The organism is Silicimonas lutimaris (genome assembly GCF_047314965.1).
Taxonomy (GTDB): Bacteria; Pseudomonadota; Alphaproteobacteria; order Rhodobacterales; family Rhodobacteraceae; genus JAVJUV01.
Genome location: NZ_JBLBVK010000054.1, coordinates 1 through 55,313 on the forward strand (window position 1 = coordinate 1; position 55,313 = coordinate 55,313).

Sequence of the window (55,313 nt, forward strand, 5' to 3'; positions counted from 1 at the left end):
CTTCCTGCTTCGGTCGCCGACGCAGTCGGCGAAATCTCAGGCGCTCACACCGGTTCCGATCGGACAGGTCACACCCGTGCCGCCGATTCCGCAATAGCCTCCGGGATTCTTGGCCAGGTACTGCTGATGATAATCTTCCGCGAAATAGAAGACCGGCGCCTCCAGGATCTCCGTCGTGATCGCGCCATACCCGCTCTCCGACAGGCGCGGCGCGAACATGTCCCGGCTGGCCAGCGCGGCGGCTTTCTGAGCATCGCCAAACGCATAGACGCCCGACCGGTACTGGGTGCCCACGTCATTGCCCTGGCGCATGCCCTGGGTCGGGTCATGCCCCTCCCAGAAGACCCGCAGCAGGTCGTCATAGGAGATCACCGCCGGGTCGTAGACCACGCGCACCACTTCGTTATGCCCGGTCCGCCCCGTGCAGACCTCCTGGTAGGTCGGGTTCGGCGTCAGCCCGCCGGCATAGCCCACCATCGTCAGGTACACGCCATCCAGCTTCCAGAACATCCGCTCGACGCCCCAGAAACAGCCCATGCCGAACATGGCCACCTCCATGCCGTCGGGCACGTCCAGCGTCAGAGGGCGTCCGCTGACGAAATGGGTCTGCGCCGTCGGAATGGCATCACGCCTGCCCGGCAAGGCCTCATCGGCAGTCACCATCTCGGCCTTCTTCTTCAAAAAGAACATCGCACGCCTCCTGCAATCCTATGCACCCCATATAGGGCGGTTCCGCTGCTTCGCCTACTCGGCCGGGGCCGGTACGGCCCGGCTGAACACGGTCTCGTGACCCGGCGCGGGATGGCGCGGGATCATCAGCGCCAGAACCAGCGAGATCCCCGCCATCACGGCGGCCAGCCCGAACACCCCGCCCGGAGAGACGATCCACAGATATCCCAGAAGCGCGGGCAGGAAGACAGCCGCGATATGGTTGATCGTGAAGGCCACGGCAGCAGTGGGTGCGATATCGCCCGGATCGGCGATCTTCTGGAAATAGGTCTTCAGCGCAAAAGCCAGCGCGAAGAACAGATGATCGACGATATACAGCGCCGCGGCCAGAACCACGCCCCAGCCGAAATAGTAGATCCCGCCATAGGCCAGGAAGACGATCGTCAGCCCGGCATACTCGAAGGCCAGCGCGTTGCGCTCGCCGAAACGCGCCACCGCGCCCCCCATCATCGGTGCAAAGATCATGTTGGCGAGGAAGTTCGCCAGGAACAGCGCCGTTACCTCGTGCACCTCGAAACCGAAGCGCTCGACCATCATGAAGGCCGCGAAGACCACGAAAATCTGCCGCCGCGCGCCCGACATGAACTGCAGTGCGTAATACAGCCAGTAACGCTTGCGCAGGATGAACTTCTTCACCTGCGGGTCCGGAGCCTCGAACTGCGGAAAGGCGATCATGCAATAGATCGCGATCACCGCGCAGGCCCCGCCCGAGATCAGGTAGACCGTGTTGTAGGACAGCTCGAACAGATCCCAGGTCGCCACCAGCAAGCCATAGGACAAAAGCGACGCGCCCGACCCGATGGCGACGATCCAGCCAAGAATGCGCGGCGCGTCCCGCTTCGGCAGCCACTGCAGTTGCAGCGACTGGTTCACCGTCTCGAAATAGTGGAACCCGACCGATGAGATGAACGTCACCATCAGGATGCCGCCCACCGAGGGAAACCACGCGGTCACGGCGGTCGCCACGCCCAGCATCAGAAGCGAGATCAACCCGAACACCTGCTCTCGGACGAAGACGATGATCGCGATCACCCCGACGGCAAGAAAACCGGGTATCTCGCGCACGGTGTGCAGCCACCCGATCTCGACCCCGGTAAAACCGGCGCGTTCGACCACAAAGTTGTTCAGAAGCGCGGACCATGTGGCAAAGGCAAGCGGCATCGCCGCCGCCATAAGGAACAAGAGCGTCGTGGGTCTGCGCCAGAACGGGAAGCCCCGCGCTTCCTCAAGGTGAACGATCCGCATTCGCGCGATTTACTCCCAACCATCACCTTTGGCCAGAGTTGCCACGCGCCCGACAATCGTCATGAAGGCCACGCCGCCGGTCTGGCGCTCAGTCTCGGTCAAGAACGTCGATCACTGCTGTCAGCGCCTTGTCTCCCAGCCCATCCGCCATGCCCTTATGCGTCATCTCGACAAACAGGCGGGGCAGGTCATCCCGCGCCCCAAGCGTCTCGAAACTCGCCAGTACATCTTCCAGCGCGGCCGCATAGGTCTGAATCGTTGCCGGCGGGTCATCGAAATTGCCTCCCGGCGCCGTCGATGCGAAATAATCGTAGAAGGGCTTCATCATCCCCATGGAGATCGGCACGAGGTCCGAGAAGGTCTTCCCGAAGAAACGGCGCCAGAGCATGTTGCTTCGCCGCTTCAGGCTGAAAGAAGCGCCGACCCAGTGCAGCCAGTTTCGGCAGGTGCAAATCGGGGCCCAAGAAGACCGACACTCCCCAAAGGCGCCGGGCCCGTTCTTCAAGATTTTCCTACGGTGACCGGAGCGCTTCGCTTATGCTCATCCCATCGCTTCACAACCCGGCAAAGGACGAAGACATGGCTGACTGCGTAAAGCTACGCCCCGGCGGCACCTATTCCGGCAAGCAAGGGTTCGATTATTTTGAGGGAATCGCGAAAGAAACCGTCGGCAGCCAGGGCGTGTGCATGCACCTGCTTCACGTCCCGCCCGGCGGCCGCGCGAAGGCCCACAAGCACGAAACCCATGAGACCGCTATCTACGTGCTGTCCGGTTCAGCCAAGATGTACTGGGGCGACCAACTGGAACACGTGATGGAGACAAACGCGGGCGACATGATCTACATCCCGGCGGACACGCCTCACCTTCCCTTCAACGATGGCGACGAGCCGGCCGTGGCCGTCATCGCCCGGACGGACCCCAACGAACAGGAAAGCGTGGTCCTGCTGCCGGAACTCGAAGCGCTGGTCCCCGGCTGAACACCGAGCCGCGCAGAACGTGCCATACACGTGCCATACGTTTTGCCGACGGTCTGCCGACGCTTCGCCGACGCCTGTATTCGGGGTGCCTCAGTAGAAGTTCTGCGGATCGATATCGATCGACAGCCGCAGGTTCGAAGGCAGCCTGATCTGCCTCACCCATGCCGCCAGAGCCGGCTGCAAAGGCGCGCCCTTGTCCGCCTTGACCAGAAGTCGAACACGGTGCCGCCCCCGGATCCGGGCGATCGGTGCGGGCGCCGGACCAAACACCTGCGCACCTATCCGCCGCAGCGGTTCCGCCTTTGCAGCCAATGCCTTACCCACATCGAACGCGTCCTGGGCATGAGGGCTGGACAGCACGATCCCCGCCATGCGGCCGTAAGGCGGCACCCCGGCATGACGGCGCTCCGCCGCCTCCGCGCGCCAGAAATCCTCCTCGTCTCCCGACAGGATCGCGCGGATCACCGGATGCTCCGGCTGGTAGGTCTGCAGCAGCGCCTCTCCGGGCCGCTCCGCGCGCCCCGCACGCCCCGCCACCTGCCGCATCAACTGAAACGTCCGCTCCGCCGCCCGCAAATCCGATCCCTGCAGACCGAGGTCCGCATCGATCACGCCGACCAGTGTCAAAAACGGGAAATTATGTCCTTTTGCAACAAGTTGCGTGCCAATGATAATGTCGGCTTCACCCTCGGCGATACGCTCGATCGCGGCCTTCAGAGCTCGCGCAGACCCGAACAAATCCGACGACAAGACCGCCACGCGCGCCTCCGGAAAAAGCTCAGCCACCTCCTCGCCAAGCCTCTCGACACCCGGTCCGACAGGCGCAAGCCGGCCCTCGACATCGCAAGACGGACAACGCTCCGGCATCGGCTTGGTCTCTCCGCATTGATGGCAAACCAGCCGTTTCTGAAACCGGTGCTCAACCATCCGCGCATCGCAATGGTCGCAACCGATCTGATGCCCGCAGGCCCTGCATATCGTCACGGGCGCATAGCCCCTGCGATTGAGGAACAGCAACGACTGCTCCCCTGCCTCCAGACGTCGCATTACTTCAACAGATAAATCACTTGAAATCCAACGGTTTGCCGGCAGCTTTTCATCCCTCATATCCAGCGCCCGCATACGCGGAAGAACCGCCTCGCCAAATCGCGACGTCAGGGTGACCCGTGCATATTTACCTGCCTCGGCATTGGCCCAGCTCTCCAGAGATGGCGTGGCCGAGGCCAGAACAACCTGCGCACCCGTGATCGACGCGCGCAAAACGGCCATGTCACGCGCATTGTACAAAACGCCGTCTTCCTGCTTGTACGATGTGTCATGCTCCTCATCGACAACGATCAGCCCGAGATCCCGGAACGGGAGGAATAACGCGGAGCGCGCGCCCACGACCAGCTGCGCACCTCCTTCGCCCACCATCCGCCAGGCCCGGCGCCGTTCGGTCATCGTCACGCCTGAGTGCCACTCGGCGGGCCGCGCGCCGAAACGGTCCTCGACCCGTGTCAAGAATTCCGCTGTCAGTGCGATTTCAGGCAAAAGAACAAGCGCTTGCCGGCCAGTTCTCAAGCACGCCGAAACGGCTTCCAGATACACCTCGGTCTTACCGGAACCCGTTACACCTTTCAGCAGAGTGGTTCCGTAACTGCGCGAGTTCACCGCCTGCGTCAGCGTCCTCGCCGCGCTCTCCTGCTCCGAAGTCAGAGCCTTTCGGCGATGGTCCGGTTCGAGCGCAGGATAGGGCAGATCGCGGGGACTTTGCTCCTCGGCCACGACACCCTGCTTCGCCAGTCCCTTGACCACACTCGTAGAGACGCCGGCCAGTTCGGCAAGTTCCGCCAGCGTGAAAGCCAGTCCACCGTATTCCTCCAGCACAGCCACGACCTTCCGCCGCGCATCTGTCCAACGGTCGGGCTCATCCCGGCTACCTCGCCTGTAGATCAGGCGCATCGATGGCGGATCGCCCAGCCCCGGCGACCTTGTGGCAAGACGCAGCATCGCCGACATGGGGGTCAGGGTGTATTCCGCGGCGCGGGTTAGGAACGACTTCATCTCCTCGCGCATCGGAACGGCATCAAGTACCCGAAGAACGGTGCGGACTTTCGACAGCTCGTAACCGCCCTCTCCCGGCCCCCAGACAACTCCCAGCACTTTCCGTGGCCCCAACGGCACTTCGACGAATGCACCTTCGAAACACCCCCCCGCCGGGGCACGATAGTCCAACGCCCGGTCAAGCGGTTGGGTCGTCAGGACCGAAATCAGGTCGCCTTCGTCGAAATGCCGAAGCAATGCACGCCTCAATCCGGTTGGAACGCTTTTCAGGGGTTCAGCCCCCCGGCTCAGTCCTGTATCAGTGCCACGAAACTCAATGTAACCGCCAGAGGGAGAGAGAAATGAAATTCTTCGTCGATACCGCTGACACCGCCGCCATCCGCGAACTTCACGAGCTTGGCATGGTCGATGGGGTCACCACGAACCCCTCGCTGATCCACAAATCGGGGCGCAACATCAAGGAAGTGATCGCAGAGATCGCCGAGATGGTCGACGGCCCGGTCAGCGCCGAGACAGTGGCAACCGACTATGAGACCATGGTCAAAGAAGGGCATGAGGTTCTGAAACTGGGCAAAGGCAATATCGCCGTCAAGGTCCCACTGACCTGGGACGGGCTCAGGGCTTGCAAACATCTGTCGAGCGAAGGCCACATGGTCAACGTCACACTCTGCTTCTCGGCCAACCAGGCTCTGCTCGCTGCCAAGGCGGGTGCGACCTTCATCTCGCCGTTCATCGGACGCCTGGACGACCTGAACCTCGATGGTATGGACCTGATCGCCGACATCCGCGAGATCTACGACAACTACGGCTTCAAGACCCAAATCCTCGCAGCCTCCATCCGATCGGCCAATCACATGAGCGAGGCTGCCAAGATTGGCGCCGACGTCGCGACCGCTCCCCCGGACGTGATCAAGAAAATGGCGTCCCACGTCCTGACCGACAAAGGCCTCGCGGCCTTCCTGGACGACTGGGCAAAGACAGGCCAGTCGATCCTGTAGGAGTTCCAGGCGAGGAACGACAATTTGTATCGAATTGTCGTTCCTATTGGAAAAAATACTTCGGGGGTGAGACCCGGAACGGGTCGAGGGGGCAGAGCCCCCTACCCGCCGATAACCTTTTGCACTTCGGCCACGAAATCCTCGCCTCGGCGCTCGAAATTGTCGTACTGGTCGAAACTGGCTGCTGCCGGAGCCAAGAGAACGGTTTCACCGGCCTCGGCTTCAGCGGCGGCCCTGGCCACTGCAACCGCCATCGTCTCGCAAACCTCGTGGGGAATTTCGGCAATCTCAAGCGCCACTTCCCGCGCCTGCCTCCCGATGACATAGGCTTTCGCCACTCGGCCGAGATGCGGCTTCAGCGCACCAAGGCCACCATCCTTCATCTGCCCGCCGACAATCCAACGGATCCGGTCGAACGCCTGCAGGGCCTTCCCGGCAGCGTCTACATTTGTGGCCTTTGAGTCGTTCACGAAGACCACACCGTCCTTCTCTCCAACGATTTGGGACCGGTGCGGCAGGCCTTGGAAAGTCTGAAATCCCTGCTCGATCAGCTTCGGGCTCAGCCCAAGCGCGCGCAGCGCTGCAAAGGCCGCGCAGGCATTCTGATGGTTATGCGAACCTGGCAGCCCCCTGATCGCACGCAGATCGACGGAAGCCACCTGACGCGCCTTGCGGTACTCGCTCAGGAACCCTTTTCGGGCAAAGACATACCATCCCGGCCCCTCGAGCTTGCGCTCGACGGAGACGCGGATCAGGCGGTCGTCTCCCGGACCTTCGGACAGTTGGTTGGCCAGATAGCGCCCCTCTATCTCATCCACACCAATGACCGCGCGATCCGGGCCGCCCTCCGCGAAGAGCCTGCGCTTGGCCGCGAAATAGCCTCCCATCCCGCCGTGGCGGTCTAGGTGGTCGGGCGTAAGGTTGGTGAACACCGCCACGTCGGGCGTCAGGGCCCGGGCCAGTTCCGTTTGGTAGGAAGATAATTCAAGAACCACCACACCGCCGTCCCCCGGCGGATCGATATCCAGCACGCCGCGCCCGATATTGCCCGCCAATTGGCTGTCGCGTCCAGCGACCGTCAGACAATGGTGGATCAGGGCCGAGGTCGTCGACTTGCCGTTCGACCCAGTCACGGCGATGACCTTCGGCGGCGTGTCGAGATAATCCCAGTCGGAGGTTCCCAGCGAGCGGAAGAACAACCCGATATCATTGTCGACCGGCACACCCGCTTCCATCGCACGGGCGATCCACTTGTTCGGTTCTGGGTACAGATGCGGAATACCAGGCGACACGATTAACGCCGACACACCGTCCCACGCCTCGCGCTTGGATAGGTCGTGGATCGTGAAACCCTCTGCTTCCGCCCTTGCACGCGCCTCGGGACTGTCATCCCAGCAGAGCGCCGTACCGCCACCTGCCTCGACGGCGCGCGCCGCCGATCGGCCCGAACGGCCCAGACCAAGAATCACCAGACGCTGATCGGCGACGCCTTGTACGGGTATCATCCCTCGACCTCGTCATCGACCTCAAGCTGGCCGGACAACCGGCGCCAGAGGATGCCCCAGTACATCCCTACGGCAAACACGACCGACAATGCGATCAGGGCAATCCAGGTGTTGGAGGTCGGATTATCGAGGCTGATCCAGCCGAAATCCACCAGCACCCAGACCAAGGCGGTGACTACCGCGAGGATCAGCATCACGCCAAGTGCGCCGATGCCTCGCAGCACGGCCGTGAGGAACAGAACATAGGCCACCAGAAGAACCAGCCCGCCAAGCACGGCCAAAGGCATCTGTTCCTGCCAGTTCGTGACGGCCCAGCGGGTATAGTTCCACTCCGTAGGATTGAAGGTCAGCGCCAGAAGAACAAAGGCGAAAAGCCAGCGGACAAGGAAACCCATCCCCTACCTCACCTTCAGAGTGGCTAGGCCGACAAGGGCAAGGATCAGGGAAATGATCCAGAACCGGATGACGATCTGTGGTTCGGCCCATCCCTTCTTTTCAAAATGATGGTGTATGGGCGCCATCAGGAATACGCGCTTCCCGGTCATCTTGAAGTAGAAGACCTGAATAATGACACTGAGCGCCTCGACCACGAAGAGCCCTCCGATGATCGCCAGAACGATCTCGTGCTTGGTCGCCACGGCGATTGCGCCGAGCGCGCCGCCAAGGGCAAGCGATCCGGTATCTCCCATGAAGACCGCCGCAGGCGGCGCGTTGTACCAGAGGAACCCTAGGCCGCCGCCAATAAGGCCAGCAGTGAATATGAGGATTTCTCCCGTTCCCGGCACATAGTTGATGCCAAGATACTCGGTGAAGTCGGTCCGGCCCACTGCGTAGGCGATCACACCCAGAGACCCGGCAGCGATCATCACAGGCATGATCGCAAGTCCGTCAAGACCATCGGTCAGGTTCACCGCATTGGCCGAGCCGACGATCACCAGCATCGCAAAGGGAACGAACAGGATCCCGAGGTTCAGAAGCAGGCTGACGACCGGGATTGCAAGATGGTTCTGAAGCGGCTCCGGATGCAGCCAAATCGCCCAGAAGCCCGCAATGGCCGCAATGGCAAAGCCGATGGCCAACCGCGCACGACCTGAGACGCCCGCGTGCGAGTTGCGTGTAACCTTCTGATAATCGTCTATGAAGCCGATTGCCCCGAATGCAACGGTCACAAAGAGCAGCATCCAGACGAAGCCTTCGTCCAGCCGTGCCCAAAGAAGCGACGACGTGACCAGTGCCCCTAGGATCAGGACGCCACCCATCGTCGGAGTTCCGGCCTTGCTGATGATATGACCTTCCGGTCCGTCATCCCGAATGGGTTGTCCATGCTTCTGCTTTTGCCTCAGCAGATTGATGAGCGGACGACCGAACAGGAAACCGAAAACGAGCGCAGTGAAGAACGCACCCCCTGCACGGAATGTTATATATCTGAAAAGATTGAAGAAGTCCCCGCCGTCTGAAAAGATGGTCAGCCAGTATAACATCTCACACGGTTCCTTCCTGTTCCCTGCCGCCTGCTTTGGCAAGCTTTCGCAGGGAGTCAACCACAAGGCTGACCTTCGATCCCTTGGAGCCCTTGACTAGGATCACATCTCCCGCGTCGACTAGATGATGCACTTCCGACGCCAGCATCCCGGCGCTTTCCACCCATCTTCCGCGTTTCTCGGCTGGCAGAGCGTCATACAGGTTCCGCATCCGCGGTCCGACACAGTCGACCCGGTGAATGCGCTCCATCGCCGGGTGGTCGGCCAACACGGCATGCAGCGCGGCCTCGTCCTCGCCGAGTTCCAGCATGTCACCGAGGATGGCAATACGCCTGCCTTGCGAAATGCGGCCGACCCCATCCTTGACCGGAACAGCCGCAAGAACCTCGAATGCCGCCGCCATGGAGGCCGGGTTGGCATTGAACGCATCGTCGATCAGCTCGATTCCCTGATCCTCGACCGGATCAAGCAACAGGGTTTCCCTCAACCCGCGTCCGGCAGGGGCATGCCAACTCGCCAGATCGCATGCCGCCAGGTCCCAGTCCGCGCCGACTTTGGCCACAGCCCCCATCACAGCCAGCGCGTTCATGGCAAAGTGCTTGCCCGGAGCACCGACCTTGAGCAGGAACGGATCCGAGCCGAACACTCCCTCGATCACGCTGGCATCGGGCGTCAGCGTCAGCCTCACGGCCCGCAGCACTGCATCGGCGTGCTCGCCAAATCCGATCCGGTGCGCCGCGTATTCCTTGGCCACGGCATTCAGGATGGGCGCGGTCTCCACGTCGGCGTTGAAGATCGCGTATCCATCCGGCTCAAGGCCTTCGAAAATCGAGGCCTTCTCGTTGGCGATGCCTTCGACGCTCTCGAATGCAGCCAGATGCGCGGGCGCGACGGTCGTGACGATGGCGACGTGCGGGCGCGCCATGCGCGACAGCGGTGCGATCTCACCGGGATGGTTCATTCCGATCTCGATGATCGCGAAATCCGTGTTGGCGGGCATTCTCGCCAAAGTCAGTGGCACGCCCCAGTGATTGTTGTAGCTGGCCTCAGCCGCATGTGTATGCCCCTGCCCCATGAGGACATGGCGCAGCATGTCCTTGGTCGACGTCTTGCCGGCCGAACCTGTCACCGCAATGATCCGTGCGCCCGTTCTGGCGCGCGCCGCACGGCCAAGAGCTTCCAGCGCGACCAGAACGTCTTCCACGATCAAGAGCGGAGCGTCTGCTGAAACACCGTCCGGCACTCTCGACACCAGCGCTGCCGCCGCCCCCTTCGAGAGAGCGTTCGCGACGAAATCGTGCCCGTCGCGCAGATCCTTGAGAGCGACGAACAGATCGCCGGCTTCGATGGTTCGCGTGTCGATCGAGACGCCATGCGCCTTCCAGTCGCCACGCAACTCGCCGCCCGTCGCGAGGGCCGCCTCGCGCCCCGTCCAAAGCGCCGTCACGACGGTCTTCCGTCCAGCGCGGCCACCGCGACGCTGGACTGCTCAACATCATCGAACGGCAGGATCGCATCCCCGACAATCTGTCCTGTTTCGTGCCCCTTCCCGGCCACCAGCAAGGTGTCGCCGGGCCCCAGCGCATCCACGGCCCGCAGGATCGCCTCGGCGCGATCGCCAACTTCATAGACTTCGGCCGCTCCCTTGCGCGCCCCAGCCATGATCTCGGCGCGAATGGCGGCAGGATCTTCGCTGCGCGGATTGTCGTCCGTAACGAAGGCGATGTCCGCGTGATCAGCCGCCGCGCGGCCCATCAGAGGCCGTTTGCCGCGATCCCGGTCTCCACCCGCACCGAATACGACGATGAGGCGTCCGAAGACATGGGGCCGGACCGCCTTGAGCGCCGTAACCAGCGCGTCGGGCGTATGCGCATAATCGACGAAAACGGTTGCTCCATTATCGCGTCGGGCAGCGAACTGCATGCGGCCGCGGACAGTCTCAAGAGTGTGCAGCGCGTCAAAGGTCTCGTCCGGATCGGCACCCGTCGCGATGCACAGCCCGGCGGCGATCAGCGCGTTCTCGGCCTGGAAACCTCCAATCAGGCCAAGACGCACCTGATGTATCTTTCCGCCCCATTCGAAGCGCAGTTCCTGACCGGTCGGGTCGAACCGCTGCCCCAGGATTCTCAACGCCGCCATTTCGTCCCGACCAACGGTAAGAAGGTCCTGACCTCGGTCATCCACGATCTCGGCCATGCGCTGGCCCCATGGATCATCCATGTTGATGACCGCCGTCGCGTCTTCGGGAAGAACGCGGTCGAACAGACCCGCCTTGGCCGAAAAATACTCTTCAAAATCAGCGTGGTAATCCAGATGATCCTGGCTCAGGTTGGTGAAGGCCGCAGCTGACAGGCGGACCCCGTCCAACCGCCTCTGGGCCAGCCCATGGGACGATGCTTCCATCGCCGCGTGAGTCACGCCTTCGTCCGCAAGACGCGCGAGAGCCTTGTGCAACGTAATGGGCTCCGGCGTCGTATGCTGCAACGGCGCGGTGAAGGCGCCTTCTATCCCGGTCGTGCCGATGTTCACGGCTTCGGCACCCATCTCGACCCACAGCTGGCGCGTGAAGGTCGCAACACTTGTTTTGCCATTTGTGCCTGTCACCGCCACCATCACATCCGGCTGGGCTTCGAACCACAGGGACGCCGTGAATGCCAGTGTCTCTCGGGGATCTTCCGCGATGATCAGCGGCACGCCGCTTTCGGCCAGGACTTCCTCGGCGATCAGCGCCCCTTCGCGGTCGGTCAGTATTGCGCCCGCCTTCATGCGTATTGCGTACTGGATATACTCCGCGCCATGCACCTTCGTTCCGGGCAGTGCAAAGAACAGGTGCCCTTCCTTCACGTCCCGGCTGTCGACGGACAGACCGGTCACGCGGACTTCGCCGGTTTGCTTCGCGGTAAGCCCGAGCTCGGCCAGCGTCTTCGTCTTGGCTCGGGTCTGCATTGCGGTTCGCCTCCGGTTCAGTTTCTCGCCAGTGTTACACCCGCCTCAGGGGAAGGTTCAACGGCAGGTGCCAACCCCAGAAGCGGGGCGATCCGGCGGATCACCTCGGCCGCCACCGGAACGGCAGTCCAGCCAGCCGTCCGTCGCGGCTCCTTGCCACTGGTCTCGACGGCTTCGTCGAGAGTCACGATCAGGACATAGGACGGATCATCGGCCGGAAAGACCGTCGCAAAGGTCGCAATAACCTTGTCCTCGTAATACCCGCCCTGAGGTCGCGGCTTGTCAGCGGTACCGGTCTTGCCGCCCACGCGATAGCCTTCCACTTCGCCCAGCGACGCCGTTCCGCGGGACACCACCTGCCGCAGCATCTCGCGCGCCTGCCGCGAGGTATCCTCGCTGACGATGCGGGGCCCGGGCACGTATTCCTCTCGCTTGAGCAAGGTGGGTGTGACTTGCAGCCCGCCGTTCAGAAGCGATGCATAGGCCGAAGCGAGATGCATGGGGCTAGCTGAGATGCCATGCCCGTAAGAGATCGTCATCGTGTGGATCTCGGACCAGTTCTTTGGTAGCAAGGGCCGCGCACCCGGCGCCTCGACCAGTTCCAGCGGCGTCGGTGCGAACAGGCCAAGATTTTCCAGGAATTCCTGCTGACGCTCGGCACCGATCATCATCGCGATCCGAGCCGTTCCGATGTTCGACGACTTCACGATTACGTCCTCGACCGTCAAAGCTTTCCCGTAATTGCGGAAATCCCGAATCTTGTGGCGTCCCCACGTCAACGGACCGGTGATGTCGATGGAGGTTGAGCGACTGACCAGCCGTTCCTCGATACCCTGGGCCGCCGTGAAAATCTTGAATGTCGATCCCAACTCGTACACGCCCTGAACCGCACGGTTGAACAGAGGACTGTCTCCGGGATCGCCTTGGGTCAGTGGTGAAGGCCGGTCATTGGGGTCGAAGTCCGGCAGGCTGGCCAGCGAAATGACCTCACCGGTGTGGATGTCCATCAGAACCGCGGCCGCGCCCTTGGCATTCATGAGGCGCATACCGCCTTCAAGCACACGTTCCACCGCCGCTTGAACCGTCAGGTCCAGCGACAGCGCCAGCGGCACGTCGCCCCGGCCCGGATCACGCAACTCTTCGTCAAGGGCCTTTTCGATACCCGCGACGCCGATCACTTCTGCCGACGAAACGCCCTCGCGGCCGAATCCGGCACCGCCCAGGACATGCGCCGCCAGACGGCCGTTCGGATACAGACGCATCTCGCGAGGCCCGAAAAGAAGACCAGGATCGCCGATGTCGAACACGGCCTGCTGCTGTTCCGGGCTGATCCGGCGCTTGATCCAGATGAATTTCCGTTTGCCGGTGAACTGGCGGATCAACCGCTCTTCATCAAGGTCCGGAAATATCTTCACCAATTCCTTCGCGGCGCGGATCGGATCGATCATCTGCGGTGGCTGCGCATAGAGCGAATGGGTGGTCAGGTTCGTCGCTAGAATGCGTCCGTTCCGATCGGTGATATCGGCGCGGGCGGCAACGATCTGGGCGCCCGATGCGGCCGCCGGCGGCTCGGCGGGATCGGAAGCAGCGAGAAACGACATCTTCAGCGCAACCATGGCGAAGGCGCAGAGGAAGGAGACACCCAACACAAGGAGGCGACCTTCGGCCCTTTGGCGCGCAGAATCTCGATCCGCCTCATGCCGCGCGCGCAGATTTTCGCGTTCGATCACATCGGGGTTCTGGCCCTCCCGGCGCGCCGCGAGAATCCGGGCGAGAGGACGCAGGGGTGTCCGCGTCATTCGTCGTCTCCCCGATCCATGACTTCGACGGCGTTTTCGACGGGATACCCGATCTGATCGATGTTTCCGAAATGATCAGGCCGAAGCGGCAGCAGGCCAAGACGATCAAAATTCATGTCGGCGAGATCCGCGAGGCGTTCGGGACGATTCAGGTAGGCCCACTCCGCCCTCAGAACCGCCGCGCGTTCGCGCAGATCCACAATCTCGGCCCTCAACTCGCGCACTTCGCGCAGCTTGGCCTGCGTTTCGTAGTTCTGCCGATACGCCCAGACGGCCAGTCCCATCACAGCGAAGGCGGTCATGATAGAGAGAAGGGACTTCATCTAGACCTCCACCATCTTCGGCAATCCAAGCCTTGCCCGGTCGACCGGGCCGGCGGGGGCATCGGTCCGCCTTCCGACACGCAGGTTCGCCGACCGTGAGCGCGGGTTCCGGGCCACCTCTTCCGCCGAAGGTGGAATCGCCTTGTTGCGCGCCTCGAACCTGGGCGCCTCCTCGACCAATTGCGGCTGGTAGCGATTGGCCCCGCCCGACTTGCCGGAGCGCGCCTGAAAGAACCGCTTGACAACACGATCCTCGAGCGAATGGAAACTGACGACCGCCAGCCACCCTCCTGGCTTCAAGGCCCGTTCAGCGGCCTCCAGCCCCTCAACTAGTTGCCCGAACTCGTCATTCACCGCGATGCGCAGCGCCTGGAACGTCCGAGTTGCGGGATGGCTTTGTCCGGGTTTGGGTCGCGGCAGGACGGCTTCGACGATCCGCACGAGGGCCCCGGTCGTCTCGATCGGCGCGTCCTGCCGCGTTTTCACGATGGCACGGGCAATGGAACGGGCTGCCCTCTCTTCACCATAGTGATACAAAATATCCGCCAGCATGGCCTCCGAGGCATCCGCCACAAGCTCTGCGGCAGAAACTCCGGCCTGGCTCATTCGCATGTCGAGCGGACCTTCGGCCATGAAGGAAAATCCGCGCTCAGGCTGGTCCAACTGCATCGACGAAACGCCGAGGTCCAGAACAACACCGTCCAGCGGCTGATCGGCATACTCGTCCAGATCGGAAAACGTGCCTTCGACCAGGCTCAGGCGATCTCCGTATTCGTCGGCCCAGCCGGCGGCCATTTCGAAAACCATCGGGTCCCTGTCGACCCCGATCACCCGGTCAGCGCCCGCATCCAGCAAACCTCTCGCATAGCCCCCCGCCCCGAACGTCCCATCAAGCCAAACGCCACCAATGGGCGCACAGGCCTCCAGGATCGCATCAAGCAGGACCGGGATATGAGGAGCATCTTTCGCGGCGCGGGCAGCAGCGGCCATGGATCAGACCTCCTCCTCTTCGAGAAGAGTCCAGATGTCGGCTCCCGACGGCAAGCTGTCGAGCAAATCGTCAACCGCGGTATCATGGCTGCCGAAGGTCTCCGGCTTCCAGATCTGGAACGTATCGCCCATCGCCATGAAATAGGCTTCGCCATCAATACCGATCTTCTGGCGCAATTTGGCGGGAAGAACGATCCGCCCGGTCTCGTCGACCGTGGCAGGCAGCGATTGACCGTTGAACAACTGCTCCATAGCGCGGCGCTTGACCGAACCTCGCGGCATGCGCGCGATCTTCTCATCGACCTCGTTTGCCGCATCGATTGTGAAGCATTCCAGGAAATCTCGGCGATGATCGCCATAAACTATAATGAATTCCGGGGATTTGCCCTCGGACCAGCTCGGGTCGCCATCTTCCAGCACACGGCGAAAATGGGCCGGGATCGACACCCTGCCCTTTGCGTCCACCTTCTGGACGCTTTCGCCTCTAAACCTCCGAACCACTGTCCCGCGGCCCCTTTTTCAAGCCCCAAAAAATACGAAAACGGCGGATCGGACTGCTGCCACTGTCCGATCCGCCGCCCTCGTCCCGTCTCCGGGATAGTCCAGCTGCGCGCGCCACCTGGGGGGATGTCTGCTCGCCCGCGCGCCGGATCTCGTCATCGGATGAAAGCGGGTGCCTGTATGAAACCTGCTCTTTTTTTGGTTCGCCTGGGGTCGTTGTGCGCCCCGAGTACTGATCCCGTCTCATCCGGTGATTTGGAAGGTGCCATGGGAAATCATGGGAATCAAGAACATTTTATGGGATTTCTTGGCTATCCAGCTCCAGCCTGAACGAAAGAAATCGAAATATTGGGTCTATATTTAGATAAATCGCAAATTAAATACCATATATAGTATGAAGCAAAAATTCGCTCTGAGTTCCATGATTTCCCGCAATGCAGCGAAAATCCTAGTTCAGATCAGAGAATCACGGGAAAAACGAAGCTGCAAGCGGCATATCCCATGAGTTCCCATGAAAACGAGTCGCCGCCGCGCACGAGGCAGATCTTTCCAATCCTCGCGGGATGGTTCCGGAACGGTTGCAAATTGCGGCTCCGACAGGCAGAAGCCGCTCAGCGTCTCAATCGACGTGTGTAGGGTCAGAAATCCCGCGCCTCGTAGGCAGCCAAGGCTCGCGCCCGTCCTTCGGCCAGATCAACCACGGCCTTGGGATAAGCTCTCCCCGAAGAAAGCCCCCAGCGTTCCGGAATTGCATCGAAGTATGACAGAGCGGTTTCTGTCGGCCTCGCCTCGCCTTCCGCGATCCATCGTCGGCGATATGTTCCTTCCGGGTCGAATTTCTCCAGCTGTGTCGCCGGATTGAACACGCGAAAGTACGGCGCGGCATCCGGACCCGATCCGGCCGTCCACTGCCACCCCATGGCGTTCGACGCAGGATCCCAATCGATGAGGCAGTGCTCGAACCATCTCTGCCCTATCCGCCAGTGGCACATGAGATGCTTGGTCAGGTAGCTGGCCACGATCATCCGAGCCCGGTTGTGCATGTGGCCGGTGACATACATCTCGCGCATCGCCGCATCGACGAATGGCTCACCTGTCCGGCCCTGTTTCCATGCAAGGACCTCGGGTGCATCCTCGTCTTCGCTCCAGGGGAAACTGTCCCAGCCCTCGCGCCAATTTCCGGAAACGATATGCGGAGTATGCCAGACCAGGTGATATGCGAATTCGCGCCATACCAACTCTTTAAGGAAGTGCTCGGCCCCGGACTTTCCCTCGGCCATCGCGGCCATGGCAGCGCGCCAACACGCGCGCGGGCCGATCTCGCCCCAAGCAAGGTTTTCACTCAGTTTCGATGTGGCATCCTCAGCCGGGAAATCCCGCCGCGCCTTGTAACCCTCGATTCGATCACGAACGAAACGCTCCAGACGAGCAAGCGCAGCCTTCTCGCCAACACAGACGTGACGCGCCACGACACGGGCGCCCCGCTCCATCGCGCGCTCCAGCCCCCAAGCTCCCAAGGTATCACTTTCCGGCCACGCCTTGGGCGCCGGGATCGCGTCCGGCCGCGACAACGGCGCCGCCACGGCTGTATCGCGCACCGCACGCCAGAACGGTGAGTAGACCTTGTAGAACCCGCCGTCCTTGGTCTTTACAGCCCAAGGCTCGAACAGCAGGTGACCCGGCAGGCTCTTGGCGTCCATCCCGGCGCCTTCAAGTGCTGTCTTCACGCTCTTGTCCCGCGCGACCTGCTCGGGATCATAGGCCCTGCTCCATCGCACGGCGGTCGCGCCTGTCTCCCGGCAGAGATCCAGCAGAACATCGGTTGCCCTGCCACGCCGCAGGATCAGCCGCGACCCCATGGCTTCCAGCGTTTCGGCAAGCTTCGCGACACCGAGCCCAAACCGCCACAACGGCGCCGCAGCATATCCTCCGAACACCTCGTCGAGGATGAACACCGGGACCACCGGGCCCTTTGCGTCCAAAGCCGCCCTCAAGGCCGCGTTGTCGCCCAGTCGCAAGTCCTTGCGCACCCACCAGATCACCGGGTCTGCCATGTGGTCTCCTTTTTTTGCATGGCGCAACATAGGGCGGCACAGGGCGCGTCAATGGCCGGCGGCCATCAATCAGAGAACGTGATGCAGCGCCTTGATCAGTCGCTCAATCTCCTGCTCGGAGGTGTAGTGCGTGAAGCTGAGCCGCAGAACTCCGTGATCGAGGTCGATCCCCATCGCTTCCAACGGACGAACCGAGTAAAAATCCCCGCCTCCGGCGTTGATGCCGTGTGACGCCAATTCCCCTGCCAGCTCTTCGCCAGGACGATCGGCCAGCATGGCGACGGTCGGCGCACGCACGGCCGCATCTTTCGGACCAAGAACCCGGACGGAGTTTCGCGAAGAAAGGAATTCCATCAGGGGCTGCAACAGTGCGACTTCACGCTGCCGCATGGCATCATGCACGGTGGCCGCCCTGCCCCGCGCGTCCTGGTGGGGAACCCCGAGAGACGCAAACAGTGTATCGCAATAGTCCGCGATGCCGGCACAGGCCGCGATCTGTGCATGATCCGGCCCGGCCGGCGTGAAGCGTTTGTACAGTGTGTCGCCGTTGAAAAAATGCCCCTGGTTCGGCAAAGCCTCACCCAACGTGCGGCGGATCACCATCACGCCCTGATGCGGCCCATAGGTCTTGTAGGCCGAGAAAAGGTAGATATCGGCCCCAAGCGCATCCACATCCGGAATCCCGTGCGGCGCATAGCTGACGCCATCAACGCAAACCGGAACATCTTCTGTATGTGCAAGCGCCACTATCGAGGCGACATCGTTGATCTCTCCCACCACGTTCGAGCAATGCGGAAAACACAGCAGGCGGGCCCCTTTCAGAAGTGGCCGCAGACGCTCGGGATCAAGATGCCCATTGTCCGGGTCGATTTCCCAGACCCGCACCTCGATTCCCGCGCCGGCGAGACGGCGCCACGGACCCGAATTGGCCTCGTGATCTTGGTTGGTGACGATGATCGCATCCCCAGGCTCCAGCCACTCCCGAAAGGCCTGAGCCAGCACATAGGTGTTCTGAGTGGTCGACGGGCCGAAGCTGACCTCGTCCGTGTCAACGCCCATCATCTCGGCAAGCCGCCGCCGCGCCTCGTCCATTTCCTCGCCGCCGACGCGGCTGGAGTCGAATTGCCAGTAGGGCTGCACCTTGCGCTCGCGGTAAAACCGCTCGAGTCGCTCCACGACGAAACGGCAGGGGTAGGAACCTCCAGCGCTTTCGAAGAAGGCTTCATTCCTGAGTGAAGGTTCGGAGAATGCCGGGAACTGCGCCCGGACGAAATTGATATCGAGTGTCATGGGGCGCAGATGACTGCGCCCCATGCCTAAGGTCAAGCAGGTGTGATCAACGTGGCTCGCTCATCAGCCCTTTCAGGATCGCCCAGCACATCAGCAGCAGAACGACCGTGAACGGCAGCCCGGTCGATATGACCATGGCCTGAAGCGACGTCAGGCCGCCTCCAATCAGCAAAGCGATGGCCACCAGCCCTTCAAAAGTGCACCAGAACACCCGCTGCGGAACCGGCGCGTCAATCTTGCCGCCGGCCGTAATTGTGTCGATGACCAGAGACCCCGAGTCGGACGAGGTCACGAAGAATACGATCACCAGCACGATGCCGACAGTCGAAGTGATGCTTGCCAGCGGCAGCCCCTCCAGCATCGCAAAAAGCGACAGCTCCGGCTTATACGCGTCGATCACATTGGCCTTCACCGCGCTGGACCCCGGATTGGCGATCATGTCAGCGATGGCGGAACCCCCGAATGTCGCCATCCAGAACACGCACACAAGCGACGGGATGATCAACACGCAGATCAAGAACTCGCGAACGGTGCGGCCTCGCGAAACGCGGGCGATGAACATTCCTACGAAAGGTGACCACGAGATCCACCAGGCCCAGTAGAAGGCGGTCCAGCCCTGCATGTAGCCAGTGTCTTCCCTGCCGAACGGGTTGGACAACGCAAAGATCTCCTGCCCATACGCGCCAAGACCGGCAACAAACTCCGACAGGATGGTTCCTGCGCCGGCAGCGAAAAGCACGAAAAGCAGAAGTGCCGCCGCGATCACCATGTTGATCTCCGACAGAACCTTCACCCCGCCGTCCAGGCCGCGAAGGACCGAGATCAGCGCGATGCCGGTGATGCCGATGATCAGGATGACCTGCACGGTCACGCTCGACGAGATGCCATAGACGTAGTCCAGTCCGGCATTGGCCTGCTGAGCACCGATACCCAGCGACGTCGCAAGTCCGAACAACGTCGCAAAGACGGCCAGCGTGTCGACCAGGTGCCCCCACCAGCCCCAGACGCGGTCGCCCAGGATCGGATAGAATGCGGATCGGATCGAAAGCGGAAGTCCCTTGTTGTAAGAGAACAAAGCCAAAGCCAGCGCCACGATGGCATAGATCGCCCAAGGGTGAAGCGCCCAGTGATACGACGTCGCCGCGAGCGCCATGCGTCGAGCTTCCTGGACATTCGCCTCGATCAGAGCGCCGTCCTCGGCGAACGGCCGGACAACGCCCAAGGGTTCGTCGCCCCATGGCGTGCCGAAGTAATAGGCTGGCTCAAGCACGCCGAAGAACATCAGTCCGATCCCCATGCCCGCCGCGAAAAGCATCGCGAACCAGCCGGGATAGCCGTAGTCGGGCGTGGCATCCGCGCCACCAAGTCGGACACCTCCCAGCGGTGTAACAATCAGAAGCAGGCAGAAGATCACGAAGATATTCGCGGCCATCAGGAAGAACCAGTCAAACGTGCTGGTCAAAGCCGGACGCAGCCATCCGAAGAAATCCTCGGCCTGCCCCGGGAATGCCAGTGCATAGGCAACGAACAGTACGACAAGGCCTCCCGAGATAACGAAAACCGGATTGTGAATATCGAAACCGAAGGGGCCGACCGCACCCTCGATATTGTCTTGTCCTATCTCGTAGTCGGTCTGGATCAGATCGGCATTGCCCTCCGGTTCGGGGATACCCTGGTTAGCGGTTTCATCGGCCATGTCAGCCTTCCTCCGTGTCCTTGATTTGCAATTGTCCGGCGCGCCGGTCTCAGTCACGCACGACGAAAACTGAGGCGCTGGAATGCGCGGCCAGCTTTCCGCCATTGGACGGCCAGACATAGTCAGCCAGTCCCGGGACGTGGGATGCCATGATCACCAGATCGGAACCCGTGTCCGACACCGCCTTCATCAGCGCGTCATCGACATCCACCGTCGGATCATGACTCACGGCCATGTGCACATCGGCCTGAATCCCATGCGCTTCCGCCTGCTCCGCGCCAAACGCCTGAAGCCGGCTTTCGAATTCTTTGGGATTGTGGCCCTGCGTACCCGGCGTCGCCGCCGTGACGCCGACATAGGTCACTGGAACGTCGAAAGCGCTCGCATAGCGGCCGGCAACCTCCAGCGCCTTGTGCAGCCGCGGAACATGCGACAGGTCTACGGGCACCATTATTCGTGAAAACATCGCTTCCCTCCTGACACCAGCATGGATTTTGCTGCAGGCGGAGACGCTGGTTGGCCTTAACTTGTTATTTTTATAGGGCTTCGTCCGCCTGCCAAATATGACCCTTCACGGGTCAGCCTATGGAGTGGACAGTAGCAGGAGTGCCCCATGGCGGCAAATCATGTAGCCTGAGCGACATACGCTGACGCTTTTGGGCGCTTTCAGGCGGCCGAAGCCGCCATCTTTGCCGCCAGCCTCTCCGAGGCCGGTTTGACGAAATCGTCCATCTTCTTGCGAACCCGCCTGATCTCGGACTCGACGCCTGTCGCGATCCGAAGCGGCTTTTCGCCATCGATCAGGTAGATCAGGCAATGACAGTCCTTGCCCGACAGCGAACGCGTGATCCCAACTCCTATGATTTGGTCGAGATCGACGCTCGCCAAGACCTGCCCCCTGCCCCGCGGATTACGAGACACGAAGCGGATTTCGTGGCGCACGCGATCGACCTGCACTTCAGGACGGAACCCGCGAGCAGATACGGACAGAAGAATGCCGCCTGCCAATCCCAGTATGCAGGTCAGCACGAATTTGATCATGATCGCATCGCCCGTATACAGCGAGCCCGGGAGTATCCACTGACCGAATGCGGCAAGCAGGAAGGCGATACCAAGTATCGTCAGGCCCCATTCGATGATGGCATCGGACGCCTTCGCTTCCATGTCTGCTGGCCTGATCCGAAAGCCCCAGGGCATCTCGATCAGTTCCAAGACCGGCTCTTCGGCCTCTGCTTTGTTTATTTGGCTGATCGCGTTCATCGCTTTCAGTATCTGCTTCGTCTCCACTCTCCATAAAATTGAAAAACGGCAAGAATGAGACGGGTTGAACTGTTCTTCCACCCGTGTATAAGCCACCGGTCCGCCGCAGGATCGATTGACCGGCGCAGCCTCTCGTGGACGGGAGCGGCGGAGTGACACCGTCCTATGAAGTGCGCCCTGATAGAAGTGGAGAGAACATGCCGCTGTATGAGCATGTGATGATTGCGCGTCAGGACCTGTCCAACGCGCAGGCAGAAGGTCTCGTCGAACATTTCGGCACCGTCCTCGCGGACAACGGCGGCAAGGTCGTCGAAAGTGAGTACTGGGGCGTCAAGACGATGGCCTACAAGATCAACAAGAACCGCAAGGGCCACTATGCCCTCCTGAAGACCGACGCGCCTGCGCTGGCCGTTCAGGAGATGGAGCGCCTGATGCGTCTGCACGACGACGTTATGCGCGTGTTGACGATCAAGGTTGACGAGCACGAGGAAGGCCCCTCGGTACAGATGCGCAAGAGCGACGACCGTGAAGGCCGCCGCGAACGCCGTAGGGAGGACTAAGTCATGGCTGCAAAACCGTTTTTCCGCCGCCGCAAGGTCTGCCCCTTCTCGGGCGACAATGCACCGAAGATCGATTACAAGGACGCGAAACTGCTCCAGCGCTACGTCTCCGAGCGTGGTAAGATCGTTCCCAGCCGTATCACCGCGGTATCGGCGAAGAAGCAGCGTGAACTGGCCCGTGCGATCAAGCGCGCGCGTTTCCTCGCGCTTCTGCCCTACGCCGTGAAGTAAGGAGAAGAGTGACATGCAAGTAATCCTTCTCGAGCGCGTCGCGAAGCTGGGTCAGATGGGTGACGTCGTCACCGTCAAGGACGGCTATGCGCGCAACTTCCTTCTGCCACAGAAGAAGGCTCTCTGGGCCTCCGAAGCCAACATCGCCGCGTTCCAGGCCGACAAGGCTCAGCTCGAGGCCCGCAACCTCGAGAGCAAGAAAGAGGCCGAGGCGCTGGCCGACAGGCTGAACGGTCAGAAGTTCGTTGTGATTCGCCAGGCGTCCGACGGCGGCTCGCTCTACGGTTCCGTCACCACCCGTGACGCAGCCGACGCAGCCACCGAGGCCGGCTTCTCCATCGACCGCAAGCAGGTCGTGCTGACGGCTCCGATCAAGGAACTGGGCCTGCATACGGTGATCGTGCAGCTGCACCCCGAAGTCGATGCCGAGATCGAGCTGAACGTTGCACGCTCGACCGAGGAAGCCGAACTTCAGGCGCAGGGCATCAACATCGCCGAACAAGCCGCCGAGGAAGAAGCAGCCGCTGATCTGGAGATCGCGGAGCTCTTTGACGAAATCGGCGCTGCGGAGCTCGATGAAATGGACTCGGGCGCAGCTGCTGCCTCGAAGGCCGCCGAAGACGAAGAGTGATTTCGACCGAAATCAAGCGAAAGGCCGCCCCTCGGGGCGGCCTTTTTCGTTGTGCGGGCGGGTGCTAGGATGGCCGCATGTGCGGACGATTTGCCATCACGCTTCCCGACGATGCCATGGCGGCCCTGTTCGACGCCGTGCCGGCGAACGACCTTCCCCATATACCGAACTACAATGTCTGCCCGACAAATCAAATACATGCCGTCACAAGCGACGACGGGCACCGGCGGCTGAGACCGATGCGCTGGGGGTTCATCCCCCACTGGTACAAGACGCCCGCGGACGGCCCTCTTCTGATCAATGCACGCGCCGAGACAATCGCGGAAAAACCCGCGTTCCGAGCGGCATGCCGGGAGCGGCGATGCCTGATCCCGGCGAGCGGCTTTTACGAATGGACCAAGGACGAAGAGGGCAAGCGGCTGCCTTGGTATATCCATCCCGCTGAAGGAAAAATGCTCGCGTTTGCAGGGGTTTGGCAGGTCTGGGACAAGGGCGAGGAGCCGCTGACCACCTGCGCCATCGTCACGACGGATGCCAACAAGGCGATGTCGAAGATCCATCACCGGATGCCAGTCGTTCTGGCCCGTAACGATTGGGCCAAGTGGCTGGGAGAAGAAGGAAAAGGTGCCGCCACCCTGATGCATGCCCCGCCCGAGGATGCGCTGGCGTTTTACCGCGTAGACCCGAGGGTGAACTCGAACCGCGCTTCAGGCCCGGAACTGATCGAGGCGATCTGACCTGCGGAACCCGTGTCGGCGCAGCGTCGGCACAGCGTCGGCAAAACGTATGACAAACTGTTTGGCGGGGCCACGAGCATCCCGCGGAGGAACTCTGACGTTCACTACTGCTGGATTTGCCGCCGGATCCCGGCCTCAGCGTCTCCGCAACCGGATCACGACATCGACCTTGGAGATTTCAGCTCCCTCGGGCGCGTCGGGCAGCCGGGTGATTTCCAGCTGATCCGCAGGCGCATCGGTCAGGCGCGCCTCGTCTTCCCAGAAGAAGTGCGGGTGATCGTCGGTGCGTGTATCGAAGTAGCTCTTCGAGCCGTCGACCATGACTTCCTGCATCAAGCCCGCGTCGCAGAAGGCGCGCAACGTGTTGTACACTGTCGCAAGCGACACCGCCTCACCCGAGGCCTGGCTGGCCGCATGCAGGCTCTCCGCCGTCACGTGGCGATCCTTGCCATCGCCGACCAGCAAAGCGGCCAGCGCAACGCGCTGCCGCGTCGGGCGAAGCCCTGCCTGGCTCAGCCATTCCGAGCCCCGTGCATGTGTCTGATCGATCATATACGCCACGATTGACTTGTTTCATCGCAATATAAAGGGCGGTTTCGCCCGGTTTCAATTGGAAATGGCCGCCAGCGCCGTATTGTCCCATGCCGAACTGCACTTGCGCCACAATCCGCGCCTTTGGTAAGTGTCCATCAACGAAAGAAGCAACGATAACGCAGGGGCGAGCAAATGGCTGACTATCCAAAGAGTTTCGATCGGGACGCGCTTTTGAAATGCGCGCGTGGAGAGCTGTTCGGCCCCGGCAATGCACAGCTTCCCGAGCCGCCCATGCTGATGATGGACCGTATCACGGACATCAGCGACGACGGCGGCGAACACGGCAAAGGCCATGTGGTCGCAGAGTTCGACATCACCCCCGACCTCTGGTTTTTCGAATGCCATTTCCCGGGCAACCCGATCATGCCCGGATGCCTGGGTCTCGACGGGCTCTGGCAGCTCACCGGTTTCAACCTTGGCTGGCGCGGCTGGCCGGGACGCGGCTATGCGCTCGGCGTGGGAGAGGTCAAGCTGACCGGGATGGTCCGGCCCGACCGCAAGATGCTGACCTACTATGTCGACTTCACCAAAGCGATCCAGACCCGTCGCCTGACAATGGGCGTCGCGGACGGACGGGTGGAAGCTGACGGCGAGACGATCTACCAGGTCAAGGACATGAAGGTGGCACTCAGCGAGAGCTGAGCAGGCCAGCGGCGCGACAACGCTACATTCGGCGCCGCCTGAGCATCGACCATGCGCGGCGCCTTGAAACGGCGACCGCATTCGCGGCGACGGCGAGCACGCACAGCGCAAACTTCGACAGGGTCTCCATCGTGCCATCGACCAGCATGGCGTGAAGAACGCTTCCCAGAACAGCGAGGGTCACCAGGCACGTGTGCCCGACGCGCCATGCAACAGGCCCAAGACGCAAGGCGCGTCGCAGCAGGGCCAAAAGCGCCGCCCCAAAAACGGCCCACATCGCCATCACGCCCCAATCCGAAAAAGGCGTTGGAGAGACAAGTAAAAGCGCGTCCACGACATCGGGGGGGCTGGTGACCCAGAGTGCCGCGACGTGGATCACGATCGCGGCGACCAGTGTACTCCCAACCCAAAGATGAACGCGGCGCCCCAAGTCGAGAGGGACGCCAGGAAGCAGACCCGCGGCAAGCAACGGCTGCAGCACCATCATTTGCAGGGCGAGTATTCCAGCGAAACCGGCAGCGATATAGATCGGCTGGCGCCAGGCCAGTAAAGGGCTGCCGGCAGCAAGGACCAGAGGCACAATCAGGGCACACAGAAGTCCCAGCCAAATGGCCGCGCGGCGCAAGCGGAGGCCTCAGGCCGGTTGGAGGACGAAATGCGCCTCCAGCGAGGTGTCCTTCGCGCTGCTCATCACTGGCCGCAGGAATACGGTTTCGAAATCCCCGCTGTCATAGGCGAGGTGCCCATGCGCCTGCCCGAATGCGGGGACGATCTGCGGCATTTCCAGCCGAAACACACCATTCTCATCCGTCAGCGTCGCCCCATGGCTATGAGGATCGCGCTCGTGCCCCTCGGTAGTGTGCGCCCAGATCTGGATTCGCTGCCCGGCGAGGGGTGCTCCGTCGCCAGCGCGGCGAACAGTCCCGCTCATCCAGAAGCCGCCGCCGCCTATGCGCTCGACGATGGGCGCGCCCGGCAGATAGTTGTTCGCCCCACCGCGCATGCTCGAAGTCGGCTTTAGGGCGGCGGCCCGGGCCGGAACACGGCTTCCCAGAAGTCCAGCCATCGCGACGCTTCCGATCACGAACGTCCGGCGGGAAACGAGACGATGGATCATGACAGGCGGCTCCTTTCAGACATTTCCAGTCAGGATAGCACGATCAGTCCGGAATCCGAGGGACCAATCCTCGAAAACCAGCCGGAAGGACCTCAAGGTTGCGTGATCGGCACGTTCGGAAACGGACACATGGATGGGGCGGCCACCAATAATCGATGGCATGCGCTCTGGCTCTGCCTTGCCTATCTGCTTGCCCCGCCTCACCGCCCTGTCCTAGATAGGCAGGAAGCGAAGGAGAGGAGTGCCCATGCGTCGCGTCGTCATCACCGGGATCGGAATCGTCTGTCCCATCGGCAACAACGTCGCCGAAGTCGAGGCCAGCCTGCGCGCCGGTCGTTCCGGCATCAAGTTCCAGCCGGAGTATGCCGAACATGGGTTCCGCAGCCAGATCGCCGGCGTGCCGGAAATCGTGCTGGAGGACAATATCGACAAGCGCCAGCTGCGCTTCATGGGACCGACCGCGGCCTATGCCTTTTTGGCGATGGAGCAGGCCATCGCCGACAGCGGGCTGGAGGAAAAGGACATCTCGAACGAGAAGACCGGCCTTGTCGCAGGCTCGGGCGGTCCGTCGACCTCGAACTTCTTCCTGGCGCATAACACCGTCATCGAAAAGGGCAGCCCAAAGCGCATGGGTCCCTTCATGGTGACGCGCTGCATGTCCTCGACCGTCAGTGCCTGTCTTGCGACGCCGTTCAAGATAAAGGGGATCAACTACTCGATCACCTCGGCCTGTTCGACCACGCTGCATTGCATGGGCAATGGCGTCGAACAGATCCAGATGGGCAAGCAAGACATCGTCTTCGCCGGCGGCGGCGAAGAGGTCGACTGGACGCTGTCCTGCCTCTTCGACGCGATGGGTGCGATGTCGTCCAAGTACAACGACACGCCCACCGAGGCGGCCCGCGCCTTCGATGCGACCCGCGACGGTTTCGTGATCGGCGGGGGCGGCGGAATGGTGGTGCTCGAGGAGCTGGAACACGCCAAGGCGCGCGGCGCCAAGATCTATGCCGAAGTCACGGGCTACGGCGCAACCTCGGACGGCTACGATATGGTGGCGCCCTCGGGCGAGGGCGGCGAGCGGTCGATGCGTCTTGCCGTCAGCACGCTCGGAGACCGCAAGGTCGACTACATCAACGCGCACGGCACATCGACGCCGGTGGGCGACGTAACCGAGGTCGAAGCGGTGCGCCGGGTTCTCGGCGACGATCACGCGCCAATTTCCTCCACCAAGTCGATGACGGGACATTCTCTGGGTGCCGCCGGTGTCCACGAGGCGATCTATTCGCTGATCATGATGGAAAAGGGCTTCATGGCGCCTTCGATCAACGTGCGGACGCTGGACCCGGCGATCCGGCCCGAGGAGATCGTGACCGAAACCACCGAAAAAGAGCTCGATACGGTCCTTTCCAACAGCTTCGGCTTCGGAGGCACCAACGCCACCGTCGCCATGAGCAAGTATCACGGGTGACGCCATGCCGGGACTGATGGACGGAAAACGCGGACTGGTGATGGGGGTGGCGAATGACCACTCAATCGCATGGGGCATCGCAAAGGCACTTCATGCCGAGGGCGCGGAACTGGCGTTCTCGTACCAGGGCGAGGCATTCGGCAAGCGGGTTGAACCGCTGGCGGAGAGCCTCGGCTCTAATATCATGGTGGACGTGGACGTGACTGACGACGCCTCTCTGGATGCTGCGTTCGCGCACTTGGGCGAGGCATGGGGCACCATGGATTTCCTGATCCACGCCATCGCGTACTCGGACAAGAACGAGCTGACCGGCCGCTTCATCAACACCACGCGCGAGAATTTCCGCAACTCGCTGACGATCTCCTGCTATTCGCTGATCGACGTGGCCCGCCGCGCGCGCCCCTTGATGAAAAACGGCGGTTCCATCGTCACCCTGTCCTACCTCGGCTCGCAGCGCGTCACGCCCTATTACAACGTGATGGGCGTTGCCAAGGCAGCGTTGGAATCGTCGGTTCGCTACCTAGCCAACGACCTGGGCCCGGAAGGCATCCGCGTGAACGCCATCAGCCCCGGCCCGATGCGCACGCTCGCCGGCGCCGCGATCGGCGGAGCCCGGAAGACCTTCAAGACGACCGAAATGAACGCCCCCCTGCGCGCCAACGCATCGCTCGAAGCAATCGGCGGAACGGCGGTCTATCTCTGCTCGGATCAGGGCATTTCGACCACGGGCGCGAACATCCCCGTCGATGGCGGCTACCACGTGATGGGCATGAACCAGCCCGAAAACCTGTGATCATGCGTTTTTGATCGGCGTCAAGGTGCGGTGATACAAGATGCGATACCATTCAACGCGAGACACACAGGAGCGTGCGAATGGACGGACAGGTCACCGAAGTTAAAAAGGCGCCCACCGGCAAGGCCAAGGCTTCCACACCAAAGGCCGAGAAAACGGAACTGCCACCGGTTTTCGATAACGAGAGCTATCCCTATCCGGATAGGCTCGACCGCAAGACCTACGAAGACGAAAAGGCCCAGCTTCAGGCGGAATTGCTGAAGGTTCAGCTTTGGGCGCAGGAAACCGGCCAGAAATTCGTGCTGCTGTTCGAAGGCCGCGACGCCGCCGGCAAGGGCGGCACCATCAAGCGGTTCACCGAACACCTGAACCCCCGTCAGGCCCGTGTCGTCGCGCTGAACAAACCGACGCAGGAAGAACAGGGTCAGTGGTATTTCCAGCGTTATATCAGAGAGTTGCCCACGAAAGGCGAAATGGTCTTTTATGACCGCTCCTGGTACAACCGCGCCGGTGTCGAGCGGGTCATGGGCTTTTGCGAACCCGCCGACTACCTGGAATTCATGCGGCAGACCCCCGAGCTTGAACGGATGCTCGTGCGGTCGGGAATCCGGATGTACAAGTACTGGTTCTCCGTGACGCGCGGAGAACAGCGCAACCGGTTCAAATCGCGCGAGTCCGACCCGCTGAAGCGCTGGAAGCTGTCGCCGATCGACCTGGCGAGCCTCGACAAATGGGATGATTATACCGAGGCAAAGGAGGCGATGCTGTTCTATACCGACACCGCCGACGCCCCCTGGACGATCATCAAGTCCGACGACAAGAAGCGCGCACGGCTGAATTGCATGCGGCATTTCCTGTCGACACTGGATTATCCCGGCAAGGATCCTACGATCGCCATTCCGCCGGATCCGAGAATCGTCGGACGCGCCGACCATGTGCTGCACAAGACAGACCATATCCTGGCCACCGCGTTGCATCCGGACACCCGGAAGACCGGAAAATCCTGATCCCCGGGCCGGGGGCTCTGCCCCCGGACCCCCGAAGTATTTCGGCCAAGAGGAAGAACAATTCGAGTTGAATTGCTCTCGTCCCCTTCAGGGTTCGCCGCTTTGGCGGCGGCCGGGGCACCACCCCATTGCAGGGGGTGACGCCACGCGCCGGGCGGGGTAAGAGACGCGCCGGAAGACACAGGATACCCCGAACATGGCGCGCATTCTCATCACCTCGGCGATCCCCTACATCAACGGGATCAAACACCTGGGCAATCTCGTCGGCAGCCAGCTGCCCGCCGATCTTTACGCACGCTACATGCGCGCGCGGGGCCACGAGGTTCTGTTCCTTTGCGCCACGGATGAGCATGGCACGCCCGCGGAACTGGCGGCGGCCAAGGCCGGGAAACCGGTCGCGGAATACTGCGCCGAGATGCACGAGGTGCAGCAGGAGCTGTCGGATGGCTTCCGCCTCTCCTTCGACAAGTTCGGGCGCTCCTCGAGCCCCCAGAACCACGCGCTGACACAGCACCTGGCCGGCAAGCTGGCCGAGAACGGGCTGATCGAGGAAGTCACCGAGAAGCAGGTCTATTCCCATGCCGACGGCCGGTTTCTGCCCGACCGCTACATCGAGGGCACTTGCCCCAACTGCGGGTACGACAAGGCGCGCGGCGACCAGTGCGAGAACTGCACCAAGCAGCTCGACCCGACCGACCTGATCGAACCGCGCTCCGCGATTTCGGGCTCGACCGATCTCGAGGTGCGCGAGACCAAGCACCTCTACCTGAAACAGCGGTCATTGCGCGGCGAATTGTCGGACTGGATCGATTCGAAAACCGACTGGCCCGTTCTGACCACCTCCATCGCCAGGAAATGGCTGAACGACGGCGACGGCTTGCAGGACCGGGGCATCACGCGGGATCTCGACTGGGGCATCCCGGTGAAGAAGGGCGAGGACGACTGGCCCGGTATGGAAGGCAAGGTCTTCTATGTCTGGTTTGACGCCCCCATCGAGTACATCGCCTGCGCCAAGGAGTGGTCCGACGCGCGTGGCGCGCCGGATGCCGAGTGGGAGCGCTGGTGGCGTACCGACAAGGGCGCGGAAGACGTGCGCTACGTCCAGTTCATGGGCAAGGACAACGTGCCCTTCCACACTTTGTCGTTCCCCGCGACCATAATCGGGTCGGGTGAGCCGTGGAAGCTCGTCGATTACATAAAGTCCTTCAACTACCTGAACTACGACGGCGGCCAGTTTTCGACCAGCCAGGGCCGCGGCGTCTTCATGGACCAGGCACTGGAGATCCTGCCCGCTGACTACTGGCGCTGGTGGCTTCTGAGCCACGCGCCAGAAAACTCCGACAGCGAGTTCACCTGGGAGAACTTCCAGGCGTCCGTGAACAAGGACCTCGCGGATGTGCTGGGCAATTTCGTCTCCCGCGTCACCAAGTTCTGCCGCTCGAAGTTTGGCGAGGAACTGCCGTCCGGTGGCGCATGGGGCCCCGAGGAAGAAGCCTTGATCGCGAGGCTCTCGGAAGGGCTGGCCGCCTATGAGGCCCAGATGGAAGCGATCGAGGTCAGGAAGGCATCCGCCGAACTGCGCGCGCTTTGGGTCGCGGGGAACGAATACCTGCAGACCGCCGCGCCGTGGTCTGTCTTCAAGGAAGACCCTGACCGGGCGGCGGCGCAGATCCGTCTCGCGCTCAATCTGATCCGAGTCTACGCGGTGATCTCGGCCCCGTTCATTCCGGATGCGGCGGCGCGGATGCTGTCCTCGATGAACACGCTGGACACCGAATGGCCGGGTGACATGGCCGCTGCGCTGTCCGCGCTGCCGGCGGGGCATGAATTCAGCGTTCCGGACGTACTCTTCCGCAAGATCAGCGACGAAGAGCGGGAAGAGTGGCAGACGAAGTTCTCCGGCGTGCGCACGTAAAACGGGCGGCGTCTACTCCTCGAACACCACCGGGGTCTGCGGCTTGCGGTTCACGTTCAGACGAAAGACGTCGGGACGCGCATAATGCCCGCAGACGTCGAATTTGCGGCGCGAAGCGCGCGCCGCATCGACGTCGATATCCGTGATCAGCAGGCCCTTTTCCCTGTGCATCGGCCCTGCCTGCACGCCCCCGAACGGCCGGTAGACGACGGCGTCGCCGGCATTGATCCATTCGTCCGCGTTCGGGAACAACTCGTCCCGGTAGGGCAAAGTCTCGGGAATATCCGCTGCTTCGATCGCGGTGGCGCAGCCAATGACCCAGCATCCGCCCTCGCGGGCGATATGCTGCATCGTCGCCAGCCAGGTCTGGCCGCTGTCCCAGGTCGGGGCGGTATAGATGTCGATGTTCTGGGCGTAGAGCGCGGCGCGGGCCAGCGGCATGTAGTTTTCCCAGCAGATGAGCGACCCGATCCTGCCCACCGCCGTGTCCACGACGTTCAGGGTCGAGCCGTCGCCGAAGCCCCACACCATGCGCTCGGGATTGGTCGGCATGAGTTTCCGATGATTGTTCAGCAGCGTGCCATCCGCGTCGATGATTGCGGCACTGTTGTAAAGCGTGCTGCCGCTCACCGTACCGTCAAGTTCCTGGTGGCCCAGAACGATGACGACACCATGCTCTCGTGCCGCCTCTTTGACTGGGGCAAGGTCATCCTTTGCGAGATTGACCGAGTTCGCCTGCGCAAGGGCGAAGAGTTCGTCCGTCTTGGTCATTCCCGCTCCGGGCGGTAGCCGCCACACGAAGGTCGGATAGCCTGGCAGCCAGGTCTCGGGAAAGACGATAAGACTGCAACCTCCGCCTGCTGCCTCGCCAATCAGCTCCACGGCACGTTCGATGGATTTCGCCTTGTCCAGATAGACAGGCGGCTGCTGCACGACCGCAACTTTCATTGGCTCCCCTCCCTGACCGATAAGGAAGACTACCCTCTTCCGGAAAAAATGCAAAATTTGGCATTGATTGAGCCTTGGGGTTCCCAGCGAACCGTGCCGCACCGCGGGGTTCCAGGAGTGCGCGAGCGGACCTTGGCCAAGGCACCGCGACATCCCGACGCAAGGACATTCCGCCCCGTATTCATTCGCACTAACTCTGGTCAGAGTGCCCGCATGAATGAGTTGCACACCATGTTCGATCAAGACCCGGATCCGGCGCTGCAAGGCGCAATGGCTGCCGATGCCAATGCCGAAGATCATCCCGAGCGCCCTGTGCGCCCGGCGCTTTGGCGCGGCTGGAAGCGGCGCTGCCCGAACTGTGGGCAGGGACCGATGATGAAATCCTATCTCAAGGTCCGCGAGACCTGCCCGGTCTGCGATCAGGAACTGGGGGCACATCACCGGGCCGATGACGGCCCGGCCTATCTGACGATCCTGATCGTCGGACATATCATGGCCCCGGCGATCATCTGGGCCTTCACCACGTTCCGTCCGGAACCGATGGTGCTGGCATCGACATTCACGGTTGGCTGTGTGGCGCTGTCGCTTTACCTTCTGCCGCGGTTCAAGGGCGCCATAGTGGGCCTGCAATGGGCCAAGCGGATGCATGGCTTTGCAACGGTCTGACGCCGGCTCTGCGCCGGTACCTGTCCGGGACGCGGCAACACTGATCCTTGTGCGCGACGCCGATCGCAATCCTTCGGTCCTGATGGGCCAGCGCGGCAATACGGCCGCGTTCATGCCCGACAAGTACGTCTTCCCCGGAGGCGCAGTCGACGCAGCGGATGCAGCCGTCGAATTCCCGGAACTGCTGAGCGAGCCCTGCCGCGGCCGTCTCGCGGCGCGAAACACAGGCGCTTCGCCGGATGCGCTTGCCGCCGCCGCAATCCGCGAACTCTGGGAAGAAACCGGCCTGCGCCTTGGCCGCCCCGGGTCCTGGAAAGCCCCCGAGGCATGGCGCGGTTTTTCCGAGGACGGGCTTGCGCCTGACGCCTCGGCGCTTCGGTTCTTCTTTCGGGCGGTCACACCACCCGGCCGCCCCCGCCGCTTCGACGCCCGGTTCTTCCTCGCTGATGCCTCGACCCTTGCCGATGATCCGGATGATTTCTCGGGAGCCGAGGACGAACTCTCGCACCTGCACTGGGTGCCGCTGGAGGAGGTGCGTGCCCTGAACCTGCCCTTCATCACTCGGATCGTGCTGGGCGAGTTGCAGGCGCATCTGCCCAGCCTGGGCGCTCCGAAGGGAGTGCCCTTCGTCACAAACGACGTTGTCGACAACGCGGTTATCTGGCTCTGAGGCACGACTTTCGCCGTTGGTTCAGAGTGAACCGTGCTCATGAAACGAGGCCGCTCACTGTCAGCGCGCCCGGAATCCTCCGCCGAACCCAGTTTTTTGCCGGAAATTAACGCCCCGCATCGTAAGTTAGGGGTGGGAGGACGGGGGTACAGCGGGCACGGGGCATTCGTCTCAAACTGTCCGGACCTGTCCCCTATCCGAGGATGGTGACGCCCAGGATCGAGGCGGTCAGGATTCCCATCCCGGTGATCTCGCGGCGCGTGATCGTTTCGCGGAACCAAAGCCAACCGACCAGAAGTGAGAAGATCAGCTCGATCTGACCAACGGCGAAGACATAGGCCGCGTTCGCGAGTGAAAACGCGGCGAACCAGCCCCAGCTTCCCACCAGCGAAAAGACTCCCACCAGCGCCGCCTGCCGCCACGCGCGCATCGTAGCGCCGATCTGTCCCGGCTCACGAACCCACAGCCATGCGCCCAGCGCCAGGGTCTGCCAACATGTCACCACGGCCAAAGTGGCTCCTCCGGTCAGGATGGGATCCTCGGTCGGCAACTCCAGTGTCGCTCCCCGATAGAAGACAGCCGAAAGCGCGAAAAAGACGCCAGACAACAGACCGATCGCCGAGGCGCGGTTCAGAACGCTGCCGCCGTCGGGCGGGTCGGAGAGCAGAAGAACCCCGAGAAAGCCGGCAGCGATGGCGCAGGCTCCCCAAAGACTGACCAGATCACCCAGAATCACCAGGCCTGCAAGGGCCGTCAGCATGACCTCGGTTTTCTTGAACGTGATGCCCACTGCGAAGGCTCGCATCCTGAACAGCGAGACGGTGCAGATGGTGGCCAGAATCTGCGTGACCCCACCCAGAAGCGCGTAGACCCAGAAGGCGCCCGTGGGTGCCGGCAGGCTCTGCCCTGTGGTGCGCGCATAGGCAAACGCCAACCCCGCCACCAACGGCGCCGAGTACATGAAGCGGGCCCAAGTGGCGCCGGCGGCGCTCAGCTTTCCACCGGCCAGCACTTTCTGAAGCGCGAAGCGGACAGTCTGCGCCGCGGCGGCAACGATAGCGAAGAGAACCCAGGATTCCATTCCCGCATCTGCCGTGCGGAGCCGCAGGGATGCAAGCCGGGAATGTAGTTACGGCCTACGACGCCAAAGCGGGTGCGGCACGGGGTCCTTCTGGCTCAGGAAATAGCGACGAAAGACTTCAGCGTAGGATCGGAAGACATAGCCTTCGTTTACCCGGCGATAGCGCACCGCGTTTTCCCGGTACAGCGCGGGCAACCGATACCATGGCACACGCGGATGCATGTGGTGCACGACATGGAGGTTGTTGTTCAGGAACAAGAGAGCCAGCGGTCCCCGGTCCTCGATGATCACCGATCTCGCACGCGCCTGTTCGTGGGCCTGGTGCTCCAGGAATGTCCGGATTCGCAACAGGGCGAGTGCAAGATAAACCGCCAGCGCATAGGCCCAGAACGGCATCGGAGACCAGAGGACCCAGACAATGACCGGCAGCACCATCGGCGCGTGCCAAAGCCAGCCGCGCAGCACGCGGGCGTCGCTTTGGGCCGTCCGAACCTCGGACATCAGGAAGACAAGCGTCCCGATCACAGGTCCAAGAACCATGCGCCCGGCCAACGTGTTGTTCAGGTTCAGAAGACGCTGGCCCCAGGCCGGCAGCCTCTCCCAGGCGCCCGCGTCCAGGTAGTTCGACTCGGGGTCGTCGTACGGGTCGGTCAGCCGGCTGTCCTGGTGATGCGCCAGATGAGTGTCACGAAACCGGAGATAAGGGATGACCAGAATCAGCGCAGGGAAGACCAGCGCCGCGTTCAGCCGGGGATCGCGGAACGGATGTCCATGCATCATCTCGTGCTGCAGCGAGGAATGCTGTGCGATGGCCAGTGCCGCCACAACCACGGCAAGAGGCATCGAGACGGTGGCCAGCCAGACTGTCGCCGCGGCCCAGACCGCGTAGGTCATTAGAAGAAAGGCCAGTGTCGGCCACTCGAAGGAATGTCGCATCCGTGGATGTCCCTGCCCGGCCTGATCTTGTTTTCCGGAACGAGGCGATCTTGGCGCTTGCCAGAAAGATAGAGAATTCTGTATGTAATCAATATTAATCCATCAATCGTGAATTTTTTAAACATCTGCTGAATGGACAAACGAAACCGCGCCCTTCTCTTTCGTCACCGCCTGCAAACCGTCATGCAGGAACGCGAGGTGACACGCTCTGCCCTTGCGCGCGCCGTGGGCGTGGATCGCTCGACGGTCTCGCAGCTTCTCGGCCTCGACACGGCGCGCCTGCCGAACGCGCAGGTCGTCGCGGAATGCGCGGCCGCTCTCGGCGTTTCCGCGGACTGGCTTCTTGGCCTGACCGACCTCCCTGAACGGGCCGCCGATCTCCTGGCGGCCTCGATGGTCGTCTCCGAAGCGCCACGCGCGCCGGTCGATGAACAGATCCTCGCCTGGCATACCGAAGCGGCGGGCTACAAGATCCGGCATGTCCCGGCCACCCTTCCCGACATGCTGAAGACCGAGGAGATGCTGCACTGGGAATACGAACCGCATCTCGGACGCACGACGGATCAGGCCATCGGCGCCAGCCATGACCGGCTGAACTGGATGCGCCAGTCGCTTTCGGATTTCGAAGTCGCGATGCCGCTCTTCGAGGTCGAGTCGCTGGTGAACCGGTCAGGCTATTACCGGGGGCTCGATCCGGGGATAAGGGACCGCCAGGTCGCGCATCTCATCGCGCTTCACAAGCAGCTTTACCCGTCGCTGCGGATCTTTCTCTACGACGCACGCAGGGTCTGGTCAGCGCCCCTGACGATATTCGGGCCCCTGGTCGGAGTTCTCTACCTTGGTCAGCATTACCTCGCCTTCCGCGAGAAAGAGCGCGTGCGGGCCCTGACCGCACATTTCGACGGGCTGGTGCGCGAGGCCTACATCTCGGCACGGGCCTGGCCCGACCATCTTCAGGCGCTCTTCGACTCTCGCGACTGAAGCACGCCCGAAGCGCTGCCCTCGGGCGGCAGGTCGGCCGGGCAAACCTCGGACAAGACCGCCAGCGCCGCGACTTTCAGATCGGGCTGATTCCTGGAAGTGAGGTTCAGTTCGACCCCACCGGCAGGCGCGTGCGTGATCAGCACCACCTGGGCGGGACGGATCGCGCAGCCCTGTACCGCATCCACATCGTGCAGCCGCGAGGTGACTGCGATCACAGCGGCATCCGCCGCTTCGGCCTGCGCGCGCTGGATGATCTTCTGCATCAGTTCCAGACGGTCGGGCACGCAGCAGATCACCCAGTCCGCATAGGCAACCGTCGATGAGATCGTCTGCTCGCGACGCCAGCCGCGGCTGCCCGTTGGCAAGCCCATAGCGGAAGGATCAGGATCGAAACCCGAAACCCGCCATCCCGCATCGCGGAACATCCCGGCCCAGGCGCGTCCTCTTTCGCCAAGACCCAAAATAGCCGCCTTACTGCTCATTCGCCCCCCTCTGTGCCGTTCTTTGAAGACGGCTCAAATCATATCCATTGAAATCAAGTACCGACAGCGCCGCGCGATACCGATCATCCGGTATCTGCGGGTCCCGGTTCAAAATCCACCCGGCCCGCCCACTGGGCACGCCCACGACCGCGGTGCGATAGCCTTCATCGACCCAAAGCACCCAATAGTCGGCCGCGAACGGCATGCCCCCAAGCTTGACCTTCAACCGTCCCGGCCCGACAATTTCGGCCGTTCCCTCGATCGAAGTCGGTGCCCCGTCCCTGATGCAGAAATTGCGGACCGAAAGCACTCCCGGCGAAAGCGCACCATAGGTGGCGCGCGTGTCGGTGCATCCCTCCTGGAAAGGCACCGGAAAACTGGCGACCTCGTACCAGACGCCCGCATAACGGGCGGGATCGAACACCGCCATCGACGTCATGTCCACACTACGGTCGCGGTAGCTTGGAAAGGCGGCGCAGCCAGCCAGAGCCAGCAGCACCAGGGTTGCGAGAAGCGCTCTCATTCGATGCACAGGGTCTGCTGGACCCCGCTGCTGGACAGAACTTCATGGCATCCGAAAAACGGCTCGATCGGGCTGCAGGTCCGCGACCGGGCAAGGCAAAGCCCCTGGCAATCGGTTTCTGCGCTGCACAGTTTGCCGGCATCCGAGAGATTGCGGAAACAGGCATAGCCGGCCTTTCCGGGGGTCAGCGCCCAACGTCCACCGCTGCGTTCGCAGTCAGTCTGCGCTGCACTCAGGAGATTCGGGACAGGTTCATTGATCTCGGACGACTTCGGACCGTCTTCCTGGCATGCAGAAAGCAAGATAATACAGCCGATAACTGTCAAACCGCGACGGATCGCGTCCATCAATGCCTCCCCAGGCAGCCCTCCGAGGCAAACCCTAGGGGGCCGAAATGCGTCCGGCAACTGATCAGCGCCTCAATATGGCATTGGATGTGCGCGGTGTGCCTTTGACACCTCATCCAGCACCTCCTCCGGGAGCGTCAGGTCCAATCCCCCGAGGATGCGCTGGAGCTGCGGCATGGTCGTTGCGCCGAAGATCGGGATCGTCGGAAACGGTCTTTGAACGCACCAGGCCAGCGACAGATGAACAGGGTCGAGGCCATGCCTTGTGGCGATATCCAGATAGGCCTGCGTCGCCTCGAAGACGCGCGCCGACTTGCGCCCACCCATGGTGTCGTTGATCGACATGCGCGAGCCTTCAGGAATCGCCCCGTTCTGATACTTGCCGGTCAGGAAGCCGGCTGCCAGCGGCGAGAAGGCCAGAAGCGTGATGTCCTCGTGATGTGCCAGCTCGGCCATGTCGGTGTCGTAGAGGCGACAGAGCAGCGAATACTCGTTCTGCATTGTCGCCACGCGCGGCCCGCCTGCCCGTTCGGCGGCGGCCAGCCACTGCATCGTGCCCCACGCACTGTCGTTCGACAGACCGAAGGCGCGTATCTTGCCCTCTTTGACCAGCTCGGCCAGAACCTCCATGATCGCCGCGAACTCGTCCAGGATCTCGTTGGCCGACGGTTGCTTGCGCGGATCGAAAACCCAGTTCTGCCGGAACATGAACGAGCCGCGGTTGGGCCAGTGGAACTGGTAGACATCCACATAGTCGGTTTTCAGGCGCCTCAGCGATCCCTCCAGCGTGTCGCGCACCGTGTCGGCCCCGATGGGCCGATTGTCGCGCACCATCTCGCTGGTGCCGGTGTGCTTGGTCGCGATCACCACGTCCGCACGGCGACCAGTCTTTTCGAGCCAGTTCCCGATCACCTCCTCGGTACCGCCGATGGTTTCCTTGCGAACAGGCGCGACCGGGTACATCTCGGCGGTGTCCATGAAGTCGATCCCGGCATCGAGCGCGGCATCGATCTGGGAGTGAGCTTCGGCCTCGGGAGTCTGATTCCCCCATGTCATCGTGCCGAGGCAATAGTCGCTGACCTCGATGCCGGTCCGGCCGAGCGTTGTTCGGTTCATGGAAAGCTCCCTGTGGCTGGACCTTTAGTCCTAGCGGCGGAGAGCGGATTGGCAAGGCAAAAGCCCTGTTGAGAACAAAAGAAGAACATCATATGATGTTCATATGCCCGATCATGCCGCCGCCCACCTTCTGAACCGCCATTCGCACCGCAAGCACGGGGCGCCGCCCATCCTGTTCCTGGACGACCTCGCGCTGCAACCGGCCCGCGTGCACGAGTTCTGCGGCTCGGCCCGGCGGAGGCTGGCCCTGAAGGTGGCGGGCGCACTTCAGGGACCCGTGATCTGGATTCGGCCCTCCTGGATGCCGGGACGGCTGAATCCCGATGGTTTCCTGAAGATCGCCGACCCGGCACGGTTCATTTTCGTCACGCCGAAACGGCCCGAAGACCTGCTCTGGTCGATGGAGGAAGCGCTCCGCGCGGGCCTTGTGCCCCTTGTCGTCGCCGACCTTCCCGACCCGCCGGGCCTGACCGCCATCCGCCGCCTGCACCTTGCGGCCGAGACCGGTACTGCGGAAGGCAACACCGCGCCGCTGGGCCTGATCCTGACACCGGGCGAAGGCGGCGCGCCGGGGGTGGAAAGCCGGTGGTGGCTGGCCCCGTCCCATGGCGATGGCGGGGCCGAGGCCTGGCGGCTGGAGCGCCGCCGCGCCCGGATGGAGCCAGAGAAGCACTGGCAGGTGACCGGCGGCAGGAACGGCATGCGACTGGATAGTGCGACCTGACCTCACGAAACCGGGGCAAATGCCCCAAACTGAACACGCGAAACTGAGTACAAGCACCGGCTGAACATGATAAACTCAAACCATGGAACGTCGTGTATTCATCGCCTTGTTGGCCGCCGGTCTTGCCGCACACCCCGCGCGCGCGGCCGCGCGCCCCTATCTTCTGGACCAGGCGAACTCGACCGTCGCCTTCACCTACCAGATGAACGGTCAACCCTTCACCGGGCGGATGCCCGTGGCCTCGGCCGACATCCTGCTCGACGTGGACAACCCTCCGAACAGCCGGGTCAGCGCGGAAATCGACGCCGCAGGCGCGGACGCGGGCCCGTTCTATGCGACGGAAGCGATGAAAAGCGAAAGCGTCCTGAACACGGCGCAGTTTCCCACCATCCGCTTCCGATCCGAACGCGTCGAAGGGACGGTCGAACGCGCAAAGGTACATGGCCTGCTGACCGTCCGGGACGTTACCGAAGAGATAACGCTGGACACTGTGCTCTACCGCCAACGGGGCACCGACGCAGGGGACCGCTCCAAGCTATCGATCCTGCTCACCGGAGAGATCGACCGGCGCCGCTTCGGCGCCGGTGGCTATTCCGCCATCGTGGGCCCGGTGATCCGGCTTCAGATTCTCACCCGGATCACATTGGCCTGATTACTGCGCGTTGGCAGCGACCAGCGCATTCCAGCCAGCCGTGAAACCCGAAAGCGAAACCTTCAGCTGAACGACCTCGTTCGGTGCCGCTGCCGGAACGATGACGACCGTACCTGCTGCGCCCGCCTTGAAGGCGTCGATTTCGACCTGGGTAAAGCCGATCCGGGCGAAACAACCGATCTGGCTGCAGAAGCTGTAGGGATAGCGGCGCACCTGTCCTTCATCGACCCGCAGCCGAAGTTCGGCCGTCAGCAAGGTCTCCAGCGGGGTCACGACGGTGGCTCCCGCAACGGCCTGCTGCCCCTCGGGCAGATTGAAGATCGAGAACTCGGCTACGGAGTTGCCTTCGCCGTCCAGAAGCAGCTGGTAGAGCTGGCAGGGATCCTTTTCCCCGTCACTTTTCACGCAGCGCAGCTGCCAGTCGCCGTGCTTCTCGGCGACATAAGTCTGACCGATCTGCGGCTCGCCGGCCTCTCCCTCGGGAGCGCCCATCGACAGGCCCGCGGCCGCCGCCGGGTCATTGCCATCCGCGGAAGACTGCTCTCCGGTCGTCGTCTGATCCTGGGCCGCTACCGCGGCAGGGAAAGTCAGAAGAAGGCAGATTGCCCAGGTCCTGAAAGTGCCGAACATGATTTCCTCACTGTTTCCGGTCTGTTTGGCGTCGCATCTAACATGCCTGCCACCGCTTGTCAGGGCGCATAAAAGGCGGGGCGCGGAGCTTCGCCGAAAACCGGCGAGGTCAGAAAAGAAAAGGGCCCGCAGCTGGGCCCTTCTCCAATTCGCACTCCCTGTCGGACTGGCCGACTTTTGAATTTGGTGGGAGGCTACGAGCAGAACCTCGGGCCGTCAACAGGGTTTTTATTCACATTTTTCAAGTCTTGGGGCCAAGCCTTCAGAAATTCACCAGCCACTTACCGTCAGCAAGCAAAAAAGCCGCGCCTTTACGGCGCGGCCAGTCAACAGGGAGGAAATAACCCGCTGCCAAAGGAATCCCCGGCAACGGACAGGTTCATACTGGCGCATAAAGGTTAACAGGCTATTCTCGGCAGCGAATTTGGAAAAAAGACAGGGACCTCAACAGTGTCAGAGACGATTTTCATCGGCGGCGGCGGGCCGGACTATGGCGTGAAGCAGGAGCTGATTCTCAAATACGCGAACCGCCACGGCCTCGTCGCCGGAGCAACGGGAACCGGCAAGACGGTCACCCTGCAGATCATGGCCGAGGGGTTTTCGGCGATGGGCGTGCCCGTCTTCCTGTCCGACGTGAAGGGCGATCTTTCGGGAATCGCCAAGACCGGCACGCCCGAGTTCAAACTGCATGACGCCTTCACCAAGCGGGCCACAACGATCGGCTTCGACGACTATACCTACAATGCCTTTCCAGTCACGTTCTGGGACCTCTACGGCGAACAGGGTCACCCGATCCGAACCACGATCAGCGAGATGGGCCCCCTGCTTCTGTCCCGGCTTCTGGAACTGTCCGAAGCGCAGGAAGGAATCCTGAACATCGCGTTCCGCGTCGCCGACGAAGAGGGCCTGCCGCTTCTCGACCTGAAGGATCTGCAATCGATGCTGGTCTGGCTGGGCGAGAACCGCGAGGCGGTCTCGATCCGTTATGGCAACATCTCGACGGCCTCGCTGGGCGCCATCCAGCGTCAGCTGCTCGTTCTCGAGAATCAGGGCGCGACTCAGTTCTTCGGCGAACCGGCACTGGAACTCTCGGACATCATGCGTACCGACGTGGACGGGCGCGGCCGCATCAACATTCTCGCCGCCGACAAGCTGATGGGAGCGCCCCGGCTCTATGCCACCTCGCTCCTCTGGCTGCTGTCAGAACTCTTCGAGGAACTGCCGGAAGTGGGCGACCCGGACAAGCCGAAGCTCGTCTTCTTCTTCGACGAGGCGCATCTCCTGTTCGACGACGCGCCCAAGGCGCTGATCGACAAGGTCGAACAGGTGGCGCGCCTGATCCGGTCGAAAGGCGTCGGCGTCTACTTCGTGACACAGAACCCCGCGGATGTGCCCGAGGACATCCTCGGCCAGCTTGGCAACCGGGTTCAGCACGCGCTCCGGGCCTTCACGCCCAAGGATCAGAAAGCCCTCAAGATGGCGGCCCAGACCTATCGCACCAACCCGCGCTTCTCGACGGAACAGGCGATCCGCGAGGTCGGCGTCGGCGAGGCGGTGACTTCGATGCTCGAGGCCAAGGGCGCGCCCGGCGTGGTCGAGCGCACGCTGATCCGTCCGCCCTCCTCCCAGCTTGGCCCGATCACCGAAACGGAACGGCGCGATTTCATGTCCGCGTCGCCGATCGCCGGGAAATATGACAAGACCATCGACCGCCAGAGCGCCTACGAGGTGCTGATGTCGCGCGCGGATGCCGCCGCGAAGGAAGCCGAGGAAGCGGAGCGCGCCGAAGCGGAAGCCGAGGCACGGGAACGCGAGTTCAAACAGGCGCGCCGCTACGAGGCCGACAGGGTGGGCCGTTCGACGTCGCGCTCGTCGCGTTCGGACAGCGTGGGCGACAAGCTGACAAAGATGGTCGTGACAGAGCTGACCGGCACTACAGGACGCCGCATCGTGCGCGGCATTCTCGGCAGCCTGTTCAAGGGGCGATGAGCGGCGGACCGGGGGAGCGCCGCTCCCCCGGACCCCCTCGCCGTATTTTTTCCAGGAAGAAAGACAATTTGATTAAAAACCTTTTCCTCTTGGCACAAATACTTCGGGGGTGAGGTGCGGAACGCACCGAGGGGGCTGGCCCCCTCTCTGGTGATCCGGCCTCCGGCATGGCATGACGGCGGGCAAGCATTGAGGAGGCAGACAAATGGCATTCGGCAAAGGGCATCATCTCAGCCTGATCGATGGTTCGGCCTTCATCTTCCGCGCCTATCACGCGCTTCCGCCCCTGACCCGGAAATCGGACGGCCTGCCCGTGGGCGCCGTTTCGGGTTTCGTCAACATGCTCTGGAAGATGGTGGAGGACAACAAGGGACCGGACGCGCCTACCCATGTGGCCGTGGTGTTCGACAAGGGCTCGCACACCTTCCGCAACGACCTTTACGACCTCTACAAGGCCAACCGTGACGAGATGCCCGAGGATCTGCGACCCCAGATCCCTCTGACCCGCGAGGCAACCCGTGCCTTCAACATCGCCTGTCTCGAGCAGGAAGGATTCGAGGCCGACGACATCATCGCGACGCTGGCGCACAAGGCCCGCGACGCGGGTGGGCGCGTGACGATCATCTCCTCGGACAAGGACCTGATGCAGCTCGTCGGCGGCGGCGTCGAGATGTACGATGCCATGAAGAACGTGCGCATCGACCGCGAGGGCGTGCTCGAGAAGTTCGGCGTCTATCCCGAACGCGTCGTCGACGTACAGGCTCTGGCGGGCGACAGTGTCGACAACATTCCCGGCGCGCCTGGGATCGGCATCAAGACCGCCGCGCTCCTGATCAACGAATATGGCGACCTCGAGACACTTCTAGAACGTGCGGGAGACATCAAGCAGCCCAAGCGGCGCGAAACGCTCATCGAGAACGCCGACCAGATCCGGCTGTCGAAAACGCTGGTCACGCTCGACCACCAGATGGAGCTCGACTACGATCTCGACAGTCTGGAGCTGAAGGACCCGGTGGCCGACGATCTGCTGGAGTTCCTCGCGCGCATGGAATTCCGCACCGTCACCCGGCGCATCGCCGAATCGCTCGGCGTCGAGCCGCCGGCGATCACCGACAACGACCCAGGCGGGGCCGAGGCAGCGGAGACCGAAGCCCCGGCAGCGGCGCCTTTCGACACCTCCGCCTACGAAAAGGTGACAGACAAGGCAGCGCTGGAAGGCTGGATCGAAAAGGCACACGCGCGTGGCTACGTCGCTGTCGATACCGAAACGACAGGGCTCAACGAGATGACCGCCGACCTCGTCGGTGTCTCGCTGTCGGTCGATCCCGGGAGTGCCTGCTATATCCCGCTCGCCCACAAGACCGGGGCCGCCGACGACCTTTTCGGGTCCGACGACCTTGTCGCGGAGCAGATCCCGCTCGCCGACGCGCTGGCGCTGTTGAAGCCGCTGCTGGAGGACGACAGCGTCCTGAAGATCGGTCAGAACATGAAGTACGACGCCAAGATCCTGGCCCGCTACGGCATCGAAGTCTCGCCAATCGACGACACGATGCTGATGAGCTACGCGATGAACGCCGGCCTTCACAGCCACGGGATGGACGCACTGTCGGAGCGCTACCTCGGCCATCATCCCATCGAGATCAAATCCCTTCTCGGCTCCGGCAAGTCCATGATCACCTTCGATCGCGTCGACGTGGACGAGGCCGTGAAATATGCCGCCGAAGATGCCGACATCACGCTCCGCCTCTGGCACACCTTCAAGCCGCAGCTGCACCGCGCCCGCGTCACCACCGTCTACGAAACCCTCGAGCGGCCGCTCGTTCCGGTCCTGGCCGAGATGGAGATGGCGGGAATAAAGGTCGACAAGGCTGTGCTTTCGAAAATGTCGAACGCCTTTGCCCAGAAAATGGCCCAGCTCGAAGACGAAATCCACGAGATGGCGGGTGAGAAGTTCAACGTCGGCAGCCCCGCACAGGTCGGAGAGATCCTGTTCGACAAGATGAGCCTGCCGGGCGGCAAGAAGGGGAAAACCGGCAAGTATTCCACGCCTGCGGACGTGCTGGAAGACCTGGCGACCGAGCACGACCTGCCCGCGCGCATTCTCGACTGGAGACAGCTGCAGAAGCTCAAATCGACTTATACCGACGCGCTTCAGGACCACATCAACAAGGACACGGGCCGGGTCCATACCTCCTATTCGATCGCGGGCGCGAACACGGGCCGCCTCGCTTCGACCGATCCGAACCTTCAGAACATTCCGGTCCGCTCCGAAGAAGGCCGCCGCATCCGCGAGGCTTTCGTCGCAACCCCGGGCCACACCCTTGTCAGCCTCGACTATTCGCAGATCGAGTTGCGCATCCTCGCCCATATCGCCGACATCCCGGCCCTCAAAGAGGCATTCCGCGAAGGCCAGGACATCCACGCGGCGACGGCATCAGAGATGTTCAACGTGCCGCTCGACCAGATGACTCCCGACGTGAGGCGCCAGGCCAAGGCGATCAATTTTGGCGTGATTTACGGCATTTCGGGCTTTGGACTGGCCCGCAACCTGCGTATTCCGCGCGAGGAGGCGCAGGGCTTCATCGACCGCTATTTCGAACGCTTCCCGGGCATCCGCGCCTATATGGACGACACCACGGCCTTCGCCAAAGAGCACGGCTATGTCCAGACACTGTTCGGGCGGAAAATCAACACGCCCGAGATCAACGCCAAGGGCCCGACCGCCGGCTTCGCCAAGCGCGCGGCGATCAATGCTCCGATCCAGGGGACGGCCGCCGACATCATCCGGCGCGCCATGATCCGCATGCCCGACGCCATAGCGAAGCTGCCGGCGAAGATGCTGCTGCAGGTCCATGACGAACTTCTATTCGAAGTCGAAGACCGCGCTGTGGATGACCTGATCGGCATCGCAAAAGACGTGATGGAGGGAGCGGCGCTGCCAGTCGTCAAGCTGGACGTGCCGTTGACGGTCGACGCCGGCAAGGGGGCGAACTGGGCCGAGGCCCACTAGCGAACTCATGCCCCACGACCATGGCCATCACCACGGACACGGCCACGCGGCGGGCGACGGGAAGCTTACAGCGGCTGTCGCAGTCAACATTCTCCTCACCGTGGTTCAGATCGTGGGCGGTCTCCTCTCGGGTTCCCTGGCGTTGATCGCCGATGCGATCCACAACCTGTCCGACGCTCTCTCCCTCATCCTCGCTTTCGCCGCGCGCCGGATCTCGCGCCGCAAGGCGGATGGAACGATGACGTTCGGATGGAACCGGGCGGAACTGATCGCCGCCCTGATCAACCTGACCGCGCTTGTGATGATCGCGCTCTATCTGGCCATCGAGGGGCTCATGCGGCTGGCCGATCCGCCGGGGGTCGATGGCTGGATCGTGATCTGGATCGCCGCCGTCGCGCTGGTGGTCGATGCGGCTACCGCCGCCCTGACCTACCGCATGTCGAAAGACAGCCTGAACATCCGCGCCGCCTTCCTGCACAACCTGGCCGATGCGCTTGGATCGGTCGCCGTCATTCTCGTTGGCACGCTGATCCTGCTCTACGACTGGCGGCTTCTGGACCCGCTCGCGACGCTGGGCATCTCGGCCTACATCCTGTGGCACGCACTGGCCGAGATGCGGCCTACGATCCACATTCTGATGCTCGGAGCACCGGATGCGCCCGACCGCGAAGACATCCGAAGTGCCTTTCTCGCCCACCCGGACATACACGAGGTCCACCATCTGCACCTCTGGCAGATCGACGAAAAGCGCAGTTCCTGCGAAGCCCGCGTCACGCTGGCCGAGGAAGACCTTCCGCGCGCGCCGGCGATTGTCGGCGAGTTGAAGGCAATACTGTCCGCACGCTTCGGCATCGGCCACTCCACGATCGAGGTCGAGGCTCCGCAGCTCGGCACAGGCGCCCGCGCGAGCTGACTCCCCTCGACGACGCCCTCCCGCGCCTGCGGCGCAGAAGCGGCGGGATGAGGACAATCGGACGCAATCTGCCATCCTTTTCTTGCCAAACGCCGGAAGGCACTGTCCCCTGCCAATGTTCAAAAAGATGGAATTTCAGATGGCACATTCCGGCACCCGCCCTGTGAAAGGCACCCGGAAAATGATCGCGAACATGACGCCAGTGCTCCAGTCGGGCACTTTCGTGTTCTGCTCGGTCCTTCATAACCATGATGTCACCGGGGCCATGAAGGTGGCTCGAGCCACGTTCGTCGAGGATGAAGGACTGTCCCTCATCCTGCCCAAGTCCGAAGCCGACCGGCTGGGCCTCTCTTACGAGACGCCCATGAAGCAGATCACGCTGATGGTCTATTCCTCGGTCGAAGGCGTCGGGCTGACCGCCGCCGTTGCCAAGGCACTGGCCAAGGAACGCATTCCCGCGAATATCGTCGCGGCCACCCAGCACGACCATGTCTTCGTCCCGGCCAAAATGGCCGAGGATGCGGTTGACGCCCTGCGTCGCCTGCAGGCCAAGGCGCAGAGCGACCGGAAATCGCAGTGACCGCTGCCGATGCACCTCATGTCGAGGCGCATAGCCTCGCCGACCTCTCCGACTGGCTCCGCGAGAACCACCAGAACGCCGGGTCCGTCTGGCTTGTGACCTTCAAGAAAGCGCACCCGGATTACCTGCCTTTCGGAGAGGTCGTCGAGGAACTGATGTGCTGGGGCTGGGTCGATTCCTCGGTTCGCGCGGTGGACGAGCGTCGCATGAAACACCTGATCAGCCCCCGGAAGGAGACCTCGGCCTGGTCAGCGGTCAACAAGGAGACCGTCGCCCGGATGCGGGCGGCGGGCCGGATGCAGCCTGCGGGAGAAGCCAAGATCGCCGCAGCGATGGTCAACGGCATGTGGAACTTCCTGGATGACGTCGAACGGCTCGAAGTGCCGGACGACCTGGCCAGCGCGCTGGGCGAGGCGCGCGAGTCCTGGGACGGCTGGAGCCGTTCGGTCAGACGCGCATGGCTTGAAAAGATCAAACGGGCGAGGACCGCGCCGACCCGGGAAAAACGCATCGCGGAATGCGCAGCGGCGGCGCAGGACAATTCGAAGAACGGCGGCCTGCGCTAGGAGCGCCCTTTCAGTACGCGCACCAGCACCATCGCGATCACCGCGCCCAAAGCGTTGAAACACAGGTCCAAAGCCGTGTTGTAGTACCCGCCCACATTCGTGTCCGGCACCATCAGCACTGCCGAAAACTCGATCATCTCGTTCAGCGCACCCAGCCCCATCGCACCCAGAACGGGATAGACATAGGCCGTCGCCTTCCCGCCAGTGTCAGGATAATGCCGCAGAAGCAGATGATGCAGCAGCCAGGCCGATACCCCGAAACCGTAGGCGTGAACGAGCTGATCGTATTTCAGGATGAAATACTGCTCGGTCTCGACGATCGGGATCAGATGCAGGTTGTACAGCACCGATCCCGCCACCGGCACGCTGCCCCCTGCCATGTGCATGAGACCCCAGAGCGACAGCGCCCAGAGCATCGGCACCGGGTATTCCGCCACCCGGAGCGTCAGCGCCACCAGAGCGATCAGGCCCACCATCGTTGCGATATAAACGATGAACTCGAAATTCCCGATCGACAGGAACCAGCCCGTGAAGGCCAGCACGTAGGCCACCGTGAAGAGACCGACACGCTTTTCAGCGCCATTTGGTGCACGCGAATTCATGCATGTATCAGAGCCGAACTCCGTGCCTCTGGCAAGCGCGACCATTCGCTCGCACGGATTCCGGGGGTTGCCCCTTTCCCCTGCCCGCACTGTCTTTTATGAGACGCCCATCAGGACCGAAGGGGACAGGCATGAGCGAGCCGGAAATCACCGAAGACGTCGTCGCGGCGCACGGGTTCACGCCAGACGAATTTGCCGAAGTGCTCCGGATCCTGAACCGCGAGCCCACGTTCACCGAGCTTGGTATTTTCTCGGCGATGTGGAACGAGCACTGCTCGTACAAGTCCTCCAAGAAATGGCTCCGCACCCTGCCCACCGAAGGCCCCCAGGTCATCTGCGGACCGGGCGAAAACGCAGGCGTCGTGGACATCGGCGACGGGCAGGCCGTGGTCTTCAAGATGGAAAGCCACAACCACCCCTCGTACATCGAGCCCTACCAGGGCGCGGCCACCGGTGTGGGCGGCATCCTGCGCGATGTCTTCACCATGGGCGCACGCCCCATCGCCGCGATGAACTCGCTGTCCTTCGGCGAGCCGTCGCATCCCAAGACCCGCCGACTTGTCTCGGGCGTGGTCGAGGGGATCGGCGGGTATGGCAACGCTTTCGGCGTTCCGACCATCGGTGGCGAAGTGCGCTTCCACCGCGCCTATAACGGCAACTGCCTCGTCAACGCCTTCGCGGCCGGACTGGCAGACGCCGACAAGATCTTCTATTCGGCCGCTTCGGGCGTCGGCATGCCCGTCGTCTATCTGGGCGCGAAAACGGGCCGCGACGGCGTCGGCGGCGCGACGATGGCCTCGGCCGAATTCGACGACACCATCGAGGAAAAGCGCCCGACCGTGCAGGTCGGCGACCCCTTCACCGAGAAGCGGCTTCTCGAGGCCTGCCTCGAACTGATGAAGACCGGCGCCGTCATTTCGATCCAGGACATGGGCGCCGCCGGCCTGACCTGCTCGGCGGTCGAGATGGGCGACAAGGGCGGTCTTGGCGTCAAGCTGAACCTCGACCGCGTGCCGCAGCGCGAAGAGGCGATGACCGCCTACGAGATGATGCTGTCCGAAAGCCAGGAGCGGATGCTCATGGTTCTGAACCCGGAACTGGAGGACGAGGCCAAGGCGATCTTCGACAAGTGGGATCTCGACTTCGCCATTGTCGGCGAGACCATCGCCGAGGACCGCTTCCTGATCCTGCACGGCAACGAGACGAAAGCCGACCTGCCCTTGTCCAAGCTCTCGTCCACCGCACCGGAATACGATCGCCCCTGGATCGAGACCCCCGCCGCCACACCGTTCACCGAAACGCTGGAGATCGACCCGATCGATGGGTTGATCTCGCTGATCGGTTCGCCAAACTATGCCCGCAAGCATTGGGTCTGGGAGCAATACGACAGCCAGGTCATGGCTGACACGGTGCGCACGCCCGGCCTTGGAGCCGGCATCGTCCGCGTCCATGACACCGGGAAAATGCTGGCCTTCACCTCGGACGTGACGCCCCGCTACGTCAAGGCGAACCCGAAGGAAGGCGGCAAGCAGGCCGTGGCCGAGGCCTATCGCAACCTCTCGGCCGTCGGTGCAAGGCCGCTTGCAACGACCGACAATCTCAACTTCGGCAACCCGCAGAAGCCCGAGATCATGGGTCAGTTCGTCGGTGCGATCAAAGGCATCGGCGAAGCCGTTGCGGCGCTAGACATGCCGATCGTTTCCGGCAACGTATCGCTTTACAACGAGACCGACGGCACCGGTATCCTGCCCACGCCGACCATCGGCGCGGTCGGCCTGATCGCCTCCGAGGACGAGTTGATCGGCGGCACCGCCAATGACGGCGACTGGGCCATCCTGATCGGCGAAACCCACGGCCACCTCGGACAGTCCGCGCTTCTGGCCGAAGCCTTCGGGCGCGAGGAAGGCGACGCGCCCGAGGTCGATCTTGCCGCCGAGAAGCGCCACGGCGAATTCGTCCGCGCCAATGCCGCTCTGATCACGGCTGCCACCGACCTCTCCGACGGCGGACTGGCTCTTGCTGCCTTCGAGATGGCAGCGGCTGCGGGAATGGGCGTCACGCTCGACACCTCCGACATCGCCCAGCTTTTCGGCGAGGATCAGGCCCGCTACCTGATTGCCTGCGGTTTCGATCAGGCAGAGGCGCTGATGGCCGCTGCCGCCCAGGCCGGCGTGCCCGTCGCGCAGGTTGGCCGGTTCGGCGGCAAAACCGTCAGTTTCGGCGACAGCGAGGGGTTCCTGTCAGACCTAGACATTCTCTACCGGACGGCGTTCGAGGCGGCCGTCGGCTAGGCCCGCCCAACGGCGCATCGGTTACCAGAGATCCAGACCCAGAAGCTGGCGTCCAAGCGGCGTCAGCTTGGCCGGGCCACCGTTGTTCGCCTTTTCCCAACCGCGCGGATCTCCGGGAAAATCCGGCCGGTTCGGCGGCTCCATCTCGCGCCACAGCCTGATGCGTTCCTCACGTTCAGCCTCGTTTTCCTGATCCGCGGGATACATCGAAATGTACTGCGCCATGCGGACCCGGCCATCCGAGAAATTCGGACGCACCCCGTGGGCCAGAAGCGAATTGAAGATCATCAGGTCGCCCGGTTCCATCGTGATATTTTCCCGCTCCAGCCCGGTCATGTCCGGCAAAAGCGGGTTGCGGTCGGCGGGCTGGGTCTTCACCCAGTCGTCAAAATGCTCGAACAGGTACGGCACGCACTGGAACCCGCCCGTTTCCTCGTCCTGCGGCATCAGGCTCAGCACGCCCTGAACGCCGATCGGCTTCGGATCGAGCGCGGTATTCACGTCCCAGTGGATGAACCCGTCCCGGCTGCCCGATTTGTCCTGCTTCGGTACATTCAGGTTGGCGCGGTCGATGGCGACCCAAAGGTCTTCACGATCCCAGATATCCACGAACGCATCGTAGATGCGCTGTTCCTGCCGATTGTCCCAGAGAAACTGGTGGTTGTAGATCTCGACCATGCCGGCGTTGTTCAGTTCCGCCCGTACATGGGCCCGGCGTTCGGCCGCATACCATGTCGCAGGATCGTTCGGATCCTTGTCGTCGAACTCCCAGAGAAGCGCCGCAAGCCGCTCGCAATTCTCGCGCGGAACCGCGCCCCGGACGATCACGTATCCCTTGGTGATCCAGTGCCGCCAGTCGTCCTCCGACAAGACGCGAAGAGGAAGCGTCTTCTGGATGTCCTTCAACTGCGTGGTGACACCCGCACCAAGCGGATGACTGATCTCGTCGGCAGTCGGCTGTTGCATTCCATCCTCCCGTTTTTCGCGAAGTTTCGCGACTTTGCAGGAATGGCGCAAGCACCTTGCGGGCAGATTGCGGGAGACCTAGATTGAATTCGAAACAACCGAGGAAGCGCACAGATGCCGATGCAGGCCCACGAGATCGAAGAACTTCTGCGCGAGACGTTTCCCGACGCGAAGATCATGGTCGAGGGAGATGACGGTGTCCACATGTCGGCCGTGGTGATCGACGAAAGCTTTCGCGGGTTGAACCGGGTCCAGCAGCAGCGCGCGGTCTATGCCGCCCTGAAAGGCAAGATGGACGGGCCGACCGGCGAATTGCACGCACTGGCACTCACGACACGGGTCCCGGACTAGCCGTCTCCACAAGTATGGCGACGCTCTGGTGCAGCGCCCCGCAGGATTTGACCGCGCTGCCCCTTTTCCTCTCCGGAATTCACCACTATTTCTCGGGGTAACGCGAACAGGGGAGCCACCGACATGACCGCCCACGACCAGATCAAGACGACAGTTTCCGAGAACGACGTCGTGCTTTTCATGAAAGGCACCAAATCCATGCCACAGTGCGGGTTTTCGTCCCGCGTGGCTGGCGTTCTGAATTTCATGGGCGTTGACTTCCAGGACGTCAACGTGCTGGCCAATGACGAAATCCGTCAGGGAATCAAGGACTTCTCCGACTGGCCCACGATCCCGCAGCTTTATGTGAAGGGCGAATTCATCGGCGGCTGCGACATCGTCACCGAAATGACGCTCTCGGGGGAACTGGACCAACTCTTCGACGAGAAAGGCGTGGCCTACAACAAGGACGCCGCCGAGCAGATTCGCGCGCATAATTCCTGAGGCATGTTCGTCGTCACTGTCGACTTCCGCTCCGCACCGGACAAGGCGTCCGACTTTCTTGCGGCACTCCGCGAGAACGCGGACGCCTCGGTGCGGGACGAGCCGGGATGTCTGCGTTTCGACGTGTGCACCGTCCCGGACGATCCGACGCGCGTCTTTCTTTACGAGATCTACACCGATGCGGCCGCCTTCGAGGCCCACAAGGCCACAAGGCATTTCGTCGCGTTCGACAAGATGGTCCGGGACTGGACGGCGGAGAAATCCGTAAGGACCTACATGCTCGAACCGGCAGACCCGTCGTGATCTGCGCGGTGTATTCCGCACGGTTTTGGCCATGACCATTCCCGCAGAGACTCTGCGCGACTTCGCCCGGCGCTGCTACGCCGCCCTGGGCCTGCCGGATACCGACGCCGCCCTCGTGGCCGACAGCCTCGTTCAGTCAGATCTCTGGGGCCATCCCTCTCACGGGATCATGCGTCTCTTCTGGTACGCCGTCCGGCTTGAAAGCGGGGCAATGTCGCCGGTTACCCGCCCCGAACTCTCGGGCAAGGGTGCGCTTTTGACGATGAACGGCAACGACGGCGTCGGCCAGGTCGTCGCGAGAGCTGCCATGGACGCGGCGATCACCGCCTCCAAAACGCACGGGATCGGCGCCGTGGCGGTTCGCAATTCCGGGCATTTCGGCACGGCCATGTATTTTACCCGCATGGCTGCCCGCGAGGGCTGCATCGGGTATCTCGCGACCAACGCCAGCCCTGCCATGGCGCCCTGGGGCGGTCTGGACAAACGGCTCGGCACCAATCCCTGGTCCTGGGCGGCGCCCGCCGGACGCTATGCGCCCGTCATGCTCGATATCGCAAACACCGCCGTGGCGCGCGGGAAACTCTACGCCGCGAAGGCGAAAGGCGATCCCATTCCAGAAGGCTGGGCGATGGACGCCGACGGCAATATGACCACCGATGCCGCACTTGGCATCGCGGGCACCATCCTGCCGATGGCGGGCCACAAGGGCTATGCGGTCAGTTTCATCACCGACATGCTGGCCGGGGTTCTCTCCGGCAGCGCCTTCGGTACCGACGTCACCGGGCCCTATGTGCCAGAGGGGCGCAGCGGTGCGGGTCACTTCGTCATCGCCATAGACATCGCGGCCTCCCGGCCGCTCGCGGAGTTCGAGGCAGATATGGAGCGGTTGATCGACGAGATCAAATCCGCGCGCCCCGCGCCGGGCTCCGCCGGCATCTCATATCCGGGCGAGATCGAGGCGCTCAACGAGACCCGCAATCTCGCGGAAGGCATCGACCTTCCCGAGGCCGTGATAGGCGATCTGATCGACGGAGCGGACCGCATCGGTGTGCCACATCCTTTCTGATCCAGAACAAAGACTTCGCCTGCGTCACGAGCGATTCTGATCAAGACCGGGCGCTTAAGGCCCGACAAAAGGAGACATGAAATGCGCGATTTTTCCGAACTGAAAGCCATTCTTGAAAGCCGCCTCGAAGAACTTGACGCACGGGTTCACGATATCGAGGACCGTCTGGACGACCCCGTCTCGAAGGACTGGGAGGATCAGGCCGTGGAGCTTGAGGATTTCGAGGTGCTGGAAGATCTCGGAAAGGCCGGCATGAAAGAGATGGATCTTATCCGCGCCGCTCTTGGCCGGATCGAGGATGGCAGTTACGGTGAATGTGCCAAGTGCGGGGATGACATCTCGATCGAGCGCCTGAAGGCCGTGCCTTACGCGGTTCTGTGCCGGAAATGCGCCAAGTAGGTCTGACCCGCGAAACTGCCGGAAAGGTCCTGACATGAGACGACCCCTGATCGCCATCGCCGCTCTTGCCCCGATCGCGCTGCTGGCCTGCGCGCCTCAGCATGAAGAGGTGGGCCAGAAACTCTACATGGACTACTGCACCTCGTGTCATGGCCTGTCGGCGCGCGGCGATGGCCCGATCTCAGGTGATCTTGACCGACCCGTTCCCGATCTGACAACGATCGCCCAGCGGAATGGCGGCAGCTTTCCGACCGCCCGCATCATGTCCGTGATCGACGGCTACAGTCGGGCCCGCGACGGGAACATCACGATGCCGGAATTCGGGATCGAGCTGCAGGCCGGACCGCTGGTGCTCTACGATTCGGGCGACGGCAGGGCCACGCCGACGCCATCGAAGCTGGTGGCGCTCGCCGAATACCTCCGGTCGATCCAGCGGTAAGCCGCGCTCAGCCGCGCCGCCAAAACAGCCCAATGATCGAGGACGACTGGGAAATTGCGA

60 protein-coding genes (1 of these 60 running past the window's edge) are annotated in these 55,313 nt (G+C 62.4%); 28 read left to right on the plus strand and 32 right to left on the minus strand.

Features of this window, described 5'->3' with window-relative positions:
* Window positions 1-36 precede the first annotated feature (36 nt).
* From msrA to ACKLNI_RS14805, 3 genes are all read right to left on the minus strand, one after another.
* Window positions 37-690: a peptide-methionine (S)-S-oxide reductase MsrA gene (gene msrA, locus ACKLNI_RS14795; protein WP_413719855.1), complete on the minus strand. Its 654-nt coding sequence runs from the start codon at window positions 688-690 to the stop codon at window positions 37-39.
* Between the two features lie 54 nt (window positions 691-744).
* Window positions 745-1,974: an MFS transporter gene (locus ACKLNI_RS14800; protein WP_413719856.1), complete on the minus strand. Its 1,230-nt coding sequence runs from the start codon at window positions 1,972-1,974 to the stop codon at window positions 745-747.
* Between the two features lie 88 nt (window positions 1,975-2,062).
* Window positions 2,063-2,362: an imine reductase family protein gene (locus tag ACKLNI_RS14805; RefSeq protein ID WP_413719857.1), complete on the minus strand. Its 300-nt coding sequence runs from the start codon at window positions 2,360-2,362 to the stop codon at window positions 2,063-2,065.
* Window positions 2,363-2,553: 191 nt separating this feature from the next.
* On the opposite strand from ACKLNI_RS14805, the gene ACKLNI_RS14810 reads away from it, so the two are divergent.
* A complete protein-coding gene (locus ACKLNI_RS14810; RefSeq protein WP_413719858.1) occupies window positions 2,554-2,952 on the plus strand; it encodes a cupin domain-containing protein in 399 nt (132 codons plus the stop codon).
* Window positions 2,953-3,042: 90 nt separating this feature from the next.
* Here the strand turns inward: ACKLNI_RS14810 and ACKLNI_RS14815 are convergent, their stop codons facing one another.
* Complete coding sequence (locus ACKLNI_RS14815) at window positions 3,043-5,247, minus strand: primosomal protein N' (protein WP_413719859.1); 2,205 nt, start codon at window positions 5,245-5,247, stop codon at window positions 3,043-3,045.
* Between the two features lie 92 nt (window positions 5,248-5,339).
* On the opposite strand from ACKLNI_RS14815, the gene fsa reads away from it, so the two are divergent.
* Entirely contained in the window at window positions 5,340-5,996 is a 657-nt protein-coding gene (gene fsa / locus ACKLNI_RS14820) for a fructose-6-phosphate aldolase (protein WP_413719860.1), read from the plus strand.
* Window positions 5,997-6,097: 101 nt separating this feature from the next.
* On the opposite strand, the gene murD is transcribed toward fsa, so the two are convergent.
* The 14 genes from murD to ACKLNI_RS14890 form a co-directional block, all read right to left on the minus strand.
* On the minus strand, window positions 6,098-7,501 hold the full coding sequence (murD, locus tag ACKLNI_RS14825; protein WP_413719861.1) for a UDP-N-acetylmuramoyl-L-alanine--D-glutamate ligase: 1,404 nt from the start codon (window positions 7,499-7,501) through the stop codon (window positions 6,098-6,100).
* The gene (locus ACKLNI_RS14830) at window positions 7,498-7,896 is read right to left on the minus strand and encodes a DUF6524 family protein (protein ID WP_413719862.1); all 399 of its coding nucleotides are present in this window, start codon (window positions 7,894-7,896) and stop codon (window positions 7,498-7,500) included. The genes murD and ACKLNI_RS14830 overlap by 4 nt, the downstream gene beginning before the upstream one ends.
* Before the next feature lie 3 nt (window positions 7,897-7,899).
* Window positions 7,900-8,982 (minus strand): phospho-N-acetylmuramoyl-pentapeptide-transferase, encoded by a 1,083-nt coding sequence (gene mraY, locus ACKLNI_RS14835; protein ID WP_413719863.1) that lies wholly within the window; start codon window positions 8,980-8,982, stop codon window positions 7,900-7,902.
* A gap of 1 nt (window position 8,983) precedes the next feature.
* A complete protein-coding gene (locus ACKLNI_RS14840; protein WP_413719864.1) occupies window positions 8,984-10,429 on the minus strand; it encodes a UDP-N-acetylmuramoyl-tripeptide--D-alanyl-D-alanine ligase in 1,446 nt (481 codons plus the stop codon).
* Complete coding sequence (locus ACKLNI_RS14845; protein WP_413719865.1) at window positions 10,426-11,928, minus strand: UDP-N-acetylmuramoyl-L-alanyl-D-glutamate--2,6-diaminopimelate ligase; 1,503 nt, start codon at window positions 11,926-11,928, stop codon at window positions 10,426-10,428. The genes ACKLNI_RS14840 and ACKLNI_RS14845 overlap by 4 nt, the downstream gene beginning before the upstream one ends.
* A 17-nt stretch (window positions 11,929-11,945) precedes the next feature.
* On the minus strand, window positions 11,946-13,727 hold the full coding sequence (locus tag ACKLNI_RS14850) for a peptidoglycan D,D-transpeptidase FtsI family protein (protein ID WP_413719866.1): 1,782 nt from the start codon (window positions 13,725-13,727) through the stop codon (window positions 11,946-11,948).
* Window positions 13,724-14,050, minus strand: a complete 327-nt coding sequence (gene ftsL / locus ACKLNI_RS14855) for a cell division protein FtsL (protein WP_413719867.1) — start codon at window positions 14,048-14,050, stop codon at window positions 13,724-13,726. The genes ACKLNI_RS14850 and ftsL overlap by 4 nt, the downstream gene beginning before the upstream one ends.
* Entirely contained in the window at window positions 14,051-15,040 is a 990-nt protein-coding gene (rsmH, locus tag ACKLNI_RS14860) for a 16S rRNA (cytosine(1402)-N(4))-methyltransferase RsmH (protein WP_413719868.1), read from the minus strand.
* A gap of 3 nt (window positions 15,041-15,043) precedes the next feature.
* Window positions 15,044-15,541: a division/cell wall cluster transcriptional repressor MraZ gene (gene mraZ / locus ACKLNI_RS14865; protein ID WP_413719869.1), complete on the minus strand. Its 498-nt coding sequence runs from the start codon at window positions 15,539-15,541 to the stop codon at window positions 15,044-15,046.
* A gap of 638 nt (window positions 15,542-16,179) precedes the next feature.
* Window positions 16,180-17,595 (minus strand): cryptochrome/photolyase family protein, encoded by a 1,416-nt coding sequence (locus ACKLNI_RS14870; protein WP_413719870.1) that lies wholly within the window; start codon window positions 17,593-17,595, stop codon window positions 16,180-16,182.
* 69 nt (window positions 17,596-17,664) lie between these two features.
* Window positions 17,665-18,885 carry an aminotransferase class V-fold PLP-dependent enzyme gene (locus ACKLNI_RS14875; RefSeq protein WP_413719871.1) on the minus strand — a complete coding sequence of 407 codons (1,221 nt, stop codon included), beginning with the start codon at window positions 18,883-18,885 and terminating at the stop codon, window positions 17,665-17,667.
* 46 nt (window positions 18,886-18,931) lie between these two features.
* Entirely contained in the window at window positions 18,932-20,581 is a 1,650-nt protein-coding gene (locus ACKLNI_RS14880) for a BCCT family transporter (protein ID WP_413719872.1), read from the minus strand.
* A gap of 49 nt (window positions 20,582-20,630) precedes the next feature.
* The gene (locus tag ACKLNI_RS14885) at window positions 20,631-21,047 is read right to left on the minus strand and encodes a universal stress protein (protein ID WP_413719873.1); all 417 of its coding nucleotides are present in this window, start codon (window positions 21,045-21,047) and stop codon (window positions 20,631-20,633) included.
* Window positions 21,048-21,247: 200 nt separating this feature from the next.
* Window positions 21,248-21,868 (minus strand): hypothetical protein, encoded by a 621-nt coding sequence (locus ACKLNI_RS14890; protein ID WP_413719874.1) that lies wholly within the window; start codon window positions 21,866-21,868, stop codon window positions 21,248-21,250.
* Window positions 21,869-22,038: 170 nt separating this feature from the next.
* Between ACKLNI_RS14890 and rpsF the strand changes: the two genes are divergently transcribed.
* From rpsF to ACKLNI_RS14910, 4 genes are all read left to right on the plus strand, one after another.
* On the plus strand, window positions 22,039-22,401 hold the full coding sequence (gene rpsF, locus ACKLNI_RS14895) for a 30S ribosomal protein S6 (RefSeq protein WP_413719875.1): 363 nt from the start codon (window positions 22,039-22,041) through the stop codon (window positions 22,399-22,401).
* A gap of 3 nt (window positions 22,402-22,404) precedes the next feature.
* The gene (gene rpsR, locus ACKLNI_RS14900) at window positions 22,405-22,632 is read left to right on the plus strand and encodes a 30S ribosomal protein S18 (protein WP_413719876.1); all 228 of its coding nucleotides are present in this window, start codon (window positions 22,405-22,407) and stop codon (window positions 22,630-22,632) included.
* 13 nt (window positions 22,633-22,645) lie between these two features.
* Window positions 22,646-23,263, plus strand: a complete 618-nt coding sequence (gene rplI / locus ACKLNI_RS14905; RefSeq protein WP_413719877.1) for a 50S ribosomal protein L9 — start codon at window positions 22,646-22,648, stop codon at window positions 23,261-23,263.
* Window positions 23,264-23,340: 77 nt separating this feature from the next.
* Window positions 23,341-24,000: an SOS response-associated peptidase gene (locus tag ACKLNI_RS14910; RefSeq protein WP_413719878.1), complete on the plus strand. Its 660-nt coding sequence runs from the start codon at window positions 23,341-23,343 to the stop codon at window positions 23,998-24,000.
* Between the two features lie 135 nt (window positions 24,001-24,135).
* On the opposite strand, the gene irrA is transcribed toward ACKLNI_RS14910, so the two are convergent.
* Entirely contained in the window at window positions 24,136-24,552 is a 417-nt protein-coding gene (gene irrA, locus ACKLNI_RS14915; protein WP_413719879.1) for an iron response transcriptional regulator IrrA, read from the minus strand.
* 174 nt (window positions 24,553-24,726) lie between these two features.
* On the opposite strand from irrA, the gene fabA reads away from it, so the two are divergent.
* A complete protein-coding gene (fabA, locus tag ACKLNI_RS14920) occupies window positions 24,727-25,236 on the plus strand; it encodes a bifunctional 3-hydroxydecanoyl-ACP dehydratase/trans-2-decenoyl-ACP isomerase (RefSeq protein WP_413719880.1) in 510 nt (169 codons plus the stop codon).
* A 22-nt stretch (window positions 25,237-25,258) separates the two neighbouring features.
* Here the strand turns inward: fabA and ACKLNI_RS14925 are convergent, their stop codons facing one another.
* Window positions 25,259-25,861 (minus strand): ferric reductase-like transmembrane domain-containing protein, encoded by a 603-nt coding sequence (locus ACKLNI_RS14925; protein ID WP_413719881.1) that lies wholly within the window; start codon window positions 25,859-25,861, stop codon window positions 25,259-25,261.
* 9 nt (window positions 25,862-25,870) lie between these two features.
* A complete protein-coding gene (locus ACKLNI_RS14930; protein ID WP_413719882.1) occupies window positions 25,871-26,353 on the minus strand; it encodes a peptidase associated/transthyretin-like domain-containing protein in 483 nt (160 codons plus the stop codon).
* A gap of 247 nt (window positions 26,354-26,600) precedes the next feature.
* Between ACKLNI_RS14930 and fabB the strand changes: the two genes are divergently transcribed.
* From fabB to metG, 4 genes are all read left to right on the plus strand, one after another.
* Window positions 26,601-27,821, plus strand: coding sequence for a beta-ketoacyl-ACP synthase I (gene fabB, locus ACKLNI_RS14935; protein WP_413719883.1), 1,221 nt, complete (start codon window positions 26,601-26,603; stop codon window positions 27,819-27,821).
* Between the two features lie 4 nt (window positions 27,822-27,825).
* On the plus strand, window positions 27,826-28,614 hold the full coding sequence (locus ACKLNI_RS14940) for an enoyl-ACP reductase FabI (RefSeq protein ID WP_413719884.1): 789 nt from the start codon (window positions 27,826-27,828) through the stop codon (window positions 28,612-28,614).
* Window positions 28,615-28,694: 80 nt separating this feature from the next.
* Window positions 28,695-29,621, plus strand: a complete 927-nt coding sequence (ppk2, locus tag ACKLNI_RS14945) for a polyphosphate kinase 2 (protein ID WP_413719885.1) — start codon at window positions 28,695-28,697, stop codon at window positions 29,619-29,621.
* A gap of 196 nt (window positions 29,622-29,817) precedes the next feature.
* A complete protein-coding gene (metG, locus tag ACKLNI_RS14950; RefSeq protein WP_413719886.1) occupies window positions 29,818-31,536 on the plus strand; it encodes a methionine--tRNA ligase in 1,719 nt (572 codons plus the stop codon).
* 12 nt (window positions 31,537-31,548) lie between these two features.
* Here metG and ACKLNI_RS14955 read toward each other — a convergent pair whose 3' ends face one another.
* Complete coding sequence (locus ACKLNI_RS14955; RefSeq protein WP_413719887.1) at window positions 31,549-32,484, minus strand: carbon-nitrogen hydrolase family protein; 936 nt, start codon at window positions 32,482-32,484, stop codon at window positions 31,549-31,551.
* A 270-nt stretch (window positions 32,485-32,754) separates the two neighbouring features.
* On the opposite strand from ACKLNI_RS14955, the gene ACKLNI_RS14960 reads away from it, so the two are divergent.
* Both ACKLNI_RS14960 and ACKLNI_RS14965 read left to right on the plus strand, forming a co-directional pair.
* Window positions 32,755-33,150 (plus strand): DUF983 domain-containing protein, encoded by a 396-nt coding sequence (locus ACKLNI_RS14960; RefSeq protein ID WP_413720066.1) that lies wholly within the window; start codon window positions 32,755-32,757, stop codon window positions 33,148-33,150.
* A complete protein-coding gene (locus ACKLNI_RS14965; protein ID WP_413719888.1) occupies window positions 33,131-33,820 on the plus strand; it encodes an NUDIX domain-containing protein in 690 nt (229 codons plus the stop codon). Before ACKLNI_RS14960 ends, ACKLNI_RS14965 begins: the two co-directional genes overlap by 20 nt.
* A gap of 193 nt (window positions 33,821-34,013) precedes the next feature.
* Here the strand turns inward: ACKLNI_RS14965 and ACKLNI_RS14970 are convergent, their stop codons facing one another.
* Complete coding sequence (locus tag ACKLNI_RS14970; RefSeq protein ID WP_413719889.1) at window positions 34,014-34,901, minus strand: DMT family transporter; 888 nt, start codon at window positions 34,899-34,901, stop codon at window positions 34,014-34,016.
* A 48-nt stretch (window positions 34,902-34,949) separates the two neighbouring features.
* Entirely contained in the window at window positions 34,950-35,837 is an 888-nt protein-coding gene (locus ACKLNI_RS14975) for a fatty acid desaturase (RefSeq protein WP_413719890.1), read from the minus strand.
* Window positions 35,838-35,969: 132 nt separating this feature from the next.
* Here ACKLNI_RS14975 and ACKLNI_RS14980 point away from each other — a divergent pair, with 132 nt between their 5' ends.
* Window positions 35,970-36,818 carry a helix-turn-helix domain-containing protein gene (locus ACKLNI_RS14980; RefSeq protein ID WP_413719891.1) on the plus strand — a complete coding sequence of 283 codons (849 nt, stop codon included), beginning with the start codon at window positions 35,970-35,972 and terminating at the stop codon, window positions 36,816-36,818.
* Here ACKLNI_RS14980 and ACKLNI_RS14985 read toward each other — a convergent pair.
* The 4 genes from ACKLNI_RS14985 to ACKLNI_RS15000 form a co-directional block, all read right to left on the minus strand.
* A complete protein-coding gene (locus tag ACKLNI_RS14985; RefSeq protein ID WP_413719892.1) occupies window positions 36,791-37,303 on the minus strand; it encodes a hypothetical protein in 513 nt (170 codons plus the stop codon). The two genes, ACKLNI_RS14980 and ACKLNI_RS14985, sit on opposite strands and share 28 nt — an antisense overlap.
* Window positions 37,293-37,826 carry a lipocalin family protein gene (locus ACKLNI_RS14990; RefSeq protein ID WP_413719893.1) on the minus strand — a complete coding sequence of 178 codons (534 nt, stop codon included), beginning with the start codon at window positions 37,824-37,826 and terminating at the stop codon, window positions 37,293-37,295. The genes ACKLNI_RS14985 and ACKLNI_RS14990 overlap by 11 nt, the downstream gene beginning before the upstream one ends.
* The gene (locus ACKLNI_RS14995; protein WP_413719894.1) at window positions 37,823-38,176 is read right to left on the minus strand and encodes a hypothetical protein; all 354 of its coding nucleotides are present in this window, start codon (window positions 38,174-38,176) and stop codon (window positions 37,823-37,825) included. Before ACKLNI_RS14995 ends, ACKLNI_RS14990 begins: the two co-directional genes overlap by 4 nt.
* A 69-nt stretch (window positions 38,177-38,245) precedes the next feature.
* Window positions 38,246-39,289: an aldo/keto reductase gene (locus ACKLNI_RS15000; RefSeq protein ID WP_413719895.1), complete on the minus strand. Its 1,044-nt coding sequence runs from the start codon at window positions 39,287-39,289 to the stop codon at window positions 38,246-38,248.
* 103 nt (window positions 39,290-39,392) lie between these two features.
* On the opposite strand from ACKLNI_RS15000, the gene ACKLNI_RS15005 reads away from it, so the two are divergent.
* Window positions 39,393-40,013, plus strand: a complete 621-nt coding sequence (locus ACKLNI_RS15005) for an ImuA family protein (protein WP_413719896.1) — start codon at window positions 39,393-39,395, stop codon at window positions 40,011-40,013.
* Between the two features lie 82 nt (window positions 40,014-40,095).
* Window positions 40,096-40,665, plus strand: a complete 570-nt coding sequence (locus tag ACKLNI_RS15010) for a YceI family protein (RefSeq protein WP_413719897.1) — start codon at window positions 40,096-40,098, stop codon at window positions 40,663-40,665.
* Here the strand turns inward: ACKLNI_RS15010 and ACKLNI_RS15015 are convergent, their stop codons facing one another.
* On the minus strand, window positions 40,666-41,295 hold the full coding sequence (locus ACKLNI_RS15015; RefSeq protein WP_413719898.1) for an invasion associated locus B family protein: 630 nt from the start codon (window positions 41,293-41,295) through the stop codon (window positions 40,666-40,668).
* A gap of 450 nt (window positions 41,296-41,745) precedes the next feature.
* On the opposite strand from ACKLNI_RS15015, the gene ACKLNI_RS15020 reads away from it, so the two are divergent.
* From ACKLNI_RS15020 to ACKLNI_RS15040, 5 genes are all read left to right on the plus strand, one after another.
* Window positions 41,746-43,284 (plus strand): helicase HerA-like domain-containing protein, encoded by a 1,539-nt coding sequence (locus tag ACKLNI_RS15020; RefSeq protein WP_413719899.1) that lies wholly within the window; start codon window positions 41,746-41,748, stop codon window positions 43,282-43,284.
* Window positions 43,285-43,489: 205 nt separating this feature from the next.
* The gene (gene polA, locus ACKLNI_RS15025) at window positions 43,490-46,294 is read left to right on the plus strand and encodes a DNA polymerase I (RefSeq protein ID WP_413719900.1); all 2,805 of its coding nucleotides are present in this window, start codon (window positions 43,490-43,492) and stop codon (window positions 46,292-46,294) included.
* 7 nt (window positions 46,295-46,301) lie between these two features.
* The gene (locus ACKLNI_RS15030) at window positions 46,302-47,207 is read left to right on the plus strand and encodes a cation diffusion facilitator family transporter (RefSeq protein ID WP_413719901.1); all 906 of its coding nucleotides are present in this window, start codon (window positions 46,302-46,304) and stop codon (window positions 47,205-47,207) included.
* A gap of 139 nt (window positions 47,208-47,346) precedes the next feature.
* A complete protein-coding gene (locus ACKLNI_RS15035; protein ID WP_413719902.1) occupies window positions 47,347-47,787 on the plus strand; it encodes an ACT domain-containing protein in 441 nt (146 codons plus the stop codon).
* Window positions 47,784-48,353 carry a YdeI/OmpD-associated family protein gene (locus ACKLNI_RS15040; protein WP_413719903.1) on the plus strand — a complete coding sequence of 190 codons (570 nt, stop codon included), beginning with the start codon at window positions 47,784-47,786 and terminating at the stop codon, window positions 48,351-48,353. Before ACKLNI_RS15035 ends, ACKLNI_RS15040 begins: the two co-directional genes overlap by 4 nt.
* Here ACKLNI_RS15040 and ACKLNI_RS15045 read toward each other — a convergent pair.
* Window positions 48,350-48,955 carry a DUF2238 domain-containing protein gene (locus tag ACKLNI_RS15045; RefSeq protein WP_413719904.1) on the minus strand — a complete coding sequence of 202 codons (606 nt, stop codon included), beginning with the start codon at window positions 48,953-48,955 and terminating at the stop codon, window positions 48,350-48,352. The genes ACKLNI_RS15040 and ACKLNI_RS15045 overlap by 4 nt on opposite strands.
* Before the next feature lie 131 nt (window positions 48,956-49,086).
* Between ACKLNI_RS15045 and purL the strand changes: the two genes are divergently transcribed.
* Window positions 49,087-51,246 carry a phosphoribosylformylglycinamidine synthase subunit PurL gene (gene purL, locus ACKLNI_RS15050; RefSeq protein WP_413719905.1) on the plus strand — a complete coding sequence of 720 codons (2,160 nt, stop codon included), beginning with the start codon at window positions 49,087-49,089 and terminating at the stop codon, window positions 51,244-51,246.
* A gap of 21 nt (window positions 51,247-51,267) precedes the next feature.
* On the opposite strand, the gene ACKLNI_RS15055 is transcribed toward purL, so the two are convergent.
* Complete coding sequence (locus ACKLNI_RS15055) at window positions 51,268-52,212, minus strand: phytanoyl-CoA dioxygenase family protein (protein WP_413719906.1); 945 nt, start codon at window positions 52,210-52,212, stop codon at window positions 51,268-51,270.
* A 114-nt stretch (window positions 52,213-52,326) separates the two neighbouring features.
* On the opposite strand from ACKLNI_RS15055, the gene ACKLNI_RS15060 reads away from it, so the two are divergent.
* The 6 genes from ACKLNI_RS15060 (at window position 52,327) to ACKLNI_RS15085 (ending at window position 55,253) form a co-directional block, all read left to right on the plus strand.
* A complete protein-coding gene (locus ACKLNI_RS15060) occupies window positions 52,327-52,563 on the plus strand; it encodes a BolA/IbaG family iron-sulfur metabolism protein (protein WP_413719907.1) in 237 nt (78 codons plus the stop codon).
* A gap of 123 nt (window positions 52,564-52,686) precedes the next feature.
* Window positions 52,687-53,046 (plus strand): Grx4 family monothiol glutaredoxin, encoded by a 360-nt coding sequence (gene grxD, locus ACKLNI_RS15065; RefSeq protein WP_413719908.1) that lies wholly within the window; start codon window positions 52,687-52,689, stop codon window positions 53,044-53,046.
* Between the two features lie 3 nt (window positions 53,047-53,049).
* Complete coding sequence (locus ACKLNI_RS15070) at window positions 53,050-53,349, plus strand: putative quinol monooxygenase (protein WP_413719909.1); 300 nt, start codon at window positions 53,050-53,052, stop codon at window positions 53,347-53,349.
* 31 nt (window positions 53,350-53,380) lie between these two features.
* A complete protein-coding gene (locus ACKLNI_RS15075) occupies window positions 53,381-54,415 on the plus strand; it encodes an Ldh family oxidoreductase (RefSeq protein WP_413719910.1) in 1,035 nt (344 codons plus the stop codon).
* A gap of 81 nt (window positions 54,416-54,496) precedes the next feature.
* A complete protein-coding gene (locus ACKLNI_RS15080) occupies window positions 54,497-54,814 on the plus strand; it encodes a TraR/DksA family transcriptional regulator (protein ID WP_413719911.1) in 318 nt (105 codons plus the stop codon).
* A gap of 34 nt (window positions 54,815-54,848) precedes the next feature.
* Entirely contained in the window at window positions 54,849-55,253 is a 405-nt protein-coding gene (locus tag ACKLNI_RS15085) for a c-type cytochrome (protein WP_413719912.1), read from the plus strand.
* A gap of 7 nt (window positions 55,254-55,260) precedes the next feature.
* On the opposite strand, the gene ACKLNI_RS15090 is transcribed toward ACKLNI_RS15085, so the two are convergent.
* Window positions 55,261-55,313, minus strand: partial view of a DMT family transporter gene (locus ACKLNI_RS15090; RefSeq protein WP_413719913.1) — the final stretch only. It continues 871 nt past the right edge of the window; only the last 53 of its 924 coding nucleotides appear in the window; the start codon falls outside the window, past its right edge — the gene reads right to left on this strand; the stop codon is at window positions 55,261-55,263.

Coding starts and splice junctions, on each gene's coding strand:
- ACKLNI_RS15070 (WP_413719909.1), top strand. CDS start 53,050: ATGTTCGTCGTCACTGTCGACTTCCGCTCCGCACCGGACAAGGCGTCC.
- ACKLNI_RS15045 (WP_413719904.1), bottom strand. CDS start 48,955: ATGAATTCGCGTGCACCAAATGGCGCTGAAAAGCGTGTCGGTCTCTTC.
- ACKLNI_RS14910 (WP_413719878.1), top strand. CDS start 23,341: ATGTGCGGACGATTTGCCATCACGCTTCCCGACGATGCCATGGCGGCC.
- ACKLNI_RS15060 (WP_413719907.1), top strand. CDS start 52,327: ATGCCGATGCAGGCCCACGAGATCGAAGAACTTCTGCGCGAGACGTTT.
- ACKLNI_RS15000 (WP_413719895.1), bottom strand. CDS start 39,289: ATGAACCGAACAACGCTCGGCCGGACCGGCATCGAGGTCAGCGACTAT.
- rpsF (WP_413719875.1), top strand. CDS start 22,039: ATGCCGCTGTATGAGCATGTGATGATTGCGCGTCAGGACCTGTCCAAC.
- ACKLNI_RS14850 (WP_413719866.1), bottom strand. CDS start 13,727: ATGACGCGGACACCCCTGCGTCCTCTCGCCCGGATTCTCGCGGCGCGC.
- ACKLNI_RS14885 (WP_413719873.1), bottom strand. CDS start 21,047: ATGTTTTCACGAATAATGGTGCCCGTAGACCTGTCGCATGTTCCGCGG.
- ACKLNI_RS14810 (WP_413719858.1), top strand. CDS start 2,554: ATGGCTGACTGCGTAAAGCTACGCCCCGGCGGCACCTATTCCGGCAAG.
- ACKLNI_RS15075 (WP_413719910.1), top strand. CDS start 53,381: ATGACCATTCCCGCAGAGACTCTGCGCGACTTCGCCCGGCGCTGCTAC.
- ACKLNI_RS14805 (WP_413719857.1), bottom strand. CDS start 2,362: ATGCTCTGGCGCCGTTTCTTCGGGAAGACCTTCTCGGACCTCGTGCCG.
- ACKLNI_RS14955 (WP_413719887.1), bottom strand. CDS start 32,484: ATGAAAGTTGCGGTCGTGCAGCAGCCGCCTGTCTATCTGGACAAGGCG.
- ACKLNI_RS14800 (WP_413719856.1), bottom strand. CDS start 1,974: ATGCGGATCGTTCACCTTGAGGAAGCGCGGGGCTTCCCGTTCTGGCGC.
- ACKLNI_RS14830 (WP_413719862.1), bottom strand. CDS start 7,896: ATGGGTTTCCTTGTCCGCTGGCTTTTCGCCTTTGTTCTTCTGGCGCTG.
- grxD (WP_413719908.1), top strand. CDS start 52,687: ATGACCGCCCACGACCAGATCAAGACGACAGTTTCCGAGAACGACGTC.
- ACKLNI_RS14845 (WP_413719865.1), bottom strand. CDS start 11,928: ATGCAGACCCGAGCCAAGACGAAGACGCTGGCCGAGCTCGGGCTTACC.
- fabB (WP_413719883.1), top strand. CDS start 26,601: ATGCGTCGCGTCGTCATCACCGGGATCGGAATCGTCTGTCCCATCGGC.
- ppk2 (WP_413719885.1), top strand. CDS start 28,695: ATGGACGGACAGGTCACCGAAGTTAAAAAGGCGCCCACCGGCAAGGCC.
- irrA (WP_413719879.1), bottom strand. CDS start 24,552: ATGATCGATCAGACACATGCACGGGGCTCGGAATGGCTGAGCCAGGCA.
- ACKLNI_RS15010 (WP_413719897.1), top strand. CDS start 40,096: ATGGAACGTCGTGTATTCATCGCCTTGTTGGCCGCCGGTCTTGCCGCA.
- ACKLNI_RS14880 (WP_413719872.1), bottom strand. CDS start 20,581: ATGGCCGATGAAACCGCTAACCAGGGTATCCCCGAACCGGAGGGCAAT.
- purL (WP_413719905.1), top strand. CDS start 49,087: ATGAGCGAGCCGGAAATCACCGAAGACGTCGTCGCGGCGCACGGGTTC.
- ACKLNI_RS15030 (WP_413719901.1), top strand. CDS start 46,302: ATGCCCCACGACCATGGCCATCACCACGGACACGGCCACGCGGCGGGC.
- ACKLNI_RS14870 (WP_413719870.1), bottom strand. CDS start 17,595: ATGGCAGACCCGGTGATCTGGTGGGTGCGCAAGGACTTGCGACTGGGC.
- ACKLNI_RS15015 (WP_413719898.1), bottom strand. CDS start 41,295: ATGTTCGGCACTTTCAGGACCTGGGCAATCTGCCTTCTTCTGACTTTC.
- ACKLNI_RS15055 (WP_413719906.1), bottom strand. CDS start 52,212: ATGCAACAGCCGACTGCCGACGAGATCAGTCATCCGCTTGGTGCGGGT.
- rplI (WP_413719877.1), top strand. CDS start 22,646: ATGCAAGTAATCCTTCTCGAGCGCGTCGCGAAGCTGGGTCAGATGGGT.
- ACKLNI_RS15035 (WP_413719902.1), top strand. CDS start 47,347: ATGGCACATTCCGGCACCCGCCCTGTGAAAGGCACCCGGAAAATGATC.
- murD (WP_413719861.1), bottom strand. CDS start 7,501: ATGATACCCGTACAAGGCGTCGCCGATCAGCGTCTGGTGATTCTTGGT.
- fabA (WP_413719880.1), top strand. CDS start 24,727: ATGGCTGACTATCCAAAGAGTTTCGATCGGGACGCGCTTTTGAAATGC.
- ACKLNI_RS14980 (WP_413719891.1), top strand. CDS start 35,970: ATGGACAAACGAAACCGCGCCCTTCTCTTTCGTCACCGCCTGCAAACC.
- fsa (WP_413719860.1), top strand. CDS start 5,340: ATGAAATTCTTCGTCGATACCGCTGACACCGCCGCCATCCGCGAACTT.
- mraY (WP_413719863.1), bottom strand. CDS start 8,982: ATGTTATACTGGCTGACCATCTTTTCAGACGGCGGGGACTTCTTCAAT.
- ACKLNI_RS14985 (WP_413719892.1), bottom strand. CDS start 37,303: ATGAGCAGTAAGGCGGCTATTTTGGGTCTTGGCGAAAGAGGACGCGCC.
- ACKLNI_RS15085 (WP_413719912.1), top strand. CDS start 54,849: ATGAGACGACCCCTGATCGCCATCGCCGCTCTTGCCCCGATCGCGCTG.
- ACKLNI_RS14965 (WP_413719888.1), top strand. CDS start 33,131: ATGGCTTTGCAACGGTCTGACGCCGGCTCTGCGCCGGTACCTGTCCGG.
- ACKLNI_RS15005 (WP_413719896.1), top strand. CDS start 39,393: ATGCCCGATCATGCCGCCGCCCACCTTCTGAACCGCCATTCGCACCGC.
- polA (WP_413719900.1), top strand. CDS start 43,490: ATGGCATTCGGCAAAGGGCATCATCTCAGCCTGATCGATGGTTCGGCC.
- ACKLNI_RS14875 (WP_413719871.1), bottom strand. CDS start 18,885: ATGACACTCGATATCAATTTCGTCCGGGCGCAGTTCCCGGCATTCTCC.
- msrA (WP_413719855.1), bottom strand. CDS start 690: ATGTTCTTTTTGAAGAAGAAGGCCGAGATGGTGACTGCCGATGAGGCC.
- ACKLNI_RS14960 (WP_413720066.1), top strand. CDS start 32,755: ATGGCTGCCGATGCCAATGCCGAAGATCATCCCGAGCGCCCTGTGCGC.
- ACKLNI_RS14975 (WP_413719890.1), bottom strand. CDS start 35,837: ATGCGACATTCCTTCGAGTGGCCGACACTGGCCTTTCTTCTAATGACC.
- ACKLNI_RS14940 (WP_413719884.1), top strand. CDS start 27,826: ATGCCGGGACTGATGGACGGAAAACGCGGACTGGTGATGGGGGTGGCG.
- ftsL (WP_413719867.1), bottom strand. CDS start 14,050: ATGAAGTCCCTTCTCTCTATCATGACCGCCTTCGCTGTGATGGGACTG.
- rpsR (WP_413719876.1), top strand. CDS start 22,405: ATGGCTGCAAAACCGTTTTTCCGCCGCCGCAAGGTCTGCCCCTTCTCG.
- ACKLNI_RS14970 (WP_413719889.1), bottom strand. CDS start 34,901: ATGGAATCCTGGGTTCTCTTCGCTATCGTTGCCGCCGCGGCGCAGACT.
- rsmH (WP_413719868.1), bottom strand. CDS start 15,040: ATGGCCGCTGCTGCCCGCGCCGCGAAAGATGCTCCTCATATCCCGGTC.
- metG (WP_413719886.1), top strand. CDS start 29,818: ATGGCGCGCATTCTCATCACCTCGGCGATCCCCTACATCAACGGGATC.
- ACKLNI_RS14990 (WP_413719893.1), bottom strand. CDS start 37,826: ATGAGAGCGCTTCTCGCAACCCTGGTGCTGCTGGCTCTGGCTGGCTGC.
- ACKLNI_RS15080 (WP_413719911.1), top strand. CDS start 54,497: ATGCGCGATTTTTCCGAACTGAAAGCCATTCTTGAAAGCCGCCTCGAA.
- ACKLNI_RS14930 (WP_413719882.1), bottom strand. CDS start 26,353: ATGATCCATCGTCTCGTTTCCCGCCGGACGTTCGTGATCGGAAGCGTC.